This is a genomic window from Rathayibacter sp. Leaf185, from assembly GCF_001423885.1.
GTDB lineage: Bacteria > Actinomycetota > Actinomycetes > Actinomycetales > Microbacteriaceae > Rathayibacter.
This window is the reverse complement of sequence record NZ_LMPP01000007.1, coordinates 55,367-101,658: the sequence shown is the minus strand read 5'-3', so window position 1 is coordinate 101,658 and position 46,292 is coordinate 55,367. Positions and strand designations below refer to the sequence as shown.

Here is a 46,292-nt window from a genome sequence, read left to right as displayed (position 1 = left end):
GAAGAACAGACGAGCCAGACCACCCCCGCTGGCTTGACAAATCTGATTGAGAATCTTCACCTCTCCGCGGTTTCAACCTATTTCGCTCCATCGGCTCCGTGCCGCCGCTATCGGACGCGCCCTGCGGGCTTATTTCGCCCGCTATCAGCGTCACTGCGCCGCCTCCACTCAAACGGTTTTCCCCGCCGGAGAGGCAAAGAAAAACGATCAGCCAGAGGGAGCACCCACACCATGCAGACCGCCACCGACTTGCAGACCACGGCCAAGACCTATCTCACGCTCGCCAACACTCGCGCGGTCAGCATCCGCGTCGTGGGCACCGACCCCAAGACGACGCCCTCCGTGCTCGTCACCCGTCGTCCCTCCGGCGTCTGGGAGGCGTGGCACTCCGACCAGCTGCACGGCATCACCAGCGGCTCGTTCCGCCACTGCGTCACCCACGCTCGCCGCGCAGCGATCCGCCGCGTCGCCCCGTTCCTGAGCCGCTGAGAGGACCTGACCATGACTCGCACTGATACCGGCCGCGCGAGCGCCGAACAGCTCGCCCTCATCCTCACCACCCGCCGCGCGGAGTCCGACGAGGACGCCGCCGCCACGGACGCCGAGATCCTCGCGCACGTCCGCAACACCCTGACCCTGCCCGGGGAGGGATGCCCGGGCGGGTTCCCCGTCACCGACGACGGAAGCGACTACGCGGCCGCGCTGATCGCGTTCCTGTCGCCCGTCCCGACCGCAGACGCGATGCTCGCCACGATCGAGAGCTTGCACCAGCAGGTGTGGGCCGCGGCCCCCGTCCTCACCGTCGAGACGGTGACCGATGACGGGGAGACGTACCCCGCGCTGCGCTGCCCCGCATGCGGCCAGCTCGTCACCGACTCCGGCGACCTGTACGCCGTGGACGTGTCGACCAGGTGGAGCACCGCCGAGACGGACGCCGAGCACCAGCAGATGAGCATGACCCGCGGAGACGACGACTACAGCAGCACCCTGTACTACCTCCACGCCGCAGGCGAGCCGCACGCCGTCGTCCCGCCCGAGGGTTGGACCGAGAGCTGGAACTGACCCAGCGGGGGAGGGGCCGGCCTTCGGGCCGGCCACGAGGGGCGACCCCCTCGCGCTCCCCGGTGTTCCACCTTCGGCGGGGCGCGAGCTCCGCCCGCGCAGCGGTGACGGAGCACCGCCGGTGAGGTGCCGCTACGCGGCAGGATTCCCCGTTTTCTTCACCTCTCCGCGGTTTCAACCTATCTCGCTCCATCGGCTACGTGCCACCGATCCCGGACGCGCCCTGCGGGCTTATTTCGCCCGTGATCGGCGTCACTCCGCCGACTCCACTCAATTGGTTTTCACTCGCCGGAGAGGCAAAGAAAAACGATCAGGAAGACGACAAAAGCCCCGTAGTGAATGAAGCACCACGGGACCCGTCGCCTCAATGGTCGCACACCGATCAAGGAGAAACCATCGTGACTATCACCACCGGAACCGGGACCGTTCAGCACATCGACCCGACCACCCTCGTCATCGAGGCGAACGTGCGCACCAGCGCCCCCGTGACACGCGATTTCGTCGCGTCGATCCGCGAGAACGGCGTCATCACCCCGATCCTTGCCCGCCGCGACGAGCACGGAAACGTCATCGTCCGCGCAGGCCAGCGCCGCACCCTCGCCGCACGCGAGGCCGGAGTCGCCACGGTCCCCGTCTACGTCGTGGAGGGCGACGACACCACCGCGGACCGGATCATTCAGCAGATCATCGAGAACGACCAGCGCGCCGAACTCAGCACCGCGGATCGCACCGCCGCCTGGGCGCAGCTCGCGTTCGAGGGCATCACCGCCTCGCAGATCGCCAAGCGCACCGGAACCAAGACCGACGCGGTGAAGAAGGGCCTCGCCGTCGCGGAGTCCGCGACCGTCACGTCCGTTCTCCACGAGCACGAGCTGACTCTCGACCAGGCCGCGGTGCTGTTGGAGTTCGAGGACGACGCCGACGCCCGCGCCCACCTGATCGAGGTCGCGACCAACGACCCGACCCAGTTCGAGCACACCGCGCAGAGCCTCCGCGAGGACGCCGCGGAGAAGGCACGCCTCGCCGCCGTCGAGCAGGAGCAGATCGCGAACGGCTTCCAGGTGCTCACCCGCTCCGACGCCTACGGCGAGGGCAGCCCGTGGGTCGCCCTCCGCAAGCTCCGCACCGCCGACGGGGAGCAGGTCACCGCCGAGCACATCGCCGCGATCCCGGTTCGCGGGGCTCTCATCGACACCCGCTGGAACGGCGACATCGACGTGACCCACTTCGTGCAGGAGCCCACGGAGGCCGGATTCACCTACGCCTACCGCGGCGACGTGCCCGCCGCGGCGCTCACCCCCGAGGAGGCGGAGGAGGAGCGCGTCGAGAAGTCCGCCGAGCGGAAGGTGCTCATCGCCAACAACAAGGCGTGGACTGCCGCCGTGACGGTCCGCCGCCAGTGGATCGCCACGTTCCTCAGCCGCAAGACGCTTCCGAAGGATGCGGATCGGGTGATCGCTCTCGGGCTCACCGCGCACCGGTTTGCGGTGTCGTCGGGGATGAGCAACGGCAGCGACCTCGCCCACACGCTGCTCGGCATCGACCGCCCCTCCGGCTACCGCACCGACGCTCTCGCCGCGCTGGTCGAGGCGAACCCGGCGAAGGCCCGGCTGGTCGCGCTGGCCGTCGTGCTCGGAGGTCAGGAGGCGAACACGAGCAAGGAGTCGTGGCGACGCGGCGACGAGCGCGCCGCCGCCCACTTCCGCCAGCTCGCTGCGTGGGGGTACGCGCTCTCCCCGGTCGAGCAGGTCGTCACGGGCGAGAGCACCCCGGCTAACACCGCCGGGATCAGCTAGCCGCTCCGCGGGGACCGGCATCCGCCGGTCCCCGCACCCCCGCTCCCGACTCCTGCAGAAAGGCCCGCCATGACCACCACCACGACACCCGCCGTCGACGTCGACGTGTGGGGACACACCCCGGCGCTGCGCGATGCGCAAGCCGCCGTCGCCGCCGCCACCGCGACCGGCGACCTCGACGCGATCGCCGCGGCCGCGCGAGCGCTGATCGTCGCCGCGGCCGCGCACGCCTGGCCCACCGCTACCGCCCTCGTGTTCAAGTACGAGACGACCGGCCCCGTCGCCCACGTCTGGGGGCTGTGGAGAGTCCTCGACGCCGATCGTCAGACCCTCCGCGAGTGGGAGGACGACCCGGGCGGCATGAGCGATGAGTCCGAGGAGGAGCTGGTGGCCCTGGACCTCATCAGCAACCGCCGCGAAACCCTCGACTACACCGACTTCGGAAAGCCCATCGGCTCCACCGTCCTGATCCTGCACACCCTCACCCTCTGAGCGCGGGCGCGGGCCGCCCCGGACCGGGCCGGCCCGTGAGGGGCGACCCCCTCACACTCCCCGATGTTCCGCCGGCGGCGGGGCGCGAGCTCCGCCCGCGCAGCGTCGACGGAGCGACGCCCGGAGGTCGACCGGCTGCGCCGGCCGCCGTTGGTCGCCCTGCGGGCTCACACCCTTTTTTGCCGTGAAGCCTTCGGCGGCTCCCTCCGCTTCGCTGCGGTCGTAGCTACCTACGGGCTCCGTTCAAGTGGCTGCGCCACCGACTCCTCCGAGACTTTCAGCACGCGGTCGCTGCGCTCCCTTATTTCGCGCCGAAACTCTCTCCCCCCTCGCCCTGCGGGTTGCACTGCGCCCTCCGGTTGCTAAGGCGGAAAACCGCCTTCCAGCTCGAGCAGACACGGCCGCTGGCGTGATCGGCGTTGCGACGAGCCGTGCACCGGTCAGCGCATCTCGTGCGCGATCTCCAGGAACGCCGCCGCGGACGACCCGATGCGATCGGACCAGATGGCGCGGAGAGGTCGCACGAGTGCTGGTCCGCGGAGGGGCACTCGTACCAGCGAGCGCGCGGCGAGATCTGCTTCGACGGTGAGGATGCTCATGACGGCGGGCGCGATGCCGGCGCGGGCGTTCGCTCGGATGATCGCCGTCGTCTCCAGGATCGCGGCGGGAGTCGTGGGTGCGAGCCCGGCGTCGTGGAGCCATGCTTCGAGGGTCGTCCGGGTGCCGGAGCCTTCCTCTCGTGTCAGCAGTGCGGTCCCGGCCAAGTCCTCGGCGCTGATACTCGCCGCGCGTGCCCAGGGATGGTCCGGTGCGACGACGACAGCGAGTTCGTCCTCCGTGACCACGTGAGAGGAGAGCGTGGCCGTGGACGCCGGAGTCTCGACGAATCCGAGCTGCGCCGCACCGGATCGCACGAGCTCGGTGACCGTGGCTGAATTGCCGGCGATCAGCTGCACACTCACCTCGGGTGTGCGCTGTCGGAATTCGAGGAGCCAGCGGGGGAGCAGCAGTTCGGCGATCGTCTGCGACGCCGCGAGGACCAGTGAGCCGGTCGGCTGTCGCAGTGCTGCCGCGCCCGCCTCGAGGCGGCGGGACGCCTCGAGGACCGGGCCGGCCAGCTCGAGCACGAGCCGGCCCGCGTCGGTCATCAGGGACCCGGTCGGAGAGCGGCGCACGAGCGGCTGCCCGATGGCGCGCTCCGCGACCCGCAGACGCGCCGAGACGGCCTGCTGGGTGACGCCGAGGGCTTCGGCGGCGCGGGAGAGCGAGCCCGCCTCGGCGATGCGTTCGAGCACCTCCAGCGTGTCGAGATCCAGGATCCGGTCCGTCAATCGCCGCGTCGCCACAAGCACTCATTGTGCCCCGCCAACACGATCGCTGTATCGGCTGGTGACGGCGATGCTCAGGCTGGAGTCATGACAACTCTCTCCCCCGCCCGCGCATCTTCCTCGATCGGGCATCCTCCGCGGTCGAGGCGCTTGTTCCGGGAGCTGGAGCATCCGGGACTGATCGTGTCGAACCTGACGCCGAACTGGTTCGCGTCGATCATGGGCACCGGCATCGTCGCGGTCGCCGCCGCGTCCCTGCCCCTCCAGTTCCCCGGACTCCGCACCGGGGCCACCGTCGTCTGGGCGATCGCCGCGCTGCTGCTCGTCGCGCTGACGGTCGCGACCGGGCTGCACTGGGTCCGCTACCGCGGTACAGCGATGAGGCACCACCTGAATCCGGTCCTCTCGCACTTCTACGGCGCGCCGCCGATGGCGTTCCTCACCGTCGGCGCGGGGACCCTCCTCCTCGGCAAGGACTGGATCGGCCTGCCCGCCGCTGTCGCCATCGACTGGGTGCTCTGGGGTGCGGGGACTCTCGGCGGGCTGGTGACGGCGGTCCTGGTGCCCTACCTCGCGTTCACCCGGCACGAGAACAAGCCCGATTCGGCGTTCGGCGGCTGGCTGATGCCGATCGTTCCGCCGATGGTGTCCGCTTCCACCGGCGCACTGCTGCTGCCGTACGCGCCCGCCGGGCAAGCGCGGGAGACGCTCCTGTGGTCCTGCTACGGCTTCTTCGGCCTCAGCCTGGTCGCGTCGCTGGTGGTGATCACCCTGATCTGGAACCGGCTCGCGCAGCACAAGGTCGGAGCGGCGGGGATGGTGCCGACGCTGTGGATCGTCCTCGGTCCGGTCGGACAGTCGATCACCGCTGTGAATCTGCTCGCCTCGAACGCGCCCACCGTCGTGGACGCCGGCACGGCGCGTGCACTGCTGGTCGTGGCTCTGGTGTACGGCTTCGCGATGCTCGGCTTCGCACTGCTCTGGACCGTCATCGCCCTCGCGATCACCCTCCGCACCGCGAAGAAGCACCTGCCGTTCAGCCTGACGTGGTGGTCGTTCACGTTCCCCGTCGGCACCTGCGTCACCGGACTGAACGGCCTCGCCCTGCACTCCGGTCTCACGGTCGTCGCCGGTCTCGCCGTGCTCTACTACGTCGGCCTGGTCGCCGCGTGGATCTTCGTCGCCGCCCGCACCTTCCACGGTTCCGTGATCCGCGGCACCCTGCTCGCACCACCGCGACCGGCCTGACCGGGATCGAGGACCATCGTGGATGTCCGAAGCCTGAACGCCCTCGCCGAGACCTGGCGGAGTACCGCGGACGCGACCGGACGCTTCGTTCCGGGCTTCGATCCCTGCTCCGGCGGCACCGCCAGTCGCGTCCTGGTGCTGATGCAGTCACCCGGCCCTCGGACGATCGCCGCGGGATCCGCTGCCGTCTGCAGCGAGGACAACCTCGGGCCCACCGCCGCCGCGTTCCGGGCGGCCCGAATCGAGTCCGGACTCTCCCGCGACCACTACCTCCGATGGAACCTCATCCCGTGGGAGATCCCTGGCCGCGTCCGCCCCGCGGACATCGAGGAGGGTCGGCTCGCGCTCGGTGAGCTGCTGGAGCTGCTGCCCGCGCTCGGCGCCGTCGTCACCTACGGGACCGTGGCGCTCGACGGGGTCATGCGCTATCTGACCCTGCACGATGATCCCCGTGTCGTCCCCGTACTCGCGGCACCGCACCCCTCATCGGCCAACGGACGTCACCGCGCCGACCAGCACCTCCGCTCCGTGAACGCGCTCCGCCTCGCGAATCGTCTCGGATCCGGTCGGCGAATCGCAGACTGACGGCACTGAAGGGAGACGTCCGCGGCTCGGTCGGCACCGGTCGTCGTGACCGATGAGGCGCTGATCTCAGACGGTCCCCGTCCTCGGACCGCTGGCGGGAGCGGCCGGGTCGTCCACGACGTCGACGGTGTACGCCGCGCCGTGCTCGAGCGTGTGGCCGACGGTGCACTGGCGATCCACGGCCCGGTGGGTGCGTTCGGACAGTGAGGCGATCCGCTCGGGATCGAGCGCCGACAGGTCGGCGCGGATCACGGCGGTGATGGAGTCGTAGCGGTCCTCACCCTCGGGCTTGGTCGCGGTGATGTCGGTGGTCGCTTCGAAGTCGGCTCCGAGTCGGCTGGCGAGGAGGTGGTCCGAGGAGAGCATGCCGCAGGCGGCGAGGGCGAGGTGCAGCAGCTCGCCGGGCGAGAACACGCCGTCGGCGTCCGACCCGCCGATGCGGACCTCGGCTCCTCGCGCGTTGCGGCCGATGAAGCTTCTCGGGCCCTCGCGGGTGATGTGCAGCGGTGTGGTCTCGGTGCTCATGGTCTGCTCCTGTCCTGTGTCCGCGGCACCGCGGGCAGTGCCGGTGTCTCCTGCGGGTGGGCGGTGTCTCAGGTGTCGGTGCGGACGAGGGGGGAGTTCGTGCCGCGGACCCTGATGTCGACGCCGGTGATCTCCGACCGGGCGATGCCCGTGGACGCCGCCAGGTCGACGGCGCGCTGCCCGGCCGCCGTCCAGGTGGCGACGGTGATCGTGCTGCCGTCTGTGCGGGTGATCACGAGTTCGTACTCCGCGTCGGCGGGCGCATCACCACTGTAGGTGCAGCTCCACTCCAGCCGGGTGCCCCACGGCTTCCCCTCGACCTGGATGTCCGCAGCGAGAGCGGGATCGTCCGCGATCGGGTCCATCGGTTCGAGGGTCGCCTCGCTCGCCACGGGAGCACCCGCGATGCCCGTGCCGAGAGCGACGCCTCCGAAGACGGAGGCGGTGACGGCGGCCGCGACGGCGAGGGACGTCACCAGCCGGCGCCGACGTCGGCGCGTCCGGACACGGTGAGCGATGGCGGGCAGCGTCACCGGGGAGGGCGGCGCGTCCTCGCCGTCGTCCGATGCGCTGATGGCGAGAGCGTCCTCGACGGAGAGCCGACCGACGATGCCGGGCAGTCCTGCCAGCTCTGCCACGGCCGCGCGGCAGGCCGCGCAGCCGCTGAGGTGCTGCTCGTACTCGAGTCGCTGATCCGCGGGGAGAGCGCCGAGGACGTAGGACGCGTCCCAGTCGCGGTACTCGTCCTCCGTCGCAGAGCTTCCGTGGTGGTCGTTCATCGGGTGACGCCCCTTTCCTGCAGAGCCAGTCGCAGTCCGCGCAGTCCGTAGTGCAATCGAGATTTCGCTGTTCCCTCGGGGATGGAGTGCCGGCGGGCGATCTCGGGGACGGTGTGTCCGAGGAAGTACGCGTCCACCACGATCCGACGATGCTCCACCGACAGCGAGGCGAGAGCGTCGGCGACGAGGATGCTGTCCAGGACCGCGTCGGTGCGATCGGGGACGGCGCCGCCGCCGTCCTCGTCCTTCGCCGGCACTTCGCGTCGGCTCCGAGCGGAGCGGGCGTCGTCGATGACGAGGTTGCGGGCGACGGTGAACAGCCACGCGCGCGCGGCGTCGGCGTCGCGTTCGAGGACCTGCGGGCGCTGCCAGGCCCGGACCATCGTCTCCTGCACGACGTCCTCCGTCAGCGCCGCGTTCCGAGTGAGGTTCTGCACGAATCGCCGCAACGCCGGGCCGTGACTCTCGTACAGCGCCGCCAGGAGCTCATCGACGGGGCGGGGCACAGTGCTCACCGCCTCGAAGCGCCACGGCGCACTCCGTCATCTCGGTTGCTCCGATCACTGCGGGTCATCCCTTCCGGTCCTTGCCTGTCGAGAACCGGCGACCCGTCCGGGCGATGCGCTTCGCTGCGCGGGGACGGGTCGCCGTCGCATCAGGACGCCGGGGTGGCGGTGCTCATGCCCGCAGCTTCCTTGTTCATCGTGCCGTCAGGGAGGAGGACGTACCAGGCGTCCTTCACACCCTGCCCGTTGACCTGGCCCGGTGCGGTGTCCTTCGCGAACCGGTAGACCGGCCATCCGTCGACGGTCAGCTGGGTCGTCCCGTCGGTGCGCGTGATCGAGCCGACCTCTCCGGTGATCCCATCCGCGGCGGTCGTGCTGGACGCCGACACGGCCGGCCAGGTCGTGGCGCACTCGTCGTAGCAGCTGCTGCTGCCCGAGTTCTGCGTGTCCTTCGTGAACGTGTAGACGGTGGAGCCGGCCTCGTCCGTGATGATCTCGCCCAGCGGCGAGGACGCCGTCGTGAGAGCCGCCGTCTCAGCGGAGGCGGAGGCGGTGGCGGAAGGGCTGTCGGCCGGCGCTTCCGACGAGGCGGCCGAGCCGGCGGCCGTCGAGCATCCGGCGAGAAGGACGGCGGCGAACGCCGCAGTGGTCACAGTGGTCGCGATTCGCTTGAGCATGATGCCTCCTGTAGTGCGGGGGCCGAGGTGGTCCCACCGAGGACACGACACAGCAGTCGCGGACGTTCAACGAGGCGAGAAGATCGCTGGGAGAGCATCCGCGCGGCGGGCGGCTTCAGCGAGAGCGACGATCCGTTGCGCGCTCCTTCGCGTGAAGGCCCGAGGCAGCGCGCTGCTCTCCATCCCCGCGCAGACCGAGGCGAACGAGCACGCAGACCGCCAGGGAACGGTACCCGCGGCCGTACTGCTGAGGATCCGGGCCACCTCGTCAGGTGGGATCGGGCTTCGCTGTATCGCCACGAGGCGGACGCCACTCGGCGCGCTCCTGCTCAAGAGCAGACAGCCTCCCAGTAGAGGCTCGTCCTCTGGCCGATCGAACCCCCTCGGCGGAAGTCTCCGCGAGCAAGCAGACGCCGACCTCGGTCGGCGCTGTGGTGTGCGCTGCGCGCATTTTTGCCTGGAAGCCTTCGGCAGCGTACGGGCCTGCGGCGTCCACGCAAGCCGCTGCGCGGCCGGCTCCTCCGAGGTTCCCGCCACGCGGTCGCTGCGCTCCCTCACATCGCGCCGACAACCTCTCCTCCGCCGCCCTCCGGGTTGCGCTCCCGCCTCCGCCTCTGCTCGGCACTACGTGCCTTCCAGGCAAAAAAACGCTGGGAGAGAAGGAAGAACAGGCGAGCCAGACCACCCCCGCTGGCTTGACAAACCTGATTGAGAATCACGGCAAAAAAACGATGAGGAAGAGGAAGAACATGCAGCAGATCACCACCGTCAGCACCTTCGTCCCGGCCGCGAACGAGGACGGGATGCAGAGCCAGTTGCGCCGGATCGCCGAGCGCGACGTCGACCTCTCAGGTCTGGCACGGGGCGGGTGGGCGCTGGCACACACCGCCACGATCCCCGGCCCCGAGGGTGTCATGTTCGTGGACACCCTCACCCGCACCGAATCCTGACCCGCACCATCACCGAGGAGCAAACGCCATGTCCGACACCATCACCACCAGCCCCGCGGCCGAGGAGCCGACCCTCTGGGGCGCGGTGGCCGAGTTCGCGTCCGTGTTCTCCCACGGAGACACCGCCGATGAGTTGGCCGTGCGACTCAGCTGCGCCGAGGTCGACGCGCTGGCCGGACTCCTGCGAGCATTCGGACGAGATGAGGCCGCGGACCTGTGGATCGCGGAGCACGCGAGCGACGACGACGAGGGTGACGCCCACACTCCGGAAGGAACTCACCGATGAGCGAGCAGCAGCAGACCACGCCCGACCCGGCGGCGACCTACCAGGCGGCCGTCGCGGCCTTCGCGGCCACGCTCTCCGACCCGGCAGTCACGGAAGCGATCGCTCCGACGCTGCCGTGCTGGCGCGCGACGGGCATCATCGACCTCCTCACCCAGGCCGGACACGTTGACGCCGCCGAGAAGTGGGCCGAGCTGCACGCCTGGTCCCCGGTCAACGACGAGCACGACCCGCATCGCGGCGACCGGTGGGACGACTGATGCTCACCGTCTACTCGAAGCCGTCGTGCGTGCAGTGCACCATGACCTACCGGGTGCTCGAGAAGAAGGGCATCGAGTACACCACCGTCGACATCACGACCAACCCCGCAGCGCTCGCGTACGTCACGGAGGAGCTGGGCTACTCCGCCGCCCCCGTGGTCGTCGCGAGCGACCAGGACCACTGGTCGGGCTTTCGCCCCGACCTCATCGAGAAGCACGCCGCATGACCGGCCCGAACATCACCGGCGACGACTACCGGGCGGGTACCTCGCCGGACAGGCCGACCGGCAAGGCGAAGTCGACTGGCTGGAGAACGAGGCCGACCGGCTCTACCGCCTCGCCTACGGCGACGAGCGCCGCGTCCCGGACCTCACCGTCACTCGCGCCGAGCTCGGACAGCGCAGAGCGCTGTCCGAGCCGCCCGTGGAAGTCACCCGCCGCGACGCTCTGGCGTCCTGGGGCATCGAGACACCCCCTACCGACACCCCGGCGGCCGCGGCCGCGACCGAGAACCCGTCGACGTCGACGGGACCCACCAACCGCACGAGCAGGAGACGACAGATGAGCACCAGGACCATCACCGGCAACCTCGCCGCCGACCCCGAGGCCGTGCAGGCGGGCCGCGTGCAGATCGTGAAGCTGCGCGTCATCGAGAACACCGGCGAATACCGCGCGGGGGAGTGGACCCCGCACGACGCCCCGACCACGCACTACGTGGAAGCGAAGTTCGAACTCGGCGAGCACGTGCTCGCCTCCCTCCACAAGGGAGACGCCGTAATCGTCGTCGGCTACGAGCGCACCGTCGCCTGGGGCGACGGCGAGAACCGCCGCACCGGCCGCGTCCTCGAAGCCGACGCCATCGGCCCCAACCTCACCCGCGCGACCGCCGTCGTCACCACAACCACCCAGCGCGCACCCCGCCGCAGCGCCGCCCCCGCGGCCGAGTAGGACTCGGTCGTCCGAGATACTCCGCCATCCGCCGCAGAGTTCGCCGTCTTACGGCCGATACTCGCGGTTCTCCGTAGAGGACGGAGGCGGTCCGGGGTTGGGCTGCTGGAAGCTGCCCACGCCCAGAGCGGCGAGTCCCGCGGACACCGCCGCGCCCAGAAGGCGGAAGACGATCACGAATGCCTTTCCGACGAACTTCAACACGTTTGCCATCACGAGACCATCGCTTTCCGGAACTGATCGCAACGCTAGTGGTTCCGAGCGAATCCCGGTGGGTTCTACTCCGAGCCGTCCGCGATCCGGACAACGTAGAGGATGACGTGATCCTCCGGGATCGCTGCGCGCACTTCCGCGATCGCCGCGGCGCTCGTCGCCGCGCTGCTGCGCACCACCGTTGATGTCGATTCCGCGCGCGTCCGGTGTGCCAGCTCCCACAAGCCTCCATCGTCGCATCCGACGCTGACACGACCCGCTCGAGCGTGGGGGCCGGCGGCGCCGGCCCGTGAGGGGCGACCCCCTCACGCTCCCCGGTGTCCCGTTCCGGGGCGCGAGCTGCACTCGCGCAGCGGCGACGGAGCACCGCCAATGGGAGGCCGCGATGCGGCCCGTTCCACCCGTTTTCTTCACCTCTCCGCGGTTTCAACCTATTTCGCTCCACCGGCTCCGTGCCACCGATAGCGGACGCGCCCTGCGGGCTTATTTCGCCCGCTATCGGCGTCACTACGCCGCCTCCACTCAAACGGTTTTCCCCGCCGGAGAGGCAAAGAAAAACGATCAGCCAGAGGGAGCACCCACACCATGCAGACCGCCACCGAATTGCAGACCACCGCGAAGACCTACCTCACGCTCGCGAACACCCGCGCGGTCGACGTCCGCGTCGTGGGCACCGACCCCCAGACGACGCCCTCTGTGCACGTCACCCGCCGCAAGTCCGGCGTCTGGGAGGCGTGGCACTCCGACCAGCTGCACGGCATCACCAGCGGCTCGTTCCGCCACTGCGTCGCCCACGCCCGCCGCGCAGCGATCCGCCGCGTCGCCCCGTTCCTGAACCGCTGAGAGGACCACACCATGACCCGCACCGACACCGGCCGCGCCACGGCCGAGCAGCTCGCCCTCATCCTCGACACCCGCCGCGCCGAGTCCGACGACGACGCGACCGCCACGGACGCCGAGATCCTCGCGCACATCCGCAACACGCTCACTCTTCCCGGCGAAGGAGCTCCGGGCGGATTCCCCGTCACCGACGACGGCACCGCCTACGCCGCCGCGCTGATCGCGTTCCTCACCCCCGCCGACAAGCAGGACACCGGCGCGGCACTGGCCGCTTTCCTCACCCCGACCCCGGAGACGCTGGACGAGCGTGCGGCACGCATCGAGTCGAACCGGCGCGCGGATGAGGGGTGGCAGGCGCTCTCCCCGGCGGAGCAGGCCGCGCAGATCGCGGCCGTCGAGCGGGCGGAGAACCCCAGCGGGCCGTGCGACTGCGCCAACTGCTACGAGCCCGCCGACCGGTAGCCGCGCGGCGCGGGCCGGCCTGCGGGCCGACCCGTGAGGGGCGACCCCCTCACACTCCCCGGTCTTCCCCGTTCCGGGGGCGCGAGCTGCACTCGCGCAGCGGTGACGGAGCACCGCCGGCGGGAGCCGCTACGCGGCCGGATTACCCGTTTTCTTCACCTCTCCGCGGTTTCAATCTATCTCGCTCCGTCGGCTACGTGCTGTCTCTCTCGGACGCGCCCTGCGGGCTTATTTCGCCCGAGAGAGCCGTCACTCCGCCGACTCCACTCAATTGATTTCATCCCGCCGGAGAGGCAAAGAAAAACGATCAGGAAGACGACAAAAGCCCCGTAGTTGGGTTAGAACCACGGGACTTGTCGCCTCAATGATCGCACACCGATCAAGGAGAAACCATCGTGACTATCACCACCGGAACCGGGACCGTTCAGCACATCGACCCGACCACCCTCGTGATCGAGGCGAACGTGCGCACCAGCGCCCCGCTGACGAAGGACTTCATCGCGTCGATCCGCGAGAACGGGGTCATCACCCCGGTCCTCGCCCGCCGCGACGAGCACGGCAACATCATCGTCCGCGCCGGACAGCGCCGCACCCTCGCCGCCCGCGAGGCCGGAGTGCCCACGATCCCGGTCTACGTCGTGGAGGGCGACGAGACGACCGCCGACCGGATCGTTCAGCAGATCATCGAGAACGACCAGCGCGCCGAGCTGAGCGTCGCGGACCGCACCGCCGCGTGGGCGCAGCTCGCGTTCGAGGGCGTGTCCGCTGCAGCGATCGCCAAGCGCACCGGCACCAAGACCGACGCGGTTAAGAAGGGGCTTGCGGTCGCGGAGTCCGCGACCGTCACGTCCGTTCTGCACGAGCACGAGCTGACCCTGGACCAGGCGGCGGTGCTGTTGGAGTTCGAGGACGACGCCGACGCCCGCGCGACCCTGATCGAGGTCGCCACGCACGACCCGGCCCAGTTCGAGCACACCGCGCAGACCCTCCGCGACGAGGCCGCGCACCAGGGGCTCCTCGCGGCGACCGCCGCCGAGTACACCGGCAACGGCTTCCAGATCCTCACCCGCTCCGACGCCTACGGCGACGCGGCGACGTGGACGCCGGTGCGGCAGCTGCGCGGCGAGGACGGCAAGAGCGTCACCCCCGAGCAGGTCGCCGCCGCTCCCGGACGCGGAGTGCTCATCGACACCAGCTGGCGCGGCGAGGTCGAGGTCACCCTCCTCGTCCAGGACCCCACCGCCGCCGGATTCACCTACGCCTACGGAGCCCCCGAGCAGCCGCAGACCGAGGAGGAGGCCGAGGAGGAGCGCGCCGAGAAGTCCGCGGAGCGCAAAGTGCTCATCGCCAACAACAAGGCGTGGAACGCGGCCGAGAAGGTGCGCCGCGAGTGGATCGCGACGTTCCTCGCTCGCAAGACCCTCCCCAAGGACGCGGATCGGATCATCGCTCTCGGCCTCACCGCTCACCGGTTCGCGGTGTCCTCCGGAATGAGCAACGGCAACGAACTCGCGCACGCGCTGCTGCGCATCGAGCGCCCCTCCGGCTACCGCGCCGACGCCCTCGCAGCGCTGGTCGAGGCGAACCCCGCGAAGGCCCGCCTGGTCGCGCTGGCCGTCGTGCTCGGAGGGCAGGAGGCGCACACGAGCAAGGAGTCCTGGCGCCGCGGCGACGAGCGCACGGCCGAGCACTTCCGCCAGCTCGCGGCCTGGGGTTACGCGCTCTCCCCGGTCGAGCAGGTCGTCACCGGCGACAGCACCCCCGCCGACGCCGCAGGGCTCAGCTAGCCCCACCCGGCGGGGACCGGCTCGCGCCGGCCCCCGCCCCTCCTCTTCTCCCACTGCTGCACAGGAAGGCCGACCATGACCACCACGACCACCGCACCCCGCCCCGCCCACCGCTTCGACCCGTACCAGGACGACCCGACGCTGCGAGCAGCCGAGGTCGCCGTCGACGCCGCGGCCGCGTCCGGCGACGCCGACGCGACCGCCGCCGCAGCGCGAGCGCTGATCGTCGCCGCGGCCGCCTACGGCTGGCCCACCGCGACCGCCCTCGTCTTCACATACGAGACGACCGGCCCCATCGCCCACGTCTGGGGACTGTGGAAAGTCCTCGACGCCGACCGGCAGGTTCTGCGCGAATGGGACGAGGAGCCCGGCGACATGACGGACGAGTCCGAGGAGGAACTGATCGCCCTCGACCTCATCAGCAACCGCCGCGCGACCCTCGACTACACCGACTTCGGAAAGCCCATCGGCTCCACGACCCTGATCCTCCACACGCTCGCGCTCTGAGCGCGTGCGCGGGCCGACCCGAAACGGGCCGGCCCGCACGAGGGGGAGAGCCCCCTCGACCCCCCGGTCACGCGCGTGGAACGGCCACGCGCGCTCGAGCGGTAGTCAGCGGCGAGGACGCGGCTTGTACTTCTTCCCCGCCCGGATGTTCCGGTTCTCGATCACACCGACCACCGCCAGGCCGGCCGCCACCGCGACGATCAGCACCCACCCGAGCACGTTGAACCACTCACCGGTGAACGCCGCGTACGTCTGCTCGCCGGCGATCGCGAAGAGCATGAACGACAGCCCGAACCACACCATGCCATTGCTGATCAGCGCAGCACGCGCGAGCTTGGTCCGAGGCTTCGACATGCCCTCACCCTCCCACCACATGGGAGACGTGTCCACGGCGGTACGGCGCTAACGCGCGCCCGAAATCCCGGCGAGTTCGTCCGCCTCTTCGTCCGTGACGACCCCCACGAGTTCTGCAATCTTCTCGATGATGCTTTCCATCGGTTCCTCCGCAGTGCTGAATCCGCCACGAGACGCAAGCGTCGGAGTTACCTGGTCCAGCTCCTCGAACGTCGTGCCATGCATGATCGGCACCAGAAGGCTGCGGCGAAGGAGAGCGCTGAGCTCATTGCTCGCGATACTCCGATCCGTGCTCAATTTCTCGAGCATCGCCGGCGTCACGAGGACGATGCCCATGCGCGAGCTGACGAGGCCCCTATCGATCGCCACGCGCATGTCCGTGCCCGGTCGAAGGCTCACTTCGCTGAACCAGACCGACAGATCCCGGTCGAGCATCAGCTCATGGACGTCCTTCGCGGGCCCCTGGCGGTCCGGCCAAGCGTGGCAGAGGAACACGTCATTCTGCTGCACCGTCCGCGCGAGGGTTGCGATCCGGACCGGTTGAAGATCGCGGACCTGCTGAGGTGTGTACGAGACGGTCGACGTACTCGGCTGCCAAGACGGACGGCTGCTACGGGCGCCACCGCCACCCGACATGCTGCCGCTTCGGCGCGCCGGAGCAGGCGGGGGCGTGTACGGCCGGTATGCGCGCGGCTGGTCGTAGTAGCTGTACCCGCCGCCGCGACCATGGACGGGGCAATCGGCCCCGCCGCCCCGGATGTGACCTCGAACGGGCGCTGTGCACTGAGACATGTCGCAGACGCTACTCGCGACCTCCGACACTCCTGGAGTTCAGGTCTCACCGCTCGGGGTCATTCCCGGGGGCCGTCGCTCACCGCATAGTCTGATGTCGTGCTCACCAACCCTTTCGATGCGGCAGATCCTGCCGAGGCAAGGAAGGCACGCGGCGCGTTCTTCACACCCGACGGGATTACTGCACACTTGGCGGAGTGGGCGCTTCGCGATCCGTCCGATTCGGTGCTAGAGCCCTCCGCCGGCGAGGCAGCCTTCCTGATCGCCGCAGTCGAACGACTGCGCGCGTTGGGTGCGACTGACCCTCTCGTTCACGGCATCGAACTCCACCGCGCAAGCGCTCACATTGCACGTGACCTGGTTCAGCGAGCCGGCGGCACCGCTCGCATCCGCGTCAGCGACTTCTTCCGCACGGAAGCGGCCCCGCAATATGACGCCGTGATCGGCAACCCGCCGTTCATCCGCTACCAGGACTGGACGGGAGACCAGCGCGACCGCGCTCGGTTTGCAGCGCTACAGCAGGGCGTCTCATTGACCGGCCTTGCATCTTCATGGGCGGCCTTCGTGATCCATGCCGCCGCGTATCTGAAGCCTGGCGGACGCCTTGGGATGGTGCTCCCGGCCGAGCTGTTGAGTGTGAACTATGCAGCCCCGGTGCGCCGATTCCTGCTCGAAAGGTTCGCGACGGTCGAGCTTGTGACGTTCGAGGAACAGGTGTTCCCCGACGCGGAAGCCGACACCGTACTCGTAAAGGCGGAGGGGTGGAACGGCCTCCCCGCGGCACAGGCCACTCTCCGGCAGACGCGTAACGCCGACACGCTCAGTGAGCTGCACGAGGGTACAACGTGGACCCCGTTGAACACCGGGGACCGGTGGCACCCTCAGCCGCTGCGGCCCACCAGCATCGACACGATCGCTCACCTGATCGGCGACAACACATTCGTCCCGCTGAGCGATCACGGCGACACGACCCTCGGCGCGGTGACGGGAGGGAACCGATTCTTTGCCCTCTCGCCAGAGCGAGTCCGCACACTCGGTATCCCGCGTCGAGACCTGGTTCGGATCAGCCCACCTGGTAGTAGCCACCTTCGCGGTCTCGCGCTTACTGACTCTGCGATGGCGCGGCTGGGCTCGGAGGGTCACTCGACGTGGCTGCTGTACCCGTCAGATCGGCCCGCGGACGCCACCCTGGAATACATCTCGAAAGGCGTCGACACCGCCGTCGACCAGGCATACAAATGCCGTGTCCGGTCCCCCTGGTGGCGCGTCCCTCTGCTCAAGCCAGCAGACCTGCTCCTGACCTACATGAACGCTGACACCCCGAGGCTGACCACCAACGCAGCCGGTGTTCGGCATCTGAACAGCGTGCACGGTGTGTACCTGAACGAGAACGTCCAGAATCTCGCCCGTGATGTGTTGCCCGTAGCGTCGCTGAACTCCGTCACTCTCCTCGGCGCTGAGCTTGCCGGGCGATCCTACGGGGGAGGCATCCTCAAGATCGAGCCGCGCGAAGCAGACCGCTGGTGGATGCCATCCGCCGATCTGCTTGCACAGCATCGCTCGGAGCTGGTCGCGATCAAGCCCTCTGTGCAACGCCACCTTCAGACCAAGAATCTCCTCGCCGCAGTCGCGTTGGTCGACACCGTTCTTTTAGACGAGCGCCTCACCGCGGCGCAGCTGGACTCAGTGCGCGCGGATCACGCCGACTGGATGAAGCGTCGAATGGTGCGAGGTAAGAGTGGCTGAGCCAACCAAAAAAGCTCTGGCGTGGGCAATCTTCGACCGCATCGTCGCTACTGCCGCGACTACCGGCCGGTACTCGGACGGGCCGTGGGCGGGCGACGATTACACCCCAGACTTTGAGACACTGCAACAGCTCCTTGGGGTTCCGCTGCATCTGAAGGCCAGCAGCCAGAGCGGCGTGCCCGCGCTGGCCCTCGACGTGTGGGTTGCCTACGAACTAAGGCGCTCCGGATTCAAGCCCGACGCCGTATGGCCCCGCGCGGAACACCCTCGTGTGATGCCCGGCCCTATCTCGCGTCTGCTACCGCAACTCGCGAGAATTCCACGGGCGGCCGTCGAAAAGAAGGTCACCCAGACGACGCCGCCAGCGGGAGTTGTCGCCACATCCGCAAACATCCTCGGCGGTTTATACGTCAAGCAAGTCGACGTCGTGATGTCGGCATGGGACACCGGCCCTGAGCTCCTCATCTCAACCAAGCGCATGGACTCCAGCTTCGGTAAAAACGCCGCCAACCGCATCGAAGAATCTTTCGGGGACGCCCGAAACCTGCGCACACGGCACCCGCTGGCTGCCCTCGGCTTCTTATACGGCCTCAGATCCACGATCCTCGACAGTGAGCCCGAAAAAGCCAAATGGCTCATCGACCTGCTCGCGAAGCTGTCAACAGGCGACAACGCATACGATGCAGCTTGCCTGTTGATGCTGTCGTACGACGTAGATCCGCCGGCCGACTCTGACGGTGGACACGGCGATGAAGACGACGCGGCAGTCGCCGAGGTCCTAGACGATGCCACCACCGATGACGCCGACGACGCGGCGCCGGAAGGTGTCGAATCGGAGCGGCTTGAAGCTGAAATCGCCAATCTTCCTATGGTCCGCCTGTTACACGACGAGGTGCCACCAGAGCTTCAGGTAGGACCATTCTTGAAAGCCATGGTGGAAGGCGTCCTCCGGGCGACCCCCGTCAACATGCACATCGACGCAAGAAAACTGCGCGGATGGCCTGTCGCGGATCCACGAATTTAGGGTCGAGCGACGCGGACGCCCTTGCCTAACGCGAACACCATGAATGAGACAAGGGGGATGCCTTAGCGAGCTAGCTCACGTGCGGCGGATCAGGACCCACTTCGATTTGCCCAGAGGCTTGAACTCTAGCCAGCTGTAGACCCTGCGTAACCTGCCGTTCCGCGCGACGCCGACAACGGCTTGATTCGGCCCGAGAAGCTTCGGAAGTTCGAGCCTCACGTACCCAACCGCCACAATTCCAGCGCCGGAGCCCGTCGTTCGCGTGGCACCCGCCGGAAGGCCGCTGGGTCGAGCGCCGAAGGCGCTGACTATCCAGTATGGGCGGGGCACGCCACGTCGGTAACGCCCCTGAAAGTAGTTGGGCGTTTCGGCGAGCTCACGAGTCCGCTTCTCCTGACGAGCCCGCCTTTCCTCCGACATTTCCTGACCGTCAGGCAACTTTTCCCTCTGATTTTTGGGCACGCGAGTCATCCTCGCGACGAGGAGAATTGGGCCTCCGAGCACCACCAGCAGCACCAAGTCCGCCGCCCAGAAGGGCAAGCCCAGCCACGTCGCGAAAGCATGGATTGCACCCCCAAGCACGAGGATTATTAGGACGAGCGGACCGACTGAGACCGCTTGCTTCATCACAGATCTCAGCGTGCCACGCTCCCCTACATTGAGGACAATTTCGACGCCGCCATGCTGCGCAAAATAGATCTCGCCTTTCTTTAGCGCGATGCGCTGCTCTTGTCGCAACATGCCGCGGCGCACCAGATCCTGAAATCTGTCAATGGACGGCTGGCTACCGTCGATTCCGTAGAACGCGTAGTCGAGGACGTCTACAACGAGACCCAATTCGGCTTTCGTTGCTTTCTGCAGTCCGGTCCGGGGCGCTGACGCGGTGAGGTTGGCTCGTCTGTCCATGATGCAAGATTGGCACGGGTCGCCACTCTCTCGTCAGTTGCTCGCCTGGCCGCGATGTCTAAGGGGGACACCGGCGGACTCCCGCCGGTCTGTCGCGTGCGGCGTCAACGAAGTCCCCACCTCTCCCGGCCGCACCGCCACAGTAGAGCCACCAGCTGCCCGAACGTCATTAGAGCTGGACGCTGCTGCGCAGGTCGTCGCCACTCTACGTCTCGAGCGTCCACCGGTGAGGTCCGGGCGGTGCTCCTGTCATGTCCCGTGCCTCCCGTAAAATTCGCTCAGGTTGTCATCGTCAGCCTCGTCCTGATCTGGATCGATCATGACCAGTACCGCCGATCCTGTCGCGCGAACTTCCTGAATGCGCCAATTTGGATCCCAGTCCACCTCGACCGTGACGTCGACGAACTCTTGACTGAAGTCGACCTCCGTCCGCGAAACCGAGACAGCACCAAGCTTGGGATCGTGATACTCGAGGATCGTGCCGACGAAGTCTCCGAATAACCGGAGCTCAGCAAGCCCTCGTCGCCGTCCCTCTCCAGAGTCGATCTGTAGGTCATAAATCTCTGTAATATCGATGCGCTTGAACCAGATGGTGGACAAGATGGCCTCCGCCGGCCACCCGCCGTGGCCGGCGCCGAAGTGTACGCCGACCCCGTACTCAGCGAAGGAGATCGCTTCGCCCTCCTCGCCGATGCGAATGTTCAAGAACTCCGGTAACTGCTCCATCAACCGAACTTCCAGGTCATCCGTCGCAGGAGTGAACGAGTGCATAGCCGCGAGCAAACCTTTGTCACCCGTCGCGCAGCGTACGTTCTCGAACAGGAGGGCATTCTTTCGGAGCTTCTTGTCGTCTGTCACGAGGAGCACAACGTCCTCCGATATCGCCGACTGGGCTTCTACGCAGGCCAAGACAACAGCGTCGGCCGCACCCGTCTTCACATCGCCTTTCGTCTCGCCCGAGCCGACCTGTAAGACTTGATCGCGTAGCGCTGAGCGCCACCCGTCACCGTTAGGTGACCAGAGACGCACTTGGGCAGGAAAGCTGTTCTCGATGCGCTCCGCAAGCTCCTCGACGGACGGAGCCGGTGTGACTAGAGGGCGAGCGAGGATGCTCGCGTCTACGCGGACGGCCTTCGCGGCCTCCTCGACGGCGACGTATGTCGCGTACGCGTGCTCAGCCCATTCCCACACCACAACTTCGGGGATGACCACGACAGCAGCGTCTCCAGCCTCCTTGATCAGCCTCGCTAGAGCCGACAAGGAGAAGTGCCCTCGAGGTAGCGCGTTGGTGTCCACTATGACGACGGTCATGCATTGATGGTAGGTCCGGCGTCCCCCTTTTGAAAGCGACGCCGGTGACATTCCTTCGGGCGCACGCCATCGTCCGGTCATAGGGCAACGCCCGAATGGGGATCGTTCACCGCACCACTGCGGCGAGCGGGACGCGCTGCGCACGGGCGCAGGCTGCAGTGTCCCGCAAGACCCGCCCGACGAAATGCCCGGTGAAGGGGCGGCTATCGGGACACTGGGACGGTGAATGAGAAGGCGATGCTGCGCACTCGAGCCGAGGCGCTCGACGACCTCGAGCAGCAGGTGCGTTCGAAGGCCGACTTCGCGGGGGAGCGGATCGTGCGGACGGAGAACGGCTTCCGGTTGCAGGAGACGGAGACCTTCACGGTCGAGGTGTGGAAGATGCTGTTCAACTGGCGTCTCGTGGTGATGCCGCCGCACCAGCAGATCGAGACGACCCACGGGTACTGCTACTTCGGTACTGGCCTGGAGAGCTTGGCGCGCGCGGTCGCCGCAGGCCTCCAGTGGTCGGATCCGATGAACACGGCTCCGGTGGGGTTCGACAAGCAGGCGTTCTGATTCAGCTTGCCGGTTCGGTCCTTGCGGTTTGGATGGACAAGCGAACGGCTGCTGCAGCGCGTGCTGCAACAGCCGTTCGGGCTTTTCCGCGGATCTACGGAGCGAGGATGTAGCTCATGCCGGGTACGTCCTTGACCTGGCGGGTGCCCCACTGGCCGGGGCCGGCGACACCGTTGAGCTCGGTGATGTTGATGTAGAGCCCGTCCGGGTGCTGTTCGATGGAGTCGACCCAGGCGACGTGGCCGTACATCGCGTCTGACCCCTGGACTCCGGGCTGGAAGACGACGATGCTGCGCGCCTGCGCGTCGAGCACGGTCGTCCAGCCGGTTGCTGCTGCCGTGTCGGCCCACTCGTAGGCGTTGCCCTTAAACGCTGGGTAGAGGCCCGTCGCCTCGTGGAACTTCTCCTTGGCCCCGTAGGTGCACTGTGTGGGGTCCGGGACGGTGTTGGTCGCCTCGGTGGTGCCGACGGTGCGGCCGCTGTCGGCGGTGACGGCTGCTGTCGCGACCGTGTCGGCCTGCGCGGGGGCGGCGGCTAGGGTCGGAACGCCGAGGGCGAGGGTGACGGCGACGATGCCGCCGAGAATCTTGCTGCGCTGGAACGACCGGACGTGCTGAGTCGTCTGGCTTGCCGTGGTCTTCGTGCTGTCCATGATGTTTCTCCTTCGATGCTTCTCCGGTTCAACTGATTCCACCCTCCTCCTCCCCGCTGGCGGCGGCGGGGTTGCACACCGACTACGGAGGACGTTCAAGAAGCACTCAGCTACGCACGCGTGTGATCCGCCGTTGTGACGGCATCCATCCGAGGCTCATGCGGAAGCATGTTTGTCTCGTATCCCTAGGGATACGATACGTCTCACTCCTGGCCTCAGTCGCGGCGCAGTAGAGGCGCGATCTCGCGGCGGGTCGAATCTCATAACTACGTCGCGTAACCTCGTAACCCGGGGTAGGTGTGAAGCATTGGTTTCGAGACAGGGGGAGCGTCGTGGCGCGGTTGATCGGGTACGCGCGGGTTTCGACGCGGCAGCAGTCGACGGATCGGCAGGAGGTCGACCTGCTCGCTGCCGGTATCCGGCGTGATGATCTGTACGTCGATCATGGGGTGTCGGGCGCTCGTGCGTCGCGGCCGCAGTTCGATCGTGCCCTCGATGCGTTGCACGAGGGGGACACGCTCGTGATCACCACGTTGGATCGCTTGGGCCAGTCGACGCAGAACATGCTCGCGTTCGCGGACGAGCTGCGCGGCCGTGGTGCGGGCCTTCGCGTGCTGAATCTCGGGGGAGGGGACGTGGATACGTCGACGCCGATGGGGTCGATGCTGTTCACGATCATGGCGGCGTTGGCGCAGATGGAGCATGAGATCAAGCGCGAGCGGGTGATCGATTCGATCAGCAAGCGCCGCGCGGCCGGGAAGAACCTTGGCGGCCGCCCGCAGAAGATCACCGACAGTCAGGTCCGGTCCGCGCTGCAGCTGGTCAAGGGTGGGGAGCCGGCTGCGCAGGTCGCGCGTGATTTGGGCATGTCTCGGGCGACGTTCTACCGCCGCTCCCGCGCAATCGTTGACGCGGGCCGAGGAACGCTCGGAGCCGGCGACTAGGGCCTGGAGTCTGCGGTCACGCCGTCAGTTTCGCGAGTCGTTCTCCGATGCGGGTTCCGTCGCGGTGTTCCTTCGGGCACAGCTTGAGCCACCGCTGGAGGACAGCGATCTCTTCGTCGCGGCGTCCGAGCTTGCGGTAGATGATGGCGGCCTGCTCGGTGTACCAGGGTGCCGGTTCGCGGCCATCGCGGGAGCCCTCTGCTCCGGCGATCGCTGCGGTGCACAAGACGAGAGCTTCTTCGAGTCGTCCTTCGCGCTTGAGCTGCTTGATCGGCTCGACCAACTCCAGATAGTGCACTCCGTTCACCATCCCGCGCTGGAAGTCCTTCGCGCGCGCTCCGCCGCCGGCGAGGGCTTCTTTGACCATGGTCCGGGAGGACTGGTGGTGCGCAGCGGCTTTCGCAGGTGATGACAGGGGTGGTCGGTTCGATGCGGACCACTGCCACCGCGCGGGCCCGTCGCCCAGCCACACCCATGCCTCGGCTCGCAGGCCGGCGGGCAGAAGTTCGGTGAAGATCTGCACTTCGACGACTTCTGACCCGTCCTCGCTCAGCTCGAGCTCCTGAGCGATGAGGCTCGGGAGGTAGCCGATGCGCTCGCCCTCGACATGCACTCCTACGGCGAACGGGTCTGCTCTGTTGTCGGGCTCCCGCTGCAGGGACCCGGACGCCTCGATGTAGCCGCCTTCGGCGGCGCGGTGACGTGATGCCAGCGCCGTGATCGCCTCACGGGCGAAGGTCGTCGTTCCCGTCAGCTGCACCACGCCAAGCACGATCGTGGTGCTGAGGTTCACGCGAAGTCGAACGCGGTGCGCGGACGGGGATCCGGCGCTCGGCTCCTCCTTCGACGTGGCGTCGTTGGTGCGTGGAGCGGTCCGGCCGAACAGCTTGTCGAGGAAACCCATACCCCGCATCATCGGGCAAAGGATCCCGAATCTGTACTGCGGCCGGGGTCCCGCTGTCCACCTGTGTGCAGGCCAGCCCCAGCGAGAGCTGGGCTGTGCACAGGTGGTCAGGGGGCGTCCGTGAACGACTCAGCGCCAGCCTCCCTGGTCTCGCAATCGACCGAGGTTCCGTCCGCCCGATCACGGAGCATCAGCTGGCCTCGCGGCGCAGCCGCACCGGTGCCAGCCCGGACGGAAAAGCCCCCGCGAGCGCAAAGCTCGAGCGGGGGTATTCCGACGCCGGCGAGGGGGCGCTGCGTCGAGCGCAACGCTACTCGGTAGGCCAGGTGGCGAGCGCGTCGGAAGGCGTGAGGGTGGGAATGCCGTCGACGTCCTGGACGGTCGTTCCGGGCTCAATGAATCCGGCGGCGTGTGCCACCGCGGCAAGCACGAGACGAGCGTGCTCGTAGTCGAGACCGGCGATGTCCTCGCGCAGGTCCACGGGCGTGCCGTGCCCGAGCGAGGTGGCGATCCGGGCGATGCGTTGTTCGCCGCCGCTGAGCGCGCCGATGTCGTAGCCAAGGCGATCGAAGTCGACCGCGCTCGTCTTCCAGGCGTTGTCGGTCCGGACCCACGGAGCGCCCTCGTAGACGAGGCCCGAGCGGATCAAGAGTTCAACCGCTGCGGCGAGCGGGTTCGACCCTTCGGCCCAGTCGCGGACCTGGGCGTGGAGCGCGTCGTTGTCGTCGGTCACGCGACTTGTTCCATCGGCTCCGAGGGGACGCCGTCCGTCGATCCGGTGACGTCGGTGTCGCCGGCCGAAGGCCGGCGAGTGCGCGCCACTCGAGCGCGGGTCTGGTCGGGTCGCGGGACACCTGCTGCGCGGAGTTCCTTCTCGGACCAGCCGCACGCGAGTGCGGTGGACCACGCCTTGGCGTGGCGGGTCTGCGCGTCAGAGAGAGCGGTCCGCGCGGTGTCGGTGTCGTTCGCTGCGCTCACGATCGACCGCACCGCTTCCACCCTTCTCTCGACGGTGGATTCGAGGAGGCGGCGAGCCGCCTCCGCTGCCTCATCAGGGTTCCGAGTCACGTCGTTCATACCCCGAGACTACCGAGAACGGCAGTCGAATGGGTACCGATTCGGGTCCCATCGTTTAACCCGGCCGTGAACACACAGGGTTTGCATGTGCAGCATATTGGGGCAGAGCAAGCTGTCATTTTAGGTGTCCTAAGTTGCTTGCCGGTCTGGCGCTGCGCTGGCCCGGTGCGCATACTGGTCGTATGGTCCCCGCTGGTTGGCGGGTTCGCTGCGCTTGGCCGAAGGACGGGGATGTGGTGACGGAGTCGAGCAGGTTGTTCGGTCGGAAGCGTCGTCCGAATGTTCCGCCGGAGCAGCGTCGGGAGAAGAAGTACGTCGTGCGGGTGTCCCCGGATGAGGACGCGATGTTGCGTGCTCGTGCCGAGGTTTTGGATGTGACGGTGCCGCGGTTGATGTTCGAGGCGGCGATCGATCCGCAGGTGCGGTCGGATGTGGAGTGGAAGTCGGTCGGTTCGGAGCTGATGCAGCTGCGGACGTTGATGGGGCGTCTTTCGAGCAACATGAATCAGCTCGCTCGGTTCGCGAACACCGAGGGCCGTTTCCCGGAGGAAGCAGTGCAGGTGGCGGCGGAGTACCGGGCGCTGGTGCCGCGGGTGAACGAGACGCTGCGACGACTGGCCGGCCAGTGATCCCGAACGTCACGTACGGCGGGGACATGGGCGGTCTCGTGCGCTATCTCGCGGGGGAGGGGCGCGCGAACGAGCACACCGAGCAGCACTTGATCGCGGGGGACCCGGCGATCATGGCGATGCACGGTGAGAGCGTCCTCGACTACGCCGAGGCCGCCGCGATCGCGGCAGAGTTGAACGAGTACAAGAACTTCTTCGGCGTCGAGGTGACCCGCCAGGAGAAGGTGTTCGACAAGGACTCCGGCGAGCAGATCGGCAGCAAGCGCGTCGCCGCTGATGTCTGGCACTGCTCCCTCTCGCTGCGTGCGGAGGAGGGGCAGCTCACCGATGAGCAGTGGGGACGGATCGCGACCGATTTCGTGGACCGGATGGGGTTCGCTGGCGAGTCCTCCGGGAAGGCCGACTGCCGGTGGATCGCCGTGCGGCACGGGCTGTCGAAGAACGGTAACGATCACGTTCACATCGCTGTCTCCGCGGTGCGCGCCGACGGGACGAAGGCGCACGTCGCTTACGACAAGGCGCTCTCGCAGAGGGTCAGCCGGCAGCTCGAGAAGGAGTACGGGCTCGAGCCGTTGCACGCGCCCGAGCGTGAGCTGGGGGAGCGCGGCGTGCAGCCGGGCGCGCGCGAGTCCGCGCAGCGCCGCGGCGCCGTCGAGGTCGACGCTCACCGGCTCGAGCGCGCGGTGCGCTCGTCGGCATCCGCGTCAGCGGATGAGGCGGAGTTCGTGCGCCGGATGCGTCAGGCCGGCGTGCTCATCCGCCCGCGCTACGCGGCGGGCCGCGACGACGTCGTCGCCGGCTACTCGGTCGCCTTGCGTCCCGAGAAGGGCGCGCCCGTGGTGTGGCACGGCGGCGGGAAGCTCGCCCGAGATCTCACTCTCCCGGAGCTGCGGAAGGGCTGGCCGGACTCACCACAGTCCGCGCAGACAGCGGTCGATGAGTGGCGCGCGACAGCGAAGAACCCGTGGCGCTACGAGCCCGTCGCGCCCGGTCGCGAGTCGGCAGAGGTCTCCAGCGATCTTTACTCCTCCTACGCGGAGGACATGGGGCGGTTGCACGACTATTTGAGTCGAGTGGACCCCTCCGATCGCGCGACCTGGGCGCACGCAGCCCGCGAAGCATCCGGCGCCTACGCCGCATGGTCGAGGCGCCTCGAATCGACACCCGGGCCACTCGCTGAAGCGTCACGGACCCTTGCCCGCTCCGCGCATCTGCGGGCGCATGAGTCGACGCCGCGGCCCGCGGGGATGCCGTCGATGGCCGGCACGACGATGCTGATCCTCGCGACCGCCGGGAAGCGGAACAAGGCCGCCGAGGAGGCCATGCTGCTGCGCCAGATCGTGCGCACCACGCGCGCGATCATGGACGCCCACAAGGCCGCCGGCGACGCTCGCCGTACCCGCGAGCTCGCCGGGACGATCCGGAACCAGCTGAAGACGGTCCACGAGGGCTACAGCGCGCAGATCCAGAAGAACGCCTGGGACGCCCTGCCCGAGGACACTCGCCGCGCCCGCGCGACGGTACAGGCGAGCTTCGCGACCGGGACTCCTGTGCCGACGAAACTCACCAGGGCCGAGCCGAACGTCACCACGACCGCTGCTCCGCAGCGCGGCGCCGAGCCGCGCGAGCGCGACGGACACGACCGCTAGACCGACACGAGTGAAGGGGAGGCATCACTATGGCTGACGACGACGGAGATGTGGAGGAGTCCATCAACTCGTCCGCGCGGATCGCGCTCACCATCGCGATCCAGCTCGGCGAGAAGCTGGCCCGCGCGTACCAGGAGGCGATGCGCGAAGCGCAGCAGCGCAGCGCGATCGAGGCACGCGAGCTCGCCGCTCGCTACGAGGGCGAGCGGGCATCCGCGCGTCAGGCGGTGTCGGTCGTTCACGATTCCCAGTGGTGGGATCAGGCGAGTGTGCGCGACGTCGCCCGTGTCGCGGAGACGGCGGCCGCGTGGAAGGACGCGGACCCGCAGATCGCGTCCGCCAATGCGTTGATCGCGTCGGAGGCGAAAGAGCGCTACGGCGTCGACGTCGCCACGCTTCAGGGCATCGCCCGCGATACCCCGACCGAGCTGGACCTCGCGAAGCAGTGGGCCTCCACTGCCGCGCCCGATGGATACCACCGACACGACGATGACCGGCTGACGATGCCCGTCGGCGACATCCGCGAACCCAACCCTTCGGCCGAGCGTGCGCTCATCGCGGACTACCGCGCGGCGGTCGCCGGCGACGTTCCCGAACTCGAGCTGAGCGTCGCGGAGGAGTGGAAGCGCGCCAACGATCCGGTCGGCTACCAGGACTACCGCGTTGAGACAGCCGTCGCCTTCGATGACCATGGCCGCGCGCAGCCGGCGGATCCGGCGGTGGCTGAAGCCGCGCGCGCGGCTCTCGTGCAGGAGTGGCGCACCGACCAGGCCGGCGGCCCCACCGTCGCCGCGGCGGACGCCGAGCGGGCACAATCCCGCCGTGACGTCACCGAGGCCCAGGTGATGATCGCGGAAGCCGACCGCCTCGACCGCGCCAACGACGCCTCAACCCAGATCACGTCATCCGAGGTCCCCATCGACTCCGTACGACGTGCCGACGAGCTCGAGCAGCAGGCCGCCCAGTACGACCGTGATGCAGAGGCCGGCGGCACGCCCACGCAGAGCTCCGACGAGCTGCGCAGCCTCGCTGAGGACGCCAGGGCCCAGGTCGCCCTCTACCGCGACGACAACAGTGCGCCGCGCGACCCGGACGACGTTCCGGCGCCGACTGATGAAGGGCGTGCAGTCGCGGCTCGATCCGAAGGGGAACTTGCGTACGACAGCGCCGAGCGCCGCGCGCACACGGCAGCGACGATGCAAGCTCAGAACGTGCCAGAGGAGCAGGTGAACGCGCGGATGACCGTCGACGCATCCTTCGCCACTCCCGCCCGCGGCACGGAGCCCACGAAGCGCACGCGTGTCCCCTCAACCCGCGGCAGCCGCGGGCAGGGGACTCAGATCGAACGATCCAAGCCAGGCCGCTGACACTTCGAAGCGGGCCTCTGACACCACCCGATCTCCGAGGAGCTAGATAGGCATCTCGCTATCTAGGTCGATGCGGCGCCGGTGGATGAGGGGTTCGTCTCGCTAGCCGCTGCTGTCCGGCCAGTCGAGGGTGCAGTGATCTGCTCGGCCGTCGGTATCGCCGCCTGCTCTGCCGGTGGGAGGGATTCGCGGGTTTAGCTGGAGACGGCCATGGGGGAGCCGGTCTGGCTGAGGGCGTAGCGGACGGTGTGCTTGTCGTGGCCGCCCCAGATGAGGATCCCGACCGTGGGTCGGTGCAGATCGCGTCGCATCTGGTCGTCGACGACCGCGACGGAGCAACTGCGCGGAAGTCCAACAGCCTGTTGGACGCCATCCTCATCGCCGCGGCCGGCGTCTCGTCGCGGATCCGAGACAATTGCGGGATGACTGGACGCGACATCGAACTGCCGAACGGCTACGAGCCGTTCTTGCGTTCGCTGACGTCGCGCGTTCAGGACGCGCAGCTGCGCGCTCAGCGCACCGTGAACGCGCAGCTCATCAGCCTGTACTGGGACCTGGGTCGCGCGATCCTCAACCAGCAGGCTAAGGAGCCGTGGGGCACGAGAGTCCTCGACCGGCTCGCGGAAGATCTGCGCCAAGAGTTCCCGGCAATGACCGGTCTGTCGCGCAGCAACCTCTTCTACATGCGCGCCTTCGCCGCCGCCTGGCCCGATCGGGAGAAAGTCCCACAGGCTGTGGGACATTTGCCCTGGGGCCACGTCCGCCTCCTCCTCGACAAGCTCTCCACCCCGGACGTGCGCGCGGCGTACGCCGCCGCGGCGGCCGAGAACTCGTGGACACGGTCAATGCTGCTCAACCACGTGAAGAACCAGACCCTGGAGCGGGCCGGTCGGGCGCCGTCGAACTACGTCGACCGCCTCGCGCCCGCAGACTCCGCCCTTGCGCGCGAAATCGCGAAGGACCCCTACGTCTTCGACTTCCTCAATCTGACCGAAGACGCCGCAGAGCGCGATATGGAGAACGCGCTCCTAGACCGCATCGCCGAGACTTTGCAGGAGCTCGGTACCGGCTTCACCTTCGCCGGCCGCCAGGTGCACTTCGACGTCAGCGGCCGCGACTTCTACCTCGACCTGCTCTTCTTCCACACCGAGCAGCTCCGGTACGTCGTCGTCGAGCTGAAGAAGGGCGACTTCGAGCCCGCGTTCACCGGCCAACTCGGGTTCTACATCGCGCTCGTCGACGAACGGCTCAGGCGACCGAGCCACGCCCCGACTATCGGCATCCTCATCTGCGGCGACAAGGACGAACACATCGTGCGCTACGCCCTCAGCCAGGCAGCCTCACCGATCGCCGTCGCGACCTACACCTACGACGCCCTCCCCGACGCCGAGCGTCTCGCGCTCCCAGATGAGGAGCGCATCATCGCCGCCATCGACGCCAGCGGGGCCACGGCCAATTAGTCCCACAGCTTGTGGGACTATTGAGGATTGGTCACGTCGATTGGGAGGTCGTGCGGACGAAGCGCCCGTGCAGTTCCTGCACTGCCACAGCCACACGAATGCGCGCGGTCTTTGCGATGGCCGTCCCCACGGGCACAACGACGGCTTCTCCGGCTGGGAGATCTGGATGTTGGCCGCGGTTGCTCGCGGTGTCAGTGTCTAACGGTAGCTTCAGCAGCACTACCGAGTGGAGGAACCAAATGCCAGAGATGACGTCTATCGCGAGTGGCGCGCATTGGATCCGTGCCGCTCTGCAGGTGAACCCTTACTCCTACGAGGGCCGAAACGCTCCCTCAAGCTACTTCGAGGACGAAGCCGCCTACAACGAAGCGCTTCTGACCGAGTGTCAAAAGCTCGGTATCTCTCTCATCGCCGTAACAGACCACTGGCGCGTTGACTCAGCCGCCGGCCTTATCGCCGCGGCTAGCGAGAAGGGCATCGTGGCTCTCCCGGGTTTTGAGGCGAACTCGTCCGAGGGAGTGCACATCCTCGTGATCTTCGACGTCGGGACGGACTTCTCCGCGATCAACGCTTCCATCGGACGCTGCGGGGTCAGACCGAATTGCGCAAACGGGACCACCGGCGCTTCGTACTCTGGGATCCTTCAGCGGATGACGGAGGACGATGCTTTGGTGATCCCCGCCCACGCAAACGTGCATCCCGCGGGCCTGCTGACTACTCGCGCGGGACAGCCCCTCGCCACCATGATCCAGACCCCAGAGCTTCACGCGATCGGTATTACGCCGACGGTCACCGAGACCCGTGACCAAGCCGCCGTGGTCGCGGGCACGGGCATTTTCAAGCGCCCACACCCTCTCGCCGTGATTCACGCGGACGATGTGATGGGTCCTCGTCAGCTTCGCACCGATGGAGCAAGCTCCTGGTTCAAAGTGAGCGCTCCCACACTGCGTAGCCTCAAGCTCGCGGTGCGAACGCCAGCCACCCGAATTTCCGTCTCTAACCCGGCGACCCAGCCGCGCACGACGATGAAGAACATCTCGTGGGTTGGCGGTTACCTGGATGGCGTTAACGTGCCCATCTCCGAGGACCTCACAGCACTCATCGGGGGTCGAGGGGCGGGTAAGTCAACCATTATTGAAAGCATTCGGTACGCGCTGGATCTGGATCCGATCACGCCGCAGGTGAAGGCCGACCATCGGAAAATCGTCTCCGCTGTACTGCGTGGAGGGACTATCATCCGCATCGAGATTGAAGCCGTAAACCCCGTCCCTCAGCGCTTCACAATCGAGCGGGAGATTCCGCATCCTCCTGTCGTCATGGACGCGGCAGGAAACCGTACGAACTTGACCCCTACTGAGGTTCTTGGTCCAGTCGAGATTTTTGGCCAGCATGAGCTGGCCGAACTGGCTGGAAGCACTGAACGCGTGGCCGAGCTGGTTCGCCGCTTCGACGGCGAACTCGAGGATGAGGCCGACCTGCAGCGCACACTTCGACAGTTGCGAACCAACCGCGAAGATCTGATTCGTGCCGAAGAGGCTCTCGACGAAATCGACGGCGAACTCGCTCGGATCCCCGGGCTCACCGAACAGGTTGCGCATTGGGAAGCAACTGATGTCCCCACCAAGTTGGCGGGTCAACAACGTCTCGGCCGGGACGAGGCCATCTTCGAAGAAGGCGCGGGCCGAGCCCGCGCTGTCGGTGACGTGTGGAACAGTTTCGCCCAGGCTCACGCGTTGCGTGACTTAGCCGCGCCACTTGCTGACGTCGATGGCGCACCCCAGGAAGAGTATCTAACGCGTGTCGTTGATGCCCTCGAACGCCTACGATCACGAACCACCGAAGTCCTTAGCTCGATGGGTGAGGCATTGACCAGCGCGCGTAATGATATTGAAGCCGCCCGCGCGGAATGGCAAGCCGCCACTGCAGACGAGGCTTCCTCCTATGGAGAAGTCGTGCGCGAGTTGCACGACCGAAAATTGGACCCCGACAGGTTCGTCTCCATTCAACAGGAGCTCGACAGGCTGCAGGCAGCTGAGCCCCGTCGTACGACTCAGCGACAGGATCTTCAGACTCTCCTCGAGCGGCGCGCAGCCCTACTTGCAGAGCTCCGTGGACATGAGACGCGGCGGACTGAACGTCTCCATGCCGCTATCAGTGCAGCAAATAGTGCAACCGGCGGAGTCGTCGTAGCCCGCCCAATCGCCGCTTCGGAGCGCAGTCACATTCTTGATGCCATCAGACCCTACATCACTACTCAACGCACACAGATCTCGGCCGCAATTGCGGCTGACTCCTTTTCGCCTCGCAGGCTTGCCACGGCAATTCGGGAGGGCGTAGGTGCGTTAGATGAGATGGGGATCCGCGGCGCTCAGGCTGCCGCGCTTATCGCCTCTGGTGAACGGCTCGCGCGCGAGCTCGACGAGCTACGCATCGACCTCGCGGTAGAAGTTCTCCTTCAAGTCAACGGCACAGGGCTTCGCTCAATGGAGCAGCTCTCTAAGGGGCAACGAGCGACCGCACTCCTGCTCTTGCTACTTGCCGCTTCCAACGCGCCACTGATTATTGATCAGCCCGAGGACGACCTCGACAATAACTTCGTGTACCGCGGAGTGGTTACTAAGCTCCGAGAGCTTAAAGGCCGACGTCAGATCATCGCCAGCACTCACAATGCTAATGTGCCCGTCCTGGGCGACGCGGAGCTCATCGTCGCCCTCGAGAGCGACGGCGTACACGGAAGCCCTTCTCCCTCCGGAATCGGATCGCTCGACGATGCAGAGATCCGTGCCCTCGCAGAGAACATCCTGGAAGGTGGTCCTGCGGCGTTTAACGCGCGTCAGCATCTTTACGGCTTTTAGTATCGAGTTCTGGTGGCTGCAATTTTGTAAAAGCTGGTTGTACTTGAGGTAGAAGGAGACGAATCTAATGGCCGAAAACGCGTCAGAAGTCTCAATTGTTGTAGAAGAAAAACTAGAATTTGGGCTTGTAGTCATTCGTGGATCAATGGCTCCAGTGTCTTTACAAGCTTCTGGTGCGCGACGCTCGAACTTTCAGAAAGCTGTATCTGCGGTGATTGAAAAGGATACAAGCGGGCTTTTTACGATGGATGTGAAAATTGAGCTAGAATGGTATGTTCCAGTATCCACACGATACGAAACACATTCCATTCCTGATCTTGATAACGTGCTCAAGCCTCTTATAGATGCTATCAGCGGGCCAAATAGACTGATGATTGATGACAATCAAGTTCAGTCAATATCGGCCGCTTGGATGGACGTGCGTCTCGATGGCGTATCCTTTGAGCTACGAGTGTCGAATCTTAGCCACCAATCCCTCTCCCCACGCACTGGTCTTTACTTTGTCGAAGTGGCTCCGGGTATCTGCATACCGCTTTTCGATAGGTATCGGGGCGAATTCAATGACGCGTACGTGCAGAATTTTCAATTTGCCGATTGGACAAGGCGAGAGTCTATCAAGGCGGGTATGTCTGCGGATCGTGCACTCGCCGTAATGCCGGACCAGCGCATTTTTCCTCGAGCCCGCCTAGGGGGGTATTTGGTTGAGACAACGCCATTCATGACATCAGATTCTTATCAAGCTAAAGTGCGAGAACTTCCGCGCAGGCAGGGGGGGAGCTTACTCTTCCCACCCGCCGACGACTAATTTGTCGATCGGTGATAACGCCAATGGGCTGATGAGTGGCGCAGTCCGTGCCGGCGAACTGGGAGTCCGTGTCAGAGCCAGCACCATGGCGGCGAGCCGACTGACTGACGCTGCCAGCGGTCTGCAGTTGCAGTTGCAGTCGCGGGGCGGTTTGCGGGTGCGCGTGCGTATTCTGGGCCGTGGGCTTGCGTTCGAGGCATCTGATGCCCCTTCGGGTTAAGACCGATAATCGACGTTATGTCAGTTTGTTCGCACACACTCCGCCCGACGGGCTCCGAGGTGTGGTCGCACACGAGCCTCGGAACCCGCCGGAGTCACGCCGGCTAGGCGCCGGGTGCGAGGCCGAGCTGCGTGAGGATGCCGAGCTCGTCGCTGCTTCCCCAGCGCTCGGCGAGCTTGCCGTCGACGAAGGTGCTGATCTGCATGCCGCGGATCTTCACGGACTTGCCCGTCGGCGCGTGGCCCTGGAACACACCGGTCTGCGTGCCGGTCAGCGTGTAGGCGAAAGCGACGCTGTCGTCGTCCGCGACGAGCTTCTCGACCTCGAGCGCCATGTCGGGGAACGCGGTCCGCAGGTCGCCGAAGAACGCGGCGTATCCCTCCGGACCGGGTGCCTGGCCGGGCGCCGGGTCGTGATCGACAGAGTCGGGCGCGACGAGTGCGTCGAACGCGGCAAAGTCGCCGGCGTTGACCGCCTCACCGAAGGCCTGCTGGGAGGCGATGTTCTGCTCGCGAGTCATGTGCTGTCACCTGTTCTGCACCGGTCCGGTGCCTCGAGGAGTGGTGCGGGTCGTCAGCGACGGTACGCAAGCCCGTCGAGGGCGGTACAGGGCTTGCGCGCTCCCCGGGCGCTTCCCACTGCCGATTCTCATAAGCGAGATTATGTCAGTTTCCACCCGGGCACGCGCGACGCTTCGTCGGACGCCGACGTTCCCTGCTGTCTGGTTCGCCCGATCAGACCACGTCGGAGCGCCTGCTTGTCGGACCTCGCTGGAGCTGTGTCTCACGGATCCACCCACTCCAGGCCGGCAGCGATCGCGCGGGCCCGGTTCTCGAGGCCGGTGCCGAAGCAGCAGTAATCGTGAGTCGTCTCGATCTGCTGGTGCGGGAACATCACCACGCGGTTCCAGTTGAAAGCCATCTTGTAGACCCTGACCATGAATATCTTGGTCTGCCTCTGTCGGCGGCCGTTCTCCGCCCGAAAGATCCTGTGCGCCACGCGGCTGAGCGCTGTGTGTGTCTGCTGCTCGAGTTCGTCAGGCACGTCAGCCCGAGGTCGCGGTAGCGCTTCGCTGCTCCACTCCCCTCAGTTTCCCGCTCATCGTGCATGGCTGCGCAACTCGTTGAGTGGAGCGCCCAGTTCAGTGACGGCCATAATCTAATGAGTAGCCGCGCCTTCGTCTCTCACGTGCGCCAGATTGCTACGTGGTGGGCCTCGAAAGGTGGAGATTCAGGAGCGCTAGAAGAAACATCTCGATTCTTGGCAGACCATCGAACGGTTAGCTGCTTGTCTAAGAAAGATTCGGGAAGAACAACTTTCTCGTATTCTTCGCTCCAGGAAAACACTGTCAGATTTTGATGGTCGGTGGAGAAGCCGTGTAACACGATCGACTCGTCAAAGCCGACCGGAGCCTCCACCGGGCCCTGTTCAAGGCTGACGCTCAGCGTGACGCGTCCAACAGAGCACCCCGCGTAGCCTTCTATGCCTTCGGGCGTTATTCGAGCAACTCCGTTTCGCGGATCCCAAAGATCTTCTGATAATCTATCCGTCTTAAGTAGAGACAGTATGTGATACTGCACGGCAACTATGTATTCGTACAAGTTATGCAACCACCTTCACGTAAAACACGCGACCCTCGACCACGCGCTGGCTCTTATACCAATTGCCGAGCGACGCACCCGCGCTCCTGTTTTCACTTAGGCTAATCATACATATACTGAAGCCTTTTGCTCCAGTCGCGGAGCCGCGAGGGTATGTACTTGGAACTTCGCATCCCGAAAATGTTCGCATACCCCACTGTGCATTTGATGATCCACCTTCCCGCGACGACGCAAAGGGAAACTCATCGCAGTCCTTCCCGTCAGGACGTGGCAGGCCAGCAATCGAGGGGCAGGAGGTTGACCGATTAGCGGCAACGATGGACTCGTCCATTGTTCTCGTCAGAGGCTGTTCTGGTGATCCGCCAGGTAGACCGGACGCGAGCGCCTGGTCTACATGCCTGGTGAATTCCGGAAGGGCCGCGCGACTATAGGTAATGAAGGGAATGTAATTGGCTTTGGTGCAGCCCGGTGCTTTCGACGGAATACTATTGTCGCAAAGATCGCGATGAGTGCCGGGGTATGTTCCCGCATTTTGTCCAGCTGTTCGCCACAGCAGTGACCAGGAGTGGTTCATCGGCACTGCATAGTTTGCGCGGAATGCATCAGTACTCGTGCTGTACCTGCCCGTGAACGATATTTGATTGACGTACTTGTATACGGCTCCGACGACCGGGAAGAATGCTGGAACATACGAGATGGATTGTGAGCAACTGCCGCAAACGGTGCGAGCGTCAACAGAAATGGTGCCGCCCGTGCCCCATACGCTACTAACAGACAGCTCGAGGTAGTGATCTGCGATCGCATTTGTGGTCGATGTGTAGCTATAGTCGATCAGGTAATAGCTCAGCCCCCCGAGAGGTGTGCCGGTGGTGTTGTAAGACGTGACGGTCCCTGTAGACGTCGCGCACTGCGATGTCAGTGTATAAAGAGTGCCCTGGTTCACATTAGCGGCGCACCATTCGGGAACCACAATTGCGGGCTCCGCTTCCCTGAGACCTGTGCTGGATCGGCTCAGCGGGGAGATAGGTCTGTCGATGCTTTCGCCGCGTTCACCAACTCGCGCGCATAATGCTGACCCGGGCTCACACTCACTAACTGAACCCGCCGATGGAGCTCCAGCTTCTCCTTGCGCAACGAGCGGTTCGCTGGCAGCCGGTACTGACTCGCCCGGACCCTCTGCAACTGATAGCTGTTGTAGCCCGACGCTACTCATACGATCCGGCATTTCCGACGCGGAGGCGAAATCGACGGAGCCGAGCAGAATAACTAGGAAACTCAGCAGCAGCGCGGAAACACGTCTCATGGAGCCATCCTGGCCTGGACATGGCTGCGCCAAGGCGTTCTCGGCTCAATTTTGCGCGTCCGACGGGAACATCCCGGTCGGCGGTGCGGTGTAGGGCAGCATGTCGCCTGGCCGGTTCTCGTCGGTCGACGTCGCGAACGGGCCGTTGGGTGAGAGTAGGACTCTCATGTGAGGGTCGAGGTGGTTGATCCAGTAGGCGCTGAGTGAGCCGGCGCTGGTGCGGATCTCTTCCCACATTCGCCAGAGGGCTTCGATGCGGGTCAGCGCCTCGACGCTGCTCCACCACTCAGCCGCCCACCGATCGCCGGCCGCCTGGCCCTTGGCTGTCACTCGGCGCCGGTAGGAGGGCCGGAGGAACTTGCGGACCCACTCGTCGGCGGATCCGAAGTACGTCGCCGGTACCTCTTCCTCGTCCACGTCTTCCACCTCGATGGGGTGCAGGCTGACGGGTCGGACCGGGGCTGAGAACGCATCCGTGTCGACGTCGAACAGGTCCTCGTCGCTCATCGCTCGCTCCGGAGAGTCTCGTCCTGGTCCGCGTCGACGTCCGCCACTGGCTGCGCCTCGAGCGGAGGCATGACCGTCACGACGGGTGCGACGGGTGCGGTGTTCGCGGGTGCGCTGCTGGCGTCGTGGGCGGCGATGGAGGCGTTGATTGCGGCGACCTGCTCCTTGGGGCCGTTGTACCAGGGCACGGTGTCGACGAGGGCGGCGCGGGAGCCGGAGGAGAGCATGATTGCGCGGCCGCGGCTCATGCTGGTGAGGTCGGCGACTTCGAGGATCTTCTCTCGGCGCAGCGCGGAGGTGGTGGAGCGGACGCCCTTGTTGTAGCTGGCGGAGGTGGTCTCTTTGTCGTAGGTGCCGATCAGTTCGGAGAGGGTGCGCAGGAACTCGTCTTCCGCGACTCCGCCGGCGTAGAGCTTCACGTTCGCGGCGGACCAGAGCTTGAGCATGCCTTCCTTGCCGAACACGCCGACGCCCTGGGACCAGGACTGGAACACGGCCATGATCGGGATTCCGCGCGAGCCGTAGTGCGAGTACAGGTCGGGAAGGTCCTTCCACCGGCAGACGTTCGCGGCCTCGTCCAGAACGGCGACGAGCGGCGTCGCGAGGCGCCCGCCTCGGGAGCGTGCTGCGTGCTCCTCCGCGGCCTCGATCGTCGCGGCGGTGAGGGCGGTGACGAGGGGGCCGGCGGTGCCGGCGCCCTCCTTCGACAGCGAGTACAGCGTCTCCGTCGACGTGACGAACGTTTCCGGGACGAACTGGAGACGGGTGTCGTTCGGGCGGGCGTTCACCCAGTCGGCGGTCGCGGCGCTCTTCAAGCACACGGCCATGCCCTGGGCGGTCGAGTAGATGCCGTCGCGGGCTTTCTCGGCGGTGTTCATGATGCCGCGGACGGCTCGCGCGTTGGTCGGGTAGCCGTTGTCGTGCAGGAGCTCGACGGGTGTCTCGTCCTCGACGGAGGTCAGCCAGAGCAGCACGTCGCTGATCGGCCGGTTGCCGGCCGCGGCCGCGAGCAGCAGGTCGGACAGCAGCTCTTGGCCCTTGCCGTCGAAGTAGGCGTCGGTCTTCGCGTTCATCGTCCGAGTGCCGGAGGCGAAGTGCGTCGCGAGCTTCGCGGCCTTGGTGTCGTCGGTGACGTAGGAAAGCGGGTTCCACCACCAGGTCGCGTCCTCGAACGCGACTCGCTGCGGGTCGAAGACCCACACGTGGCCCTTGGCGGCGCGCACGTCACGGGTCGCGTCGAGCACATCGCGCTTGTTCGACGTCGTGACCACAGCGCCCGGGGCGGCCATGATCGCGGGGATGACGAGCGAGGTCGACTTGCCGACGCGGGGGCCGGCGATCAGCAGCATCATGTCCTCGAACGAGGCGTAGAGCATCTGCTTCCCCAGGTGCAGCCGGCCCACCGGGACGCCGGGGTTCTCAGCGACGCCGAGGCGGGCGGACTTCTTCAACGCCTCCTTGCGCATCATCGGCGCCAGATCACGCGGCGTCGCCATGTATCGGGCGGCGTGGTCCACGCTCGAGCGGTTCTTCCGCCCGAGCGAGCGCATCCACACGACCCAGAGGCCCACGAGGACGATGATCGCGACGGCGGCCGCGGCGATCATCGTTGCGGACGTCGACCACACCACGCGGCCGCGGAACAGGCCCGAGATGATTTCGAACGGGTCCGAGGGCAAGCCCTCGTTCACGCCGTCGAGCTTGGAACCGACCGCGACGGCCACCCAGACGATGCCGATCGCAGTGATCGCCACGAGGGCGGCGCCGAGCATCAGGGCGTCGTTGTTGGCCTTGCCGGGTTCGCGGCGGCGGTTGTTGGCGGTGGCGCTCATGCGGACTCCTCCGTGTAGATCGGGCCGGCCCACCGCGGGGTGCAGTCGTTGGCGGGTGCTTGGTGCGAGGTCCCCCAGGAGAGGACCGCGAGGCCCCGCTCCACGAAGGAGACGGGGAGGTCGGTCGTGTGGAAGCCGTGCTCCCCCGGCGCCGCTCGCTGGCAGGTCCAGCGGTAGCCCTCGAACGCGAGCGTCGACGGGCAGCTCACGCGATCACCCGGTCCCACTGGTCCCAGGCGACGAAGCCGGCTAGGAGCCCGACGCCGGCCCAGCAGAGGGTGAGCAGGAACCGGTCGCGGTCCGCGGTGCGCTGGCGGGCGCGGATCGCGCTGATGATCGAGGCGCCGGCGGCGCCGGCCGCGACGCAGCTCGCGCCGAGAGCGACGAGAACGCTCACGGCAGGATCTCGACGTTCACGGGATCGGTGGGCAGCGGCTCCGCCGCGCGTCCGGCACGGGAAGTCGCGTGCCAGAGCTTGTTGGTGTCGTTGACCTCCTTCTCCGCCGCGGTCAGCTCGACGCGCACCGGGATCCCGGGACGGCCGCCGACCTTGATCAGGAAGCGGCCGCGGCCGGGAGGCTCGGACTCGTGGCCGGACACGGGGTCCCAGGCGGGCGGGTCCTGCCAGGAGGTGAGCATCCCCTGCTCCGCGATCGACATCGGCACCGCCGACGTCAGCAGCGGCATCTCAGCACCGGGCAGGCCACCGCAGATCACCATGCCCGAGCGCTCCACGAAGCCCTTCGCCTTCATCTGGTCCTCCTGCGATGCGAGCGCGAGGAGGTCCGACATCGTGTGGCTGATCATCGCCAGGCCGACACCGCGCGCGCGGTTCAGGCGGGTGAGCGCGTCGACGCGATCGACCATGCCCTTGCCCGCGCGCAGCGCCCGCCACAGCTCGTCCAGGATCACGAAGTAGTGCCGCTGCGGTTCGAGCTCCGCGTCCGCGAGAGCGGCCGCGACGTTGACGGTCCCGAAGCCGGCCGACCAGCAGGCGAGGAGGATCGCGGCCTGGAGGTCACCTTCGGAGTCGTCGATCGAGGACACGTCGTAGACGACGGGCCGGTCCCGGCGCATCGGCGTGGTCGTCTGCTTCGAGAACACCTCGCCCAGGCGTCCACCGGTGGTGAGGCCGATGAGGGAGGCTTCGAGGTTCTCGGTGACGTCCTTGTACTTCTCGATGTTCCCGCGGTCCAACGCGACCTGACGAACCTCGTCCGGCGCCTCCTGTATCACGCGCAGGAGGTCCGCGAGGACCGGCACTCCCTGGTGGTGCTCGTCCAGGTACTTCAGCGCCCGGTCGATGATCGTCTCTTCACGGTCGCTCGGCGGCTGGGAGCGGAGGATCGTCAGGAGCGCGGCGACCATCGTGTGTCGGCGGCCGTGGGCGTCCGCGAGGACCTGGTGCGCGAGGCGCTGCACCTTCGCGGCGTGCTTGCGCAGCCGGCCGACCTCCGCGATCATCGCCGCGGTGTCGTCGGAGACGCCGAGCGCGTCGACCTGGTGCGCGAGCTCGTCGGCCCGCTCGAGCGAGCGGTCGGCCTCGTCACGGAGGCGCTGCGCCGCCTCCGACGCCTCGCCGGGGTCGAGGATGTTCAGGTAGCCGCGGCCACGGCCGAGAGGGATCACTTGCCCGTCGAGGGCTTCGATCAGATCCACGTAATCCGGCTTCAAGTCGCCTAGCACGAGCGGGATCGTGCCGTATCCGGCGAGGCCGGCGGCCATGCGGCGGGTCAGCGAGGACTTCCCGAGGCCGGGCTTGCCGAGCACGAACATCGACGGGTTGCTGATGAGGTTTGCGCGCTGGAACCAGCTGATCGGGTCGCAGCAGACGGAGGCGCCGGTGGAGAGGTTCTTCCCCAGCGGTACCCCGATCATCGGCGTACCGGTGCCGACGGAGAACGGGTAGAGCCCGCACACCTGGACGGTCGTCCCGCGGAACTCGTCTGCGGCCGTGACGTTGACGGCTTCACCGCCGCCGCGGCCGAGCCATCCGCGGATGCTCGGGCGCAGGGGACGGCGCAGCGCCGTCCCCTGGCTCTTCTTCTTCCCGCCGTGCGGGATCTCGATCTTCTTCCCTTCCCGGCGCCGGGTGCGCGGGGTGGTGCGCTCCCTGGTGAGTGTCGGCCGCTGCACGATCGCCGCGGCCGGAGCTCCGCTCTGCCCGCGCGCTGCTCGCTGCGAGGGTGTGGCCGTGTCGGTGCCGGGCTCTGCCGAGGACGACACGGCACCGGTGGGCAGGCCGTCGCCGGTCAGCTCCTCCCCCGTCGTGTCGCCGTGGGCGGCGGTGACCGCTCCGTCCGGCAGGGCGTCCTCGCCGGGTTCGAGCTCGTTGTCGCTGTTCGAGGAGAACAGGCGGGTGATCAGGCTCACAGGGACTCCCTCACTTCGGTGGGCAGGCGCAGGTGACGCGGGAGCACGAGGCCCAGCGGCAGACCCGCAGCGAACACGGTGTCCTGCGACCCGAACGCCGGCCGCACCCGAAGACGCGCTGCGGCGGTCAGCGAGTCGATCGCCGCGCGCGCGTCCGCTTCGTGCACGGCGTCGGTGGTCGTCGCGGTGACGATCAGGCCGAAGTTGAGCAGGCCGGCGCCGGAGGCCTCTTCCGCCGCGGTCGCCTGGGCGGAGCGGGTGGAGAGGGTCGAGCGGGCGGTGGGCTTGGTCGACGCGGAGCTGTTGAACTGCGCCGCGTTCAGGTCCGCCTCCACGATCGCCGCGGCGCGGGCCGGGTCGATGGGGCGGTAGAGCAGGGTGACGCGCTTGCGGGCGACGTCGCGGTGCGGGGCCAGCAGACGGGCAAGGATCCCGGACTGCACGACACCGCGCGGCGGGGAGGTCATCGTCCACGACGTGGACACGGCGCCGTCGTGCCGGTACGACTCCCACCGGGACTCCGCGGCCGCAGGGCCGACGTCCGTCCAGGACAGCTCGGGCACATCCCCGGAGGCGCGGGCCTCATCGATCAGGACGGCGGCGGCGGGGTCGTAGGCGACGCGGATCACCTCGCACAGCTCCTGAGCGCCGAGCGGCCGCGCAGCGCCCGCACCGGTGGCGGCGAGGCTGGTCGTGAGCCCGGGGAGGCGGGCGGCGAGGTCGGCGGCGACCTCCTTCGCGTTGCGGCGCTTCCCGCCGATGCGGGAGAGGGAGGAGAAGGTGATCGCGACGTAGGCGCGGATCGTGGCCGACCCGACCGGGTAGCTGCTGACGACCTCAGAGAGCATCGCTCGAGCGAACTCCGGCGTATCCGGGTCCATCGACCCCTCGACCTCCGACCGCAGCCGCGTACCGGTATCGGGGGCCGTCTCGACGGTGACGGAGGCCGCCTCGATGCCGGGCTCGTCTCCGAGATTGGAGAGCCAGATGCCGTACTCCGCGACCTGGTTGTTGACCTGCTCCTGATCCACCAGCGCGGCCCCGTCCGGCTCTGTAGCGATCACGACGGTGTAGTGCTTGGTCGAGGGGACATGTACGAGAGCGAATCGGCGCCCGTGCGAGTCCTCGTGCTCGGAGAGCTGCGACGCCGCAGCCAGCCCGGGGAGCTGGAACGTGCCCCACTTCGCTCTGCCCGCGGGACCGGAACGGTAGACGTTCGCTCCCTTGGCCTTCGTCCGCATCCAGTTCACGCGATTCACCGTCCTTCCGAGGGCGCTCTGCCCGTGCTTGTCCTTCACCGAAACCGTCAGCAAGATCCCGCCGAAGATCGCGGCGACGACGAGCGCGGCCCCGAGGCCGGAGAACATCGACGCGATGATCGAGGAGAGGATGCCGACGAACAGCACGCCCGTGGCGAGCTGTCCGAGGCCGCCGAGTCCCGCAGTCTGCGGGCGACGCCAGTTGCCGTACGTGCGCGGCGCCTCAGCGCTGCGCGTGGGAGTCGTCGTGCTCATCAGTTCCCGCTTCCGTTGGCGCCAGTGGCGTCGTCCGTGGCGGCCTTGACCGCTCCTGCTGCGTGCTTCGCACCCTCGGCGGCCTTCCCGGCCACCGCAAGGCCGACACCGATCGGGCCTCCTGCCGCGGCTGCGGCACCACCGCCTGCCGCCGCACCGCCCGCTGCCGCGCCACCGCCGGCCGCAGCTCCGCCAGCTGCGCCACCGCCTGCTGCTGCGCGGCCGCCTGCACCGGACGCGGCCGGAGTCGCAGCGGGTGACCCCTTGCTGCCGGCGGAGGCGCTGCTGCCGGACGGTGCGGAGCCGAAGCCGCCGCCGCCGGGCGTTCCTCCGCCCCCGCCGCTGTCACCTCCGCTGCGCGAGCGGATCGCTCCGCTGGCAATCTCCGCCGCTCCACCGGCCGCGGCCGCACCGAGCAGGAGGCCGGCCCCGCCACCACCGCCGCCCACCGAGGCGACAGCGGGGACGAGGAAGCGCATCAGAGCGGGCAGGGCTACGAGCGCGATGAGCATCAGCGCGAGGCCGGTGACGATCTGGAACAGCCCGGTGCCGTCCGACTTGAACAGGTCAGTGCCGGTCATTCGGAAGGCGATCGCGTAGACGATCGCCGCGGCGGGCTTGTAGAGGATGAAGGCGAGGGTCCAGGCGAGGGTCTTCTTGAACCACTGCTGCCCGATCTCGGTGTTCGTCGCGGCCGCGGCGATCGGGAAGATGCCGGCGAGGACGACGAGCATCGCGCCGCGGAACACCATCAGCGCGATCTGAACGTATGTCATCAGCACGGCGAGGATCCCGAGGAGGAAGAGGCCGATCAGGCCGATGGGAGCGGTTGCGGTGAGAGAGATCATCGCGAAGACGTTGGTGCCGAAGCAGTTGCTCTCGCCGTTGGTGACGTCGCAGTCGGTGGAGTTGTTGAGGATCCAGACCGAGAACGCGTCCCCGGCTTGCGTGGCGAGGCGGATCACGACGAGTCCCGCTCCGGCGACGGCGATCAGCGTCAGCACCGATCGGGCGAGGGTGCGCAGCTCGCCTGCGCGCTGCGTCCACACCATGCGGCCGGCGGCGACGAGTATCGAGAGGATCGCGAGCCCGCCGGCGTACCACTCGAGCTGCCCCTGCACCCAGCCGACGGTGCTCGAGGACTCGTTCAGGTGCAGGGCCAAGGGCAGGAACCCTGTCACGAGTGCGGACGCGGAGGAGAGCAGGAAGACGGCGAAGATGATGACGCCGATGCGTCCCATGTGCGCTTCGCCGTCGCCGTGGCGGCGACGGGTGCTCATCATGACGCCGGCGATGATCAACGACATGACCGCGAGGCCCGCGGCGACCCACGTCACGTAGCCGAGGATCGTCTCAAACGCTTCGGGAAGAGGCGGTGTGCCGCCGCCGTTAACGCCGCCTCCCCGGTCGACGACGGTCACCGGGGAGGGAACGTTCACCCAGAGGGTGCCGAGCGAGACGACCGCTTTGCCGAAGCCCTCCAGGATGTTGTTGACGAACTGCTGCAGAGCGTCGTTCGACGCCTGCGAGACGACGTTGCCGATGCCTTCTCCGGTCCAGCAGAGAACGTCGACGACGGAGCACGGCTCTTTGTCGGGGACTGGGGTCATGTGGTGCCGCTCCAAGGGAGGTAGCCGCCGAGGCTCTGCAGAGCGACCGGGCGGAAGGTGGGGAGTCCGTCGTCGGTGAGCACGAACTTCCAGTCGCCCTCGGACCAGCTGAGGGCGTAGGGGAAGCTGATGAGACGTCCGTCGGAGATCTGGAAGGCGATGTCGATGGTGGCGTTCTGGCCGTCGTAGGCGAGGACTTTCACGCCGGCGATCTGGGAGCTCAGGCCGGTGTTGCTCTGAGTGGTCTCGCGGGCCAGCGCGGCGTCTCGACCGGGGCCGGGGACGGTGAGGCGTTCGGTGACGAGGTCGCTCAGACGGCCGTCCGTTCCCATCGCCCAGAGGTTTGCGACCGCGAAAGCTGCGCCTTCCACGGTGTGCGCGAAGCAGCTGCGGACTCCGTCGGCGTCGACGACGCCAGGCCCTGCATCGTCCGAGGAGGGCGCTGCCATGGTCCCGACGATGGTCCACTCCGCGTCGGGTGCGGCAGCGAGGCTGCCGCTCTCGTCGAGTCCAGGGAGGCCGCAGATGCTTGCAGCATCGGCGTCGAGCTCTGAGGCCTGGGAGGTGGGCGTTGCAGTGGTGGCGGGCATGGCGGTGCCCTGCCCGCCACCACTGTCCAGGGACGTGACGGCGAGCAGGATCGCGGCCAGGACGAGAATTCCGAAGACGATCGCTCCGAAGATGAATTCTCGACTGGTGAACGGGTTGCGGGACTGCGTGTCGCTCATGACGTCGTGCCTCTCGTTGGTGATGCCGGTCGGTGTCCTCGTGCGCTAGCTGCCCATGAGGAAGCCGACGATCGTGAACGCGGCGGAGACGATGATGACGCCGACGAGGAGTCGGCCGAGCCAGCCGCCGATCTCTCCGCCTTCGCCGCGGCGGGCGGAGACGGTCATGGTGACGCCGAGGATGATCAGGCCGACGACGGCGACGCCGAGGCCGACCCATTTGGCCCAGCCCATGACGGTGGTGAAGGCCTCGAATCCGGGCGGCATGCCCCCGGGGCCCGGGTCGGGGACGACGGCCCCGAAGCTGCCGGCGGCTGTGATCA

The 46,292-nt window shown here is 67.2% G+C and carries 50 protein-coding genes (1 of these 50 cut by a window edge); 25 read left to right on the top strand and 25 right to left on the bottom strand.

What is annotated here, in order from left to right:
• Window positions 1–231: 231 nt before the first annotated feature.
• From ASG06_RS17785 to ASG06_RS17770, 4 genes are all read left to right on the top strand, one after another.
• The gene (locus tag ASG06_RS17785; RefSeq protein ID WP_055794438.1) at window positions 232–489 is read left to right on the top strand and encodes a hypothetical protein; all 258 of its coding nucleotides are present in this window, start codon (window positions 232–234) and stop codon (window positions 487–489) included.
• A gap of 12 nt (window positions 490–501) precedes the next feature.
• Window positions 502–1,062, top strand: a complete 561-nt coding sequence (locus ASG06_RS20100; RefSeq protein WP_055794437.1) for a hypothetical protein — start codon at window positions 502–504, stop codon at window positions 1,060–1,062.
• Between the two features lie 398 nt (window positions 1,063–1,460).
• The gene (locus tag ASG06_RS17775) at window positions 1,461–2,858 is read left to right on the top strand and encodes a ParB/RepB/Spo0J family partition protein (protein WP_056045799.1); all 1,398 of its coding nucleotides are present in this window, start codon (window positions 1,461–1,463) and stop codon (window positions 2,856–2,858) included.
• A gap of 69 nt (window positions 2,859–2,927) precedes the next feature.
• Window positions 2,928–3,350 (top strand): hypothetical protein, encoded by a 423-nt coding sequence (locus ASG06_RS17770; protein ID WP_056045796.1) that lies wholly within the window; start codon window positions 2,928–2,930, stop codon window positions 3,348–3,350.
• A gap of 440 nt (window positions 3,351–3,790) precedes the next feature.
• Here the strand turns inward: ASG06_RS17770 and ASG06_RS17765 are convergent, their stop codons facing one another.
• Complete coding sequence (locus ASG06_RS17765; RefSeq protein ID WP_056045794.1) at window positions 3,791–4,696, bottom strand: LysR family transcriptional regulator; 906 nt, start codon at window positions 4,694–4,696, stop codon at window positions 3,791–3,793.
• Window positions 4,697–4,861: 165 nt separating this feature from the next.
• Between ASG06_RS17765 and ASG06_RS17760 the strand changes: the two genes are divergently transcribed.
• Window positions 4,862–5,926, top strand: a complete 1,065-nt coding sequence (locus ASG06_RS17760) for a TDT family transporter (RefSeq protein ID WP_231727822.1) — start codon at window positions 4,862–4,864, stop codon at window positions 5,924–5,926.
• A gap of 18 nt (window positions 5,927–5,944) precedes the next feature.
• Window positions 5,945–6,511 (top strand): uracil-DNA glycosylase family protein, encoded by a 567-nt coding sequence (locus tag ASG06_RS17755; protein ID WP_231727820.1) that lies wholly within the window; start codon window positions 5,945–5,947, stop codon window positions 6,509–6,511.
• 66 nt (window positions 6,512–6,577) lie between these two features.
• Here ASG06_RS17755 and ASG06_RS17750 read toward each other — a convergent pair whose 3' ends face one another.
• The 4 genes from ASG06_RS17750 to ASG06_RS17735 all read right to left on the bottom strand — a co-directional run bounded on the left by ASG06_RS17750 (window position 6,578) and on the right by ASG06_RS17735 (window position 8,998).
• Window positions 6,578–7,036: an OsmC family protein gene (locus ASG06_RS17750; RefSeq protein ID WP_056045787.1), complete on the bottom strand. Its 459-nt coding sequence runs from the start codon at window positions 7,034–7,036 to the stop codon at window positions 6,578–6,580.
• Window positions 7,037–7,104: 68 nt separating this feature from the next.
• The gene (locus ASG06_RS17745; RefSeq protein ID WP_055794430.1) at window positions 7,105–7,815 is read right to left on the bottom strand and encodes an anti-sigma factor family protein; all 711 of its coding nucleotides are present in this window, start codon (window positions 7,813–7,815) and stop codon (window positions 7,105–7,107) included.
• Window positions 7,812–8,321 (bottom strand): sigma-70 family RNA polymerase sigma factor, encoded by a 510-nt coding sequence (locus ASG06_RS17740; RefSeq protein WP_056045897.1) that lies wholly within the window; start codon window positions 8,319–8,321, stop codon window positions 7,812–7,814. The genes ASG06_RS17745 and ASG06_RS17740 overlap by 4 nt, the downstream gene beginning before the upstream one ends.
• Window positions 8,322–8,470: 149 nt before the next feature.
• Entirely contained in the window at window positions 8,471–8,998 is a 528-nt protein-coding gene (locus tag ASG06_RS17735; RefSeq protein WP_056045783.1) for a COG4315 family predicted lipoprotein, read from the bottom strand.
• 749 nt (window positions 8,999–9,747) lie between these two features.
• Between ASG06_RS17735 and ASG06_RS17730 the strand changes: the two genes are divergently transcribed.
• From ASG06_RS17730 to ASG06_RS17685, 9 genes are all read left to right on the top strand, one after another.
• Complete coding sequence (locus ASG06_RS17730; protein ID WP_056045781.1) at window positions 9,748–9,948, top strand: hypothetical protein; 201 nt, start codon at window positions 9,748–9,750, stop codon at window positions 9,946–9,948.
• Window positions 9,949–9,976: 28 nt separating this feature from the next.
• Window positions 9,977–10,234, top strand: a complete 258-nt coding sequence (locus ASG06_RS17725; RefSeq protein ID WP_056045777.1) for a hypothetical protein — start codon at window positions 9,977–9,979, stop codon at window positions 10,232–10,234.
• Entirely contained in the window at window positions 10,231–10,491 is a 261-nt protein-coding gene (locus ASG06_RS17720) for a hypothetical protein (protein WP_056045775.1), read from the top strand. The genes ASG06_RS17725 and ASG06_RS17720 overlap by 4 nt, the downstream gene beginning before the upstream one ends.
• The gene (nrdH, locus tag ASG06_RS17715) at window positions 10,488–10,718 is read left to right on the top strand and encodes a glutaredoxin-like protein NrdH (RefSeq protein ID WP_056045893.1); all 231 of its coding nucleotides are present in this window, start codon (window positions 10,488–10,490) and stop codon (window positions 10,716–10,718) included. Before ASG06_RS17720 ends, nrdH begins: the two co-directional genes overlap by 4 nt.
• Window positions 10,719–11,052: 334 nt before the next feature.
• A complete protein-coding gene (locus ASG06_RS17705; RefSeq protein ID WP_056045769.1) occupies window positions 11,053–11,439 on the top strand; it encodes a single-stranded DNA-binding protein in 387 nt (128 codons plus the stop codon).
• Between the two features lie 798 nt (window positions 11,440–12,237).
• Window positions 12,238–12,495, top strand: coding sequence for a hypothetical protein (locus tag ASG06_RS17700; protein ID WP_056045765.1), 258 nt, complete (start codon window positions 12,238–12,240; stop codon window positions 12,493–12,495).
• A 12-nt stretch (window positions 12,496–12,507) separates the two neighbouring features.
• The gene (locus ASG06_RS17695; RefSeq protein WP_056045762.1) at window positions 12,508–12,954 is read left to right on the top strand and encodes a hypothetical protein; all 447 of its coding nucleotides are present in this window, start codon (window positions 12,508–12,510) and stop codon (window positions 12,952–12,954) included.
• A gap of 395 nt (window positions 12,955–13,349) precedes the next feature.
• Complete coding sequence (locus ASG06_RS17690; protein WP_056045760.1) at window positions 13,350–14,741, top strand: ParB/RepB/Spo0J family partition protein; 1,392 nt, start codon at window positions 13,350–13,352, stop codon at window positions 14,739–14,741.
• Between the two features lie 75 nt (window positions 14,742–14,816).
• On the top strand, window positions 14,817–15,248 hold the full coding sequence (locus ASG06_RS17685) for a hypothetical protein (RefSeq protein ID WP_056045757.1): 432 nt from the start codon (window positions 14,817–14,819) through the stop codon (window positions 15,246–15,248).
• Between the two features lie 105 nt (window positions 15,249–15,353).
• Here the strand turns inward: ASG06_RS17685 and ASG06_RS17680 are convergent, their stop codons facing one another.
• The gene (locus ASG06_RS17680) at window positions 15,354–15,602 is read right to left on the bottom strand and encodes a hypothetical protein (RefSeq protein ID WP_104233598.1); all 249 of its coding nucleotides are present in this window, start codon (window positions 15,600–15,602) and stop codon (window positions 15,354–15,356) included.
• A gap of 48 nt (window positions 15,603–15,650) precedes the next feature.
• Window positions 15,651–16,112: a toll/interleukin-1 receptor domain-containing protein gene (locus ASG06_RS20340; protein ID WP_197409457.1), complete on the bottom strand. Its 462-nt coding sequence runs from the start codon at window positions 16,110–16,112 to the stop codon at window positions 15,651–15,653.
• Window positions 16,113–16,493: 381 nt separating this feature from the next.
• Here ASG06_RS20340 and ASG06_RS17670 point away from each other — a divergent pair, with 381 nt between their 5' ends.
• A complete protein-coding gene (locus ASG06_RS17670) occupies window positions 16,494–18,140 on the top strand; it encodes an HsdM family class I SAM-dependent methyltransferase (RefSeq protein WP_056045753.1) in 1,647 nt (548 codons plus the stop codon).
• Window positions 18,133–19,164: a hypothetical protein gene (locus ASG06_RS17665; RefSeq protein ID WP_056045750.1), complete on the top strand. Its 1,032-nt coding sequence runs from the start codon at window positions 18,133–18,135 to the stop codon at window positions 19,162–19,164. The genes ASG06_RS17670 and ASG06_RS17665 overlap by 8 nt, the downstream gene beginning before the upstream one ends.
• A 75-nt stretch (window positions 19,165–19,239) precedes the next feature.
• On the opposite strand, the gene ASG06_RS17660 is transcribed toward ASG06_RS17665, so the two are convergent.
• Complete coding sequence (locus ASG06_RS17660) at window positions 19,240–20,070, bottom strand: hypothetical protein (protein WP_156466055.1); 831 nt, start codon at window positions 20,068–20,070, stop codon at window positions 19,240–19,242.
• 249 nt (window positions 20,071–20,319) lie between these two features.
• Complete coding sequence (locus tag ASG06_RS17655) at window positions 20,320–21,381, bottom strand: hypothetical protein (protein ID WP_156466054.1); 1,062 nt, start codon at window positions 21,379–21,381, stop codon at window positions 20,320–20,322.
• 237 nt (window positions 21,382–21,618) lie between these two features.
• Here ASG06_RS17655 and ASG06_RS17650 point away from each other — a divergent pair, with 237 nt between their 5' ends.
• The gene (locus tag ASG06_RS17650; protein WP_056045742.1) at window positions 21,619–21,939 is read left to right on the top strand and encodes a hypothetical protein; all 321 of its coding nucleotides are present in this window, start codon (window positions 21,619–21,621) and stop codon (window positions 21,937–21,939) included.
• A gap of 94 nt (window positions 21,940–22,033) precedes the next feature.
• Here the strand turns inward: ASG06_RS17650 and ASG06_RS17645 are convergent, their stop codons facing one another.
• Window positions 22,034–22,591 (bottom strand): CHAP domain-containing protein, encoded by a 558-nt coding sequence (locus ASG06_RS17645; RefSeq protein ID WP_056045740.1) that lies wholly within the window; start codon window positions 22,589–22,591, stop codon window positions 22,034–22,036.
• A 332-nt stretch (window positions 22,592–22,923) separates the two neighbouring features.
• Here ASG06_RS17645 and ASG06_RS17640 point away from each other — a divergent pair, with 332 nt between their 5' ends.
• Window positions 22,924–23,535, top strand: a complete 612-nt coding sequence (locus ASG06_RS17640) for a recombinase family protein (RefSeq protein WP_056045736.1) — start codon at window positions 22,924–22,926, stop codon at window positions 23,533–23,535.
• Window positions 23,536–23,551: 16 nt separating this feature from the next.
• On the opposite strand, the gene ASG06_RS17635 is transcribed toward ASG06_RS17640, so the two are convergent.
• Both ASG06_RS17635 and ASG06_RS17630 read right to left on the bottom strand, forming a co-directional pair.
• Window positions 23,552–24,439 carry a hypothetical protein gene (locus tag ASG06_RS17635; protein ID WP_056045733.1) on the bottom strand — a complete coding sequence of 296 codons (888 nt, stop codon included), beginning with the start codon at window positions 24,437–24,439 and terminating at the stop codon, window positions 23,552–23,554.
• Window positions 24,440–24,749: 310 nt separating this feature from the next.
• Window positions 24,750–25,172, bottom strand: a complete 423-nt coding sequence (locus ASG06_RS17630) for a hypothetical protein (protein WP_056045729.1) — start codon at window positions 25,170–25,172, stop codon at window positions 24,750–24,752.
• A gap of 577 nt (window positions 25,173–25,749) precedes the next feature.
• Here ASG06_RS17630 and ASG06_RS17620 point away from each other — a divergent pair.
• The 6 genes from ASG06_RS17620 (at window position 25,750) to ASG06_RS19705 (ending at window position 34,281) form a co-directional block, all read left to right on the top strand.
• Window positions 25,750–26,145, top strand: coding sequence for a plasmid mobilization protein (locus tag ASG06_RS17620; RefSeq protein ID WP_056045724.1), 396 nt, complete (start codon window positions 25,750–25,752; stop codon window positions 26,143–26,145).
• A gap of 26 nt (window positions 26,146–26,171) precedes the next feature.
• Complete coding sequence (locus ASG06_RS17615) at window positions 26,172–27,794, top strand: relaxase/mobilization nuclease domain-containing protein (protein WP_156466052.1); 1,623 nt, start codon at window positions 26,172–26,174, stop codon at window positions 27,792–27,794.
• A 29-nt stretch (window positions 27,795–27,823) separates the two neighbouring features.
• Entirely contained in the window at window positions 27,824–29,161 is a 1,338-nt protein-coding gene (locus tag ASG06_RS17610) for a hypothetical protein (RefSeq protein ID WP_056045717.1), read from the top strand.
• Window positions 29,162–29,418: 257 nt separating this feature from the next.
• A complete protein-coding gene (locus ASG06_RS17605) occupies window positions 29,419–30,621 on the top strand; it encodes a PDDEXK nuclease domain-containing protein (RefSeq protein WP_331458565.1) in 1,203 nt (400 codons plus the stop codon).
• A gap of 239 nt (window positions 30,622–30,860) precedes the next feature.
• Window positions 30,861–33,476: a TrlF family AAA-like ATPase gene (locus ASG06_RS19710; protein ID WP_082499400.1), complete on the top strand. Its 2,616-nt coding sequence runs from the start codon at window positions 30,861–30,863 to the stop codon at window positions 33,474–33,476.
• Between the two features lie 67 nt (window positions 33,477–33,543).
• A complete protein-coding gene (locus ASG06_RS19705) occupies window positions 33,544–34,281 on the top strand; it encodes a RusA family crossover junction endodeoxyribonuclease (protein ID WP_082499399.1) in 738 nt (245 codons plus the stop codon).
• Window positions 34,282–34,604: 323 nt separating this feature from the next.
• Here the strand turns inward: ASG06_RS19705 and ASG06_RS17585 are convergent, their stop codons facing one another.
• The 13 genes from ASG06_RS17585 to ASG06_RS17535 form a co-directional block, all read right to left on the bottom strand.
• Entirely contained in the window at window positions 34,605–35,021 is a 417-nt protein-coding gene (locus ASG06_RS17585; RefSeq protein WP_056045707.1) for an ester cyclase, read from the bottom strand.
• A 263-nt stretch (window positions 35,022–35,284) separates the two neighbouring features.
• Entirely contained in the window at window positions 35,285–35,545 is a 261-nt protein-coding gene (locus ASG06_RS17580) for a hypothetical protein (RefSeq protein ID WP_056045704.1), read from the bottom strand.
• 140 nt (window positions 35,546–35,685) lie between these two features.
• Window positions 35,686–36,081, bottom strand: a complete 396-nt coding sequence (locus ASG06_RS20095) for a hypothetical protein (protein ID WP_156466051.1) — start codon at window positions 36,079–36,081, stop codon at window positions 35,686–35,688.
• Between the two features lie 22 nt (window positions 36,082–36,103).
• Complete coding sequence (locus ASG06_RS20705; protein ID WP_442965620.1) at window positions 36,104–36,433, bottom strand: NucA/NucB deoxyribonuclease domain-containing protein; 330 nt, start codon at window positions 36,431–36,433, stop codon at window positions 36,104–36,106.
• Between the two features lie 1,017 nt (window positions 36,434–37,450).
• Window positions 37,451–37,912 (bottom strand): DUF4913 domain-containing protein, encoded by a 462-nt coding sequence (locus tag ASG06_RS19695; protein ID WP_082499397.1) that lies wholly within the window; start codon window positions 37,910–37,912, stop codon window positions 37,451–37,453.
• Window positions 37,909–39,744, bottom strand: a complete 1,836-nt coding sequence (locus ASG06_RS17570; protein ID WP_082499396.1) for a type IV secretory system conjugative DNA transfer family protein — start codon at window positions 39,742–39,744, stop codon at window positions 37,909–37,911. The genes ASG06_RS19695 and ASG06_RS17570 overlap by 4 nt, the downstream gene beginning before the upstream one ends.
• Window positions 39,741–39,953: a hypothetical protein gene (locus ASG06_RS17565; RefSeq protein WP_056045702.1), complete on the bottom strand. Its 213-nt coding sequence runs from the start codon at window positions 39,951–39,953 to the stop codon at window positions 39,741–39,743. Before ASG06_RS17565 ends, ASG06_RS17570 begins: the two co-directional genes overlap by 4 nt.
• A complete protein-coding gene (locus ASG06_RS17560) occupies window positions 39,950–40,141 on the bottom strand; it encodes a hypothetical protein (protein WP_056045699.1) in 192 nt (63 codons plus the stop codon). Before ASG06_RS17560 ends, ASG06_RS17565 begins: the two co-directional genes overlap by 4 nt.
• Window positions 40,138–41,745: an ATP/GTP-binding protein gene (locus tag ASG06_RS20330; protein ID WP_197409460.1), complete on the bottom strand. Its 1,608-nt coding sequence runs from the start codon at window positions 41,743–41,745 to the stop codon at window positions 40,138–40,140. The genes ASG06_RS17560 and ASG06_RS20330 overlap by 4 nt, the downstream gene beginning before the upstream one ends.
• A 368-nt stretch (window positions 41,746–42,113) precedes the next feature.
• Window positions 42,114–43,631, bottom strand: a complete 1,518-nt coding sequence (locus ASG06_RS17550; protein WP_197409456.1) for an SCO6880 family protein — start codon at window positions 43,629–43,631, stop codon at window positions 42,114–42,116.
• Complete coding sequence (locus ASG06_RS20325) at window positions 43,631–45,241, bottom strand: hypothetical protein (protein WP_162239039.1); 1,611 nt, start codon at window positions 45,239–45,241, stop codon at window positions 43,631–43,633. Before ASG06_RS20325 ends, ASG06_RS17550 begins: the two co-directional genes overlap by 1 nt.
• Window positions 45,238–45,969 (bottom strand): hypothetical protein, encoded by a 732-nt coding sequence (locus tag ASG06_RS17540; RefSeq protein WP_056045697.1) that lies wholly within the window; start codon window positions 45,967–45,969, stop codon window positions 45,238–45,240. The genes ASG06_RS20325 and ASG06_RS17540 overlap by 4 nt, the downstream gene beginning before the upstream one ends.
• Before the next feature lie 45 nt (window positions 45,970–46,014).
• Window positions 46,015–46,292, bottom strand: partial view of a hypothetical protein gene (locus ASG06_RS17535; RefSeq protein WP_056045694.1) — the 3' portion only. The gene runs 28 nt beyond the window's last position; 278 of the gene's 306 nt are visible here — the last part of the coding sequence; the start codon falls outside the window, past its right edge — the gene reads right to left on this strand; its stop codon occupies window positions 46,015–46,017.

Excerpts from the sequence above, each read along its gene's own strand:
- ASG06_RS17735 (WP_056045783.1), bottom strand. The coding sequence starts at position 8,998 with ATGCTCAAGCGAATCGCGACCACTGTGACCACTGCGGCGTTCGCCGCC.
- ASG06_RS17585 (WP_056045707.1), bottom strand. The coding sequence starts at position 35,021 with ATGACTCGCGAGCAGAACATCGCCTCCCAGCAGGCCTTCGGTGAGGCG.
- ASG06_RS17700 (WP_056045765.1), top strand. The coding sequence starts at position 12,238 with ATGCAGACCGCCACCGAATTGCAGACCACCGCGAAGACCTACCTCACG.
- ASG06_RS17730 (WP_056045781.1), top strand. The coding sequence starts at position 9,748 with ATGCAGCAGATCACCACCGTCAGCACCTTCGTCCCGGCCGCGAACGAG.
- ASG06_RS17705 (WP_056045769.1), top strand. The coding sequence starts at position 11,053 with ATGAGCACCAGGACCATCACCGGCAACCTCGCCGCCGACCCCGAGGCC.
- ASG06_RS17550 (WP_197409456.1), bottom strand. The coding sequence starts at position 43,631 with ATGAGCACGACGACTCCCACGCGCAGCGCTGAGGCGCCGCGCACGTAC.
- ASG06_RS17685 (WP_056045757.1), top strand. The coding sequence starts at position 14,817 with ATGACCACCACGACCACCGCACCCCGCCCCGCCCACCGCTTCGACCCG.
- ASG06_RS17615 (WP_156466052.1), top strand. The coding sequence starts at position 26,172 with ATGGGCGGTCTCGTGCGCTATCTCGCGGGGGAGGGGCGCGCGAACGAG.
- ASG06_RS20705 (WP_442965620.1), bottom strand. The coding sequence starts at position 36,433 with ATGGACGAGTCCATCGTTGCCGCTAATCGGTCAACCTCCTGCCCCTCG.
- ASG06_RS17695 (WP_056045762.1), top strand. The coding sequence starts at position 12,508 with ATGACCCGCACCGACACCGGCCGCGCCACGGCCGAGCAGCTCGCCCTC.
- ASG06_RS17570 (WP_082499396.1), bottom strand. The coding sequence starts at position 39,744 with ATGAGCGCCACCGCCAACAACCGCCGCCGCGAACCCGGCAAGGCCAAC.
- ASG06_RS20100 (WP_055794437.1), top strand. The coding sequence starts at position 502 with ATGACTCGCACTGATACCGGCCGCGCGAGCGCCGAACAGCTCGCCCTC.
- ASG06_RS17655 (WP_156466054.1), bottom strand. The coding sequence starts at position 21,381 with ATGACCGTCGTCATAGTGGACACCAACGCGCTACCTCGAGGGCACTTC.
- ASG06_RS17770 (WP_056045796.1), top strand. The coding sequence starts at position 2,928 with ATGACCACCACCACGACACCCGCCGTCGACGTCGACGTGTGGGGACAC.
- ASG06_RS17650 (WP_056045742.1), top strand. The coding sequence starts at position 21,619 with ATGCTGCGCACTCGAGCCGAGGCGCTCGACGACCTCGAGCAGCAGGTG.
- ASG06_RS17635 (WP_056045733.1), bottom strand. The coding sequence starts at position 24,439 with ATGGGTTTCCTCGACAAGCTGTTCGGCCGGACCGCTCCACGCACCAAC.
- ASG06_RS17540 (WP_056045697.1), bottom strand. The coding sequence starts at position 45,969 with ATGAGCGACACGCAGTCCCGCAACCCGTTCACCAGTCGAGAATTCATC.
- ASG06_RS20325 (WP_162239039.1), bottom strand. The coding sequence starts at position 45,241 with ATGACCCCAGTCCCCGACAAAGAGCCGTGCTCCGTCGTCGACGTTCTC.
- ASG06_RS17610 (WP_056045717.1), top strand. The coding sequence starts at position 27,824 with ATGGCTGACGACGACGGAGATGTGGAGGAGTCCATCAACTCGTCCGCG.
- ASG06_RS17660 (WP_156466055.1), bottom strand. The coding sequence starts at position 20,070 with ATGGACAGACGAGCCAACCTCACCGCGTCAGCGCCCCGGACCGGACTG.
- ASG06_RS17720 (WP_056045775.1), top strand. The coding sequence starts at position 10,231 with ATGAGCGAGCAGCAGCAGACCACGCCCGACCCGGCGGCGACCTACCAG.
- ASG06_RS17745 (WP_055794430.1), bottom strand. The coding sequence starts at position 7,815 with ATGAACGACCACCACGGAAGCTCTGCGACGGAGGACGAGTACCGCGAC.
- ASG06_RS17645 (WP_056045740.1), bottom strand. The coding sequence starts at position 22,591 with ATGGACAGCACGAAGACCACGGCAAGCCAGACGACTCAGCACGTCCGG.
- ASG06_RS17725 (WP_056045777.1), top strand. The coding sequence starts at position 9,977 with ATGTCCGACACCATCACCACCAGCCCCGCGGCCGAGGAGCCGACCCTC.
- ASG06_RS17785 (WP_055794438.1), top strand. The coding sequence starts at position 232 with ATGCAGACCGCCACCGACTTGCAGACCACGGCCAAGACCTATCTCACG.
- ASG06_RS19710 (WP_082499400.1), top strand. The coding sequence starts at position 30,861 with ATGCCAGAGATGACGTCTATCGCGAGTGGCGCGCATTGGATCCGTGCC.
- ASG06_RS17750 (WP_056045787.1), bottom strand. The coding sequence starts at position 7,036 with ATGAGCACCGAGACCACACCGCTGCACATCACCCGCGAGGGCCCGAGA.
- ASG06_RS17680 (WP_104233598.1), bottom strand. The coding sequence starts at position 15,602 with ATGTCGAAGCCTCGGACCAAGCTCGCGCGTGCTGCGCTGATCAGCAAT.
- ASG06_RS19695 (WP_082499397.1), bottom strand. The coding sequence starts at position 37,912 with ATGAGCGACGAGGACCTGTTCGACGTCGACACGGATGCGTTCTCAGCC.
- ASG06_RS19705 (WP_082499399.1), top strand. The coding sequence starts at position 33,544 with ATGGCCGAAAACGCGTCAGAAGTCTCAATTGTTGTAGAAGAAAAACTA.